Genomic DNA, 53,839 nt, shown 5'->3' with positions numbered 1-53,839 from the left:
GATGCCATCGGCATCCGGGGCCTTCTCGGTACAGCTAGCGCAGCGTCGTCGCGCGGGCCTCGCGGCGATTGTGCCGGAAGGTGTTGGCCTTCCGGGTCGTCGCGAAGAGCGGAATGGTCGCCGCCATCGCGATCTGCAGGGCGCAGCCGGTCTGCAGCAGCAGCTGACCGCCCGGGGCGTCGAACGCCCAGGCCGCCAGCAGCCCCATCGCGCTGATGATCCAGCACAGCATCGCCACCGCGAGAACGCCCCGCGGCTTGGGGTACTCGACCCGGCTCACCATCAGCCAGGCCACCCCGATGATCGCCAGCAGCGTCGGGACGAACGGCAGCTCCAGCAGCACGATCGAGACGACCGTGAGCGCGCCGAAGGGGCTCGGCATGCCTTGGAACATGCCGTCCTTCATCGTCACGCAGCTGAATCTCGCGAGTCTGAGCACCACGGCGAGCAGCACCACGATCGCGGCCAGGGCCGACATCTTCTGGTGCGCGTCGACGGCGACCATGCCGTAGACGAGCACGAAGTAGGCCGGCGCCAGCCCGAAGCTGATCAGGTCGGACAGGTTGTCCAGCTCGGCACCCATCGGCGAGCTGCGCAGCTTGCGGGCCACGATGCCGTCGAAGAGGTCGAAGACCGCGGCGAGCAGCATCAGTATCACTGCCGTCGCGGCGCTGTTACGGGCCATGCCCGATTCGCCACTGCCGGTGAGGTGCGGGATGAGGATTCCGGTGGTGGTGAAGTACACCGCCATGAATCCGCACGTCGCGTTACCGAGAGTGAGGGTGTCCGCTATCGACAGCCGCAGCGAGAGCGGCATGTCGTCCTCTGCGGACTCCTCCTCGGCAGGTTCGGGAACCCAGCCTGCGGCCGGAGTCTCAGGGTCAGTCACGGTCAATTCGTGTCACCCCCGCGGTGGTGGCCTGACCGACCTCGACCGCGACCTCGACGCCCTCGGGGAGGTAGATGTCGACGCGGGAGCCGAAGCGGATCAGACCGATGCGTTCGCCCTGCTCCACCTTGGTTCCGGCCGGCAGGTACGGGACGATGCGACGGGCGACGGCGCCGGCGATCTGCACCATCTCGATGTCACCGAGTTCGGTGTCGAAGTGCCAGACAACGCGCTCGTTGTTCTCGCTCTCCTTGTTGAACGCCGGGACGAATCCGCCGGGGATGTGCTCCACGGACGTCACCGTGCCCGCGAGGGGCGCACGGTTGACGTGGACGTTCAGCGGGCTCATGAAGATCGCGACCCGGGTCCGTCCGTCCTTCCACGGCATGATGCTCTGCACCACACCGTCGGCGGGCGAGATGACACGGCCCTGAGCGATCTCACGCTCGGGGTCGCGGAAGAACCACAGCATGCCCGCGGCGAGCGCGGTGGCGGGCACGGCCGCCGCGGCCCAGCGTCCGGACTTGCGGGCCCGGGTGAGGCTGAGCGCCGCGGTGGCGACGGTCGGCAGAAGCCACGGCGATGCTCCGCGCGCGAGGCGTACGCCAAGGAGGCTGTCGCGAGGTGCAGAGGTTTGGCTGTGGGGCATGGATGACCTTCGTAGCGGGTGATTGCCGCGCCGCAAACAGGGGGACGGGACGGCGGCTTTACTGGAATGCTATCGGTTGCGCGCAACAACTGGGCAAGCCAGAAGCCGAGTCGATGACCGTCAGCCAGTCACTGCCAGTGATCCTTTCGCAACGAACCCATGGATGATTCGCTGCAAAAGGGACTTTCAGCCCTGAAGCCGGTACTCCTCGAGCAGGCGTCGCCCGATGATCATTTTCTGGATCTCGGCGGTACCTTCGCCGATCAGCAGCATCGGGGCCTCCCGGTAGAGACGCTCGATCTCGTACTCCTTCGAGAACCCGTATCCACCGTGGATACGGAAGGCGTCCTCGACGACCTCCTTGCAGTACTCGGAGGCGAGGTACTTCGCCATCCCTGCTTCGAGGTCGTTTCGTTCCCCGGAGTCCTTTTTGCGTGCTGCATTCACCATCATCGCATGAGCGGCTTCGACCTTGGTAGCCATCTCGGCCAGCTTGAACTGAATCGCCTGGTGCTCGGCGATCGCCTTGCCGAAAGTATGACGTTGCTGGGCATAGGAGACACCCAGTTCGAAAGCACGCTGAGCGACGCCGCAGCCACGCGCCGCCACGTTGACGCGGCCGACCTCGACCCCGTCCATCATTTGGTAAAACCCTCGGCCCGTCTGCCCGCCGAGTACCCGATTGGCCGGAATGCGCAGTCCGTCCATGATGAGCTCGGTCGTGTCGACGCCCTTGTAGCCCATCTTGTCGATCTTGCCGGGGATGGTCAGGCCGGGACGGACCTCACCGAAGCCGGGCTCCTTCTCGACGAGGAAGGTCGTCATCGACTTGTGGGGCGCCGTGCCCTCGGGGTGTCCTTCGTCACTCCGGACGAGAACGGCGACCAGGGTGGAGCTGCCGCCGTTCGTCAGCCACATCTTCTGGCCGTTCAGGACGTACTCGTCGCCGTCCTTCACCGCCTTGGACGAGATGGCCGACACATCGGAGCCCAGCGCCGGCTCGGACATCGAGAACGCGCCGCGCACCTCGCCCAGGGCCATGCGGGGAAGGAAGTAGTCCTTCTGCTCCTGCGTGCCGTGCTGCTTGAGCATGTACGCCACGATGAAGTGGGTGTTGATGATGCCCGAGACGGACATCCAGCCACGGGCGATCTCCTCGACGCACAGGGCGTAGGTGAGGAGCGACTCACCCAGGCCGCCGTACTCCTCCGGGATCATCAGGCCGAAGAGGCCGAGTTCCTTGAGGCCGTCGACGATCTGCTGCGGGTACTCGTCGCGGTGTTCGAGCTCGGTCGCGACCGGGATGATCTCCTTGTCGACGAACTCCCGGACGGTCTTGAGGATCTCCCGCTGGACGTCGGTCAGCCCGGCGGTCTGGGCGAGTCGGGCCATGGCTACTTCCCCTGTTCCTTCAGCGTGGGGCGGCCGGGCTGCTCGCCGCCGCGCTCCTTGATGTACGTCTCGGTCGGGACCATCACCTTGCGCCGGAAGACGCAGACGAGGGTGCCGTCCTGCTTGTAGCCCTTGGTCTCGACGTAGACGATGCCGCGGTCGTTCTTCGACTTCGACGGGGTCTTGTCGAGGACCGTGGTCTCGCCGTAGATCGTGTCGCCGTGGAAGGTCGGCGCCACGTGCCGCAGGGACTCGATCTCCAGGTTGGCGATGGCCTTCCCGGAGACGTCCGGCACGGACATGCCGAGCAGCAGCGAGTAGATGTAATTGCCCACGACCACGTTCTTGCCGAAGTCGGTCGTGTTCTCGGCGTAATTGCTGTCCATGTGGAGCGGGTGGTGATTCATGGTCAGCAGACAGAAGAGATGGTCGTCGTACTCGGTGACCGTCTTTCCGGGCCAGTGCTTGTAGACCGCCCCGACCTCGAACTCTTCGTACGTGCGTCCGAACTGCATCGGGATCAGGCCTCCGGGATCTCGAACTTGGTGGTGCGCTCCATGCCGGCGGCCCGGCCCTTGCCGGCGATGACCAGGGCCATCTTGCGGCTGGCCTCGTCGATCATCTCGTCGCCGAGCATCGCGGAGCCCTTCTTGCCGCCGGCCTCCGAGGTGCACCAGTCGTACGCGTCGAGGATCAGCTCGGCGTGGTCGTAGTCCTCCTGCGAGGGGGAGAAGACCTCGTTGGCCGCGTCGACCTGACCCGGGTGCAGCACCCACTTGCCGTCGAAGCCCAGCGCGGCGGCCCGGCCGGCCACCTCGCGGTAGGCGTCCACGTCGCGGATCTGGAGGAAGGGACCGTCGATCGCCTGCAGATTGTGCATGCGGGCCGCCATCAGGATCCGCATCAGGATGTAGTGGTAGGCGTCCGCCGGGTAGCCGGGCGGCTGCATGCCCACGACCAGGGACTTCATGTTGATCGAGGCCATGAAGTCGGCCGGGCCGAAGATGATGGTCTCCAGGCGCGGCGAGGCGGCGGCGATCTCGTCGACGTTCACCAGGCCCTTGGCGTTCTCGATCTGCGCCTCGATGCCGATCTTGCCGACCTCGAAGCCCATGGTCTTCTCGATCTGGGTCAGCAGCAGGTCCAGCGCCACGACCTGCTGGGCGTCCTGGACCTTCGGCAGCATGATGCAGTCGAGGTTCTGGCCGGCGCCCTCGACCACGGTGACGACGTCACGGTAGGTCCAGTGCGTGGTCCAGTCGTTGACGCGCACGACGCGGGTCTTGCCGGTCCAGTCGCCGTTGTTCAGCGCGTCCACGATCGTGTGGCGGGCGCCTTCCTTGGCGAGCGGCGCGCAGGCGTCCTCCAGGTCCAGGAAGACCTGGTCGGCCGGCAGGCCCTGGGCCTTCTCCAGGAACCGCGGGTTCGAGCCGGGTACCGCGAGGCAGGAGCGACGCGGGCGAAGGCGGTTCACCGGGTGGACGGGCGTGGTCATGCGGGGACCTCCGTGCTTGCAACGAATTCGTTGTTCATGTCGAGGGGGGCGAGCTTGTTGGCCTTGCGGATCTCGTCGACGATACGGCCGATGATCTCCGTGATGCCGAAGTCCTTCGGCGTGAAGACCGCGGCGACACCCGCGGCCTTGAGCGTCACGGCATCGGCGTTCGGAATGATGCCTCCGACGATGACGGGGATGTCACCCGCCCCCGCCAGTCGCAGTCGCTCCAGGACGTCCGGGACCAGAGCGCTGTGCGAGCCGGACAGGATGGACAGTCCCACGCAGTGCACGTCCTCGGCCAGCGCCGCGGAGGAGATCTCCTCCGGCGTCAGCCTGATGCCCTGGTAGACCACCTCGAAGCCGGCGTCGCGGGCCCGGACGGCGATCTGCTCGGCGCCGTTGGAGTGCCCGTCCAGGCCGGGCTTGCCGACCAGCAGGCGCAGCCGGCCCGAGCCGAGCTCGTCGGCGGTGCGGGACACCTTCTCGCGGACCTCGTGCATCGGCGTACCGGGCTCGGCGGTGACCGCGACCGGGGCCGAGGAGACCCCGGTCGGGGCGCGGAACTCGCCGAACACCTCGCGCAGCGCGCTCGACCATTCGCCGGTGGTGACACCCGCGCGGGCGCACTCCAGCGTGGCCTCCATCAGGTTCTCGGTGCCCGCCGCGGCCTCCTTGAGGCGCTCCAGCGCCTGCTGGGTGGTGGGGAAGACGAACGGGTCGCCGTTCCCCTGGCGGTCCGAGGACTCCTGGCGCTCGGCGCGCCAGCGGCCGATGCGCTCCACGGTCAGCGCCTCCACGGCGCTGTCGACCGTCATGATGGCGCCGTCCAGGTCGGCCGTGAGCGGGTTCTCCTCGGTCTGCTGGAAGCAGTTGACACCGACGATCTTGTCCTCGCCGGCCTCGATCCGCGCCCGCCGTTCGGCGTGCGAGGAGACCAGCTGGGACTTCAGGTACCCGGACTCGACGGCCGCCATGGCGCCGCCCATCTCCTGGATCCGGTCGATCTCGGCCAGGCAGTCGGCGACCAGGGAGTCGACTTTGGCCTCGATGACGTGGGATCCGGCGAAGATGTCCTCGTACTCCAGCAGGTCGCTCTCGAGTGCGAGGACCTGCTGGATGCGCAGCGACCACTGCTGGTCCCAGGGCCGGGGCAGACCCAGCGCCTCGTTCCAGGCGGGCAGCTGCACGGCGCGGGCGCGGGCGTCCTTGGAGAGGGTGACCGCGAGCATCTCCAGCACGATGCGCTGGACGTTGTTCTCCGGCTGGGCCTCGGTCAGCCCCAGGGAGTTGACCTGGACGCCGTAACGGAAGCGACGCTGCTTCGCGTTCTCGATGCCGTAGCGCTCGTGGGTGACCTTGTCCCAGATGCGGCTGAAGGCGCGCATCTTGCACATCTCCTCGATGAAGCGGACGCCCGCGTTCACGAAGAAGGAGATCCGGGCGACGACCTCGCCGAAGCGCTCCTCGGGCACCTGGCCCGAGTCGCGCACCGAGTCGAGGACCGCGATCGCCGTGGACATCGCGTACGAGATCTCCTGGACCGGGGTGGCCCCGGCCTCCTGGAGGTGGTACGAGCAGATGTTGATCGGGTTCCACTTGGGAATGTGGTTGACCGTGTACGCGATCATGTCCGTCGTCAGCCGCAGGGACGGCCCCGGCGGGAAGACGTGCGTCCCGCGCGAGAGGTACTCCTTGACGATGTCGTTCTGGGTGGTGCCCTGGAGCTGGGCGATGTCCGCGCCCTGCTCCTCGGCGGCCACCTGGTAGAGCGCCAGCAGCCACATGGCCGTGGCGTTGATCGTCATCGAGGTGTTCATCTGTTCCAGCGGTATGTCCTGGAACAGCCGCCGCATGTCGCCCAGATGGGAGACCGGGACCCCGACCCGGCCCACCTCGCCGCGGGCGAGGATGTGGTCGGGGTCGTATCCGGTCTGGGTCGGCAGGTCGAAGGCGACCGACAGACCCGTCTGGCCCTTGGCGAGGTTGCGGCGGTACAGCTCGTTGGACGCCTCGGCCGTGGAGTGGCCGGCGTACGTCCGCATGAGCCACGGACGGTCCTTCTGGCGCTCTGTCATCTCAGGCTGTCCCTTAGGCCTTTGAACGGTCTCAGACGTTACGGAAGCGGTTGATCGCGTCGAGGTGCGTCGCACGCAGCTCGTGGTCGCGCACGCCCAGGCCCTCCTCGGGGGCCAGCGCGAGGACGCCGACCTTGCCCTGGTGGAGGTTGCGGTGGACGTCGTAGGCGGCCTGTCCGGTGTCCTCCAGGGAGTAGACCTTCGACAGGGTCGGGTGGATCTTGCCCTTGGCGACCAGGCGGTTCGCCTCCCACGCCTCGCGGTAGTTCGCGAAGTGCGAGCCGACGATCCTCTTGAGGGACATCCACAGGTAGCGGTTGTCGTACTCGTGGTTGTAGCCGGAGGTCGAGGCGCAGGTGACGATCGTGCCGCCCTTGCGGGTGACGTAGACGCTCGCGCCGAAGGTCTCGCGGCCCGGGTGCTCGAAGACGATGTCCACGTCCTCGCCGCCGGTCAGCTCGCGGATGCGCTTGCCGAAGCGCTTCCACTCCTTCGGGTCCTGGGTGTGCTCGTCCTTCCAGAACTTGTAGCCCTCGGCGTTGCGGTCGATGACCGCCTCGGCGCCCATGGCCCGGCAGATCTCGGCCTTCTCGGGGCTGGAGACCACGCAGATCGGGTTGGCGCCGCCGGCGAGCGCGAACTGGGTCGCGTACGAGCCGAGGCCGCCGCTGGCACCCCAGATCAGGACGTTGTCGCCCTGCTTCATGCCGGCGCCGTTGCGGGAGACCAGCTGGCGGTAGGCGGTGGAGTTGACCAGACCGGGGGAGGCGGCCTCCTCCCAGCTCAGGTGGTCGGGCTTGGGCATCAGCTGGTTGGACTTGACCAGGGCGATCTCGGCCAGGCCGCCGAAGTTGGTCTCGAAGCCCCAGATGCGCTGCTCGGGGTCGAGCATCGTGTCGTTGTGGCCGTCCGAGGACTCCAGCTCGACCGAGAGGCAGTGGGCGACGACCTCGTCGCCGGGCTTCCAGGCGTTGACGCCGGGGCCGGTGCGCAGCACGACGCCCGCGAGGTCGGAGCCGATGATGTGGTACGGCAGGTCGTGGCGCTTGGTCAGCTCCGACAGACGCCCGTAGCGCTCCAGGAAGCTGAAGGTGGACACCGGCTCGAAGATCGAGGTCCACACGGAGTTGTAGTTGACCGAGGAGGCCATGACGGCGACCAGGGCCTCGCCCGGGCCCAGCTCCGGCACCGGGACGTTGTCCAGGTGAAGGGACTTGCGCGGGTCCTTCTCGCGTGTCGTCAGCCCCGCGAACATCTCCGCCTCGTCCTTGTGCACGGTGATCGCGCGGTACGAGTCGGGCAGCGGCAGGGCCGCGAAGTCTGCGGCGGTGGCGGACTGCGACTGAATCGCGTCCAGGATGTCCTTCACGGTAGAGCCTCCGGCTAGCGCTGATGAGGGTGCGCTGAGGGGAACGGGGGTGCGTGGTGCAGGTGTGGTGTGCCGTCGGTCCGGCTGGTGCGGTGCTGCTGGGCTACGCCCGTGGTGAGGCGTGCGGTGCCTGGTGACGCAGGCAATCCGGGGCGCGTTCCACGCCGTGTGGGCGTGGGTCGCGGGGACATCCGGACGACTTCAACGTATGGCACCCCGTGTCACCCGGCAAGGCACCGCGTGCCAAAACTTTCTCTCATTTGCCGATTGACCTGCACCGATGAGCGATGATCGATCAGAGTTACCCGCGAGTAGGGGCAAGCCGGACAAACGAAAGCGGCCGCCCCCGGAACGGGAGCGGCCACTGTGACGAGCGCGACTGGACGGGCGTGACTACTTGGCGCGCAGCGCCTCTTCGATGGTTCGCATGACCTCGTCCAGCGGGGCATCCGTGCGGGCCACCGCCACCAGTACCTCGCCCTGCGTACGGACGGCCGCCGGCGCGGCCGGTGCCGAGCCCGGGGTACGGCCCGCGCCGATGCCCGAACCGAAGGTCTTCCGGACGATCGAGAAGGCGTGGTCCAGCTGCGCCTCCACGTCCCCCTGGCCCCCCGCACGCAGCCAGCGCCGCAGCACGTGGTTGTGGGCCGTGACCACCGCCGAGGCGGCCACCTCGGCCAGCAGCGGGTCGTCGTTGCCGTCGTGGTGGTCGTGCTCGTCGAAGTGGGCGAGCAGATAGCGGGTGAACAGCCGCTCGTACCGGGCCACCGAGGCGATCTCCCGCTCCCGCAGCGCCGGCACCTCGCGGGTCAGCCGGTAGCGCTCCACCGACACCGCCGGCGAGGCGGCGTACATCTTCATGACTTCCTTGATCCCGCGGCACACCGTGTCGAGCGGGTGCTCGTGCGCCGGGGCCACGTCCAGGACGGCCTCGGCGCGGGTCAGGGTGTCGTCGTGGTCCGGGAAGATCGCCTCTTCCTTGGACCGGAAGTGCCGGAAGAAGGTCCGCCGCGCCACCCCGGCGGTCGCGGCGATCTCGTCGACCGTCGTCGCCTCGTACCCCTTGGTCGCGAAGAGCTCCATGGCCGCGGCGGCGAGCTCGCGGCGCATCTTGAGCCGCTGAGCGGCCGCCTTGGTGCCGGCCGGGCTCTCCGGGCTGTCGGAGGCCGTGGCGGTGCGGGGCGAGGTCTTGGCGGGCTGGGACATAGAGCGAAAGTACTTCATTCGTGCAGGGGAGCGCGCCTGCGGGGGGTGGGAGAGGGGTGGATGCGGGGGAGAGCCCGCACTGGGCTCGTGAGGGTTGGCCCGCCGTGAGGGTCCGGCGGGCCCGAGCAGCCCTCCCCACGCATCCGGCTCGTGGCCCGACGGATTACCGGCGGGCGGCGTACTCACGGAATCCGCGGCCGGTCTTCCGGCCCAGGCAGCCCGCCGCCACCAGGTGCTCCAGCAGCGGGGACGGGGCCAGCCCCGGGTCGCGGAACTCCTTGTGCAGGACCTTCTCGATGGCCAGCGAGACATCCAGGCCGACCACGTCGAGGAGCTCGAACGGGCCCATCGGGTAGCCGCCGCCGAGCTTCATCGCCGCGTCGATCTGGTCGATGTCGGCGTAGTGCTGCTCGACCATCTTGATCGCGTTGTTGAGGTACGGGAACAGCAGCGCGTTCACGATGAAGCCGGCCCGGTCGCCGCAGTCCACCGGGTGCTTGCGCACCTTGAGACAGATCTCGCGGACCGTGGCGTGCACGTCGTCGGCCGTCAGGACGGTCCGGACCACCTCGACCAGCTTCATGGCCGGGGCCGGGTTGAAGAAGTGCATGCCGATCACGTCCTGCGGACGCGAGGTCACCCGGGCGACCGCGATCACCGGCAGCGAGGAGGTGGTGGTGGCCAGCACCGCACCCGGCTTGCAGACCTTGTCCAGGGCCGCGAACAGCTCCTGCTTGACCGCCAGGTCCTCGGCGACGGCCTCGACGGCCAGATCCACCTCGGCGAACGCGTCCAGCGACCCCGCCGGAGTGATCCGCTCCAGGGTCTGGGCCGCGCCCTCCTCGGTCAGGCGGCCCTTGGACACCGCACGGCCCAAGGACTTCCCGATCGCGGCCTTGGCGGCCTCGGCCTTCTCCTGGCTGCGGGCGGCGAGCACCACGCTGTAACCGGCCTGGGCGAAGACCTGGGCGATCCCGCTCGCCATGGTCCCCGAGCCGGCCACGCCGACCGAACTGACGGGACGCCCGCCGCCCACCAGAGACCCGTCCAGCGGGGTCTGCAGGTCGCGGACGATCACCGAGCTGCCCGGCGCCTCGTACGTGTAGAAGCCGCGGCCGGACTTCTGCCCGGTCAGGCCGGCCTCGGCGAGCTGGCCCAGGATCGGGGCCGGGGCGTGCAGCCGGTCGCCGGAGGAGGTGTACATGGCCTCCAGGACGGTACGGGCGGTGTCCACGCCGATCAGGTCGAGCAGCGCGAGCGGGCCCATGGGCAGCCCGCAGCCGAGCCGCATGGCCGCGTCGATGTCCTCGCGGGAGGCGTACCGCGCCTCGAACATGGCCGCGGCCTGGTTGAGGTAGCCGAAGAGCAGGCCGTCGGCGACGAAGCCGGGCCGGTCACCGACCGGGACGGGCTCCTTGCCGAGCTCGCGGGCCAGCTCGGTGACCGCCTCGACGGCCGGCGGGGCGGTCAGGACGCAGGAGACGATCTCGACCAGCTTCATCGCCGGGACCGGGTTGAAGAAGTGCAGGCCCAGCACGCGCTCCGGACGCAGCGACTCGGCGGCCATGCGCGTCACCGACAGGGCGTTGGTGCCGGTGGCGAGGATGGTGTCGGGCCGCACGATCGCGTCGAGCTCGCGGAACACCTGCTGCTTGATCTCGTACGACTCGGGCACGACCTCGATGACCAGATCGGCCTCGGCGGCGGCGCCCAGGTCGGTGAAGGTGCGGAAGCGGGCGAGCACGTCGGCCCGCTCCTGCTCGGTGAGCCGCTCCCGGGCGACGGAGCGCGCGGTGGCCGCGGCGAGGGCGGTCGCGGCCCGCTGGGCGGCGGCCTCGCTGATGTCGATGCCGATGACCTCGCGACCGGCCCGGGCGAGGACCTCGGCGATGCCGGTGCCCATCGTGCCGAGGCCGACGACGGCGATGGTCTGGAGGGTGGGCTGACTGGACTGACGGTCCATCGAGGGACTCCAGTGGAAGAGGGTGACGACTGAGGGGCGCGCGGCGCACGGCGCGCGCGGATGCCGTACGGAAGAGCCGTGCGGTGGAAGGACCCGGGGTGAGTGGGCCCGAGGAGGGGAGCCCGCGGGGAGATGAGTCCCTGGGGCGAGAACGGCGGAACCCTGTCCCGGGGTCACACCGTGAAATACGAACCGACCGGCACGAGGCGGCTGCGTCACCAGGCCGCCCTCGTACGTGTTGAAACGACAGTAACTCGCCGGTAACTGGTCCGCCAGAGCGCGGAGATGTGACCTGTACCGCCCAAATGTACCGATCATCGATCATCGATCAACCGGCTGTCTCCGATGTCCCGAAACCCGGCACGGCGACCGCTGTGTCCCCCTAGGGTGGCCGGGTGAACGACGTGCTGGAGCGCCTGCGGGCGGAGGCGGGACCCTCACCCGAGTACGAGGTGCTGCTCACGGCCGCCCCCGACGGCCTCGCGGCCTCCCTGACCTCGGCCGGGCTGCCCCTGTGGGCCCGCGAACTGGCCGCGTACCGGCTGGGCCTCGCGGGAGACCGCCGGGCCTTCGAAGCCCTCGTCCTGCTCCTCAACCACCGGGAGCCGGCCCGCTGCGCGGCCGCCGCCGAGGCGCTGGCCGTCCTCGACGACCCGCGCACCGCCCGAGCGGCGGCGGCCCTCGCCACCAACAACCTGCGCACGGCCTACGCCCTGCAGCCCGTGCGGCTGCTCACCGCCCTGCGCGCGCCCGAGTCCGTACCGGCCCTGCTGGCCACCCTGGGACGGCTGCTGTCCCCGCACGAGCCGTACTGGCGGGTGGCCCTGGCCTGCGTCGAGGGGCTCGGCGCCCTCGCCGACCCCCGCGCCCGTGAACTCCTCGTCCGCGCCCAGTCGCACCCCCGGCTGGCGGTGGCGGCGACGGCCGCGCTGCGCGACCTGGGCCGGTGATCGCGGCCCGCTATCCGGCGATGACCGCGAAGGCCTCGATCTCGACCAGGAGTTCGGGCCGGAACAGCGCCGAGACCTCGACCGCCGAGGAGGCCGGGAGGCGGTCGGTCGGGATCACCGCGTCACGGGCCTCCCGTACCGCCGGGAGGTGGGCGACGTCCGTGACGAAGTAGGTGAGCTTCACGACGTCGTCGAAGGTCGCCCCGGCCGCCGCCAGGCACCGGCGCAGGTTCTCGAACACCTGCCGGGCCTGGGCGGCCGGATCCCCCTCGCCCACGACCTCGCCCCGCTCGTCGAGCGCGCACTGTCCGGACACGGCGACGAAGCGCCCCGTGCCGAGGACGACGTGGCTGTAGTGGGGGCTCGGGGCAACTCCTTCCGGCGCGGCGATACGGGTGAGAGGGCTGCTGTGCGACGGAGTCGTGGTCATGAACACGATCTTGCCCGCTTGCCCGCTTGCCCTCCTGCCCCGACCCGTGGGGCGTCAGCCCCGGAAGCCGAGCAGGCCGTGCAGGGCCGCGCCGCCGGCGGACGCGGGCACGGCGCGGGTCGCCGTGGTCGGCTTCGGCGCCGCCTGGGCGGGGCAGGTGGCGTCCGTGGCCTTGCCCGTCGTCAGATAGGCCGACACCTTCTCGTCCAAGCACTTGTTGCCGCTCAGGGCGATGCCGTGGTTGCCGCCGCCCTCCTCCACCACCAGGGCCGAACCCGACAGCTTCTCCCGCATGCTGAGCGCCCCCTCGAAGGGGGTCGCCGCGTCCTCCGTCGCCTGGAGCAGGAGGGCCGGCGGGAGATCCGCGTTGGTCACGTCCGGGGCGTCCAACGGCTCCGTCGGCCAGAACGCGCACGGGGCGTTGTACCAGGCGTTGTTCCAGGTCATGAACGGAGCCTTGGCGTGGGTGCGCCACATGTCCGCCCGCCACTGGTTCCAGTCCTTCGGCCAGGCCGAGTCACGGCACTGGACCGCCGTGTAGACGCTGTAGCCGTTGCCCGCCGACGGCTCCACCGCGCCGAACCGCTCGTAGGCGGCCACCAGCGGCTTCGGGTCCTTGGCCACCGTGTACGCGGCGAAGGCCTCGGCCAGGTTCGGCCAGTAGCCGTTGTAGTACCCGCCCGGCATGAAGGTGTCCTCCAGCTCCGCGGGACCTACCTTGCCGCCCGCCGGACTCTCCCGCAGCGCGTCCCGCATCGCGTACCAGGCCCGCTCGACCGCCGCCGGGTCGGTGCCCAGGTGGTAGGTGGCGTCGTACCGGGCCACCCAGGCCAGGAAGGCCTTGTGGCGGGCGTCGAAGGCGAGGTCCTGGGAGAGGTTGTCCTCGTACCAGACCCCGCTCGGGTCGACCACGGAGTCCAGGACGAGCCGGTGCACGCGGCCCGGGTGGAGCTTGGCGTACACCGCGCCCAGGTAGGTCCCGTAGGAGTAGCCGAAGTAGCTGATCCGCTCCGCGCCCAGAGCGCCGCGCAGTGCCTCGATGTCCCGGGCGGCCGAGACGGTGTCGATGTACGGGAGCACGTCCGCGTGCTTGGTCCCGCAGGACTCGGCGAAGGAGCGCACCCGGTCCAGGTTGGCCCGCTCGGTGGCCTCGTCCACGGGGACGGAGTCCGGCCGGGCGGGCTTGAAGTGGCCGGCCGCGCAGTCCAGGGTGGGCTCGCTCTTGCCGACGCCCCGGGGGTCGAAGCCGATCACGTCGTACTGGGCGGACACCTCCTTGGGGAGGGCGGAGGCGATGTAACCGGCGAGGCTGAGGCCGCTGCCGCCCGGACCGCCGGGGTTGACCAGCAGCGGGCCCTGGGAGGTGGGGCCGGTGTGCGGGACCCGGGTCAGGGCGAGGGTGATCTGCCGGCCGTCGGGCCGTGCGTGGTCGAGGGGCACCTTGAGGGACGCGCACTGCAGCGTCGGGTAGCGCGGGGTCTTGCAGCCGGTCCAGCGCAGCGCGGCCCGCGACGGCGCCTGGGCGGCCGGATCGGCCGGTGCGGCGGGCGCGGCCGTGACCGGGCTCGCGAGAGCGGCGGCGACGGTGGCGGCGACGGTGGAGATCGACAGCAGGACAGCGGCGCGCTTCTTCAAGGGGTGGAGCATGGGGCCTCCCAGCCGAGGGTTCTGGGCGGAATCGTCCCGGAAACCGCGCCTGGAAGGCGGGATTGGGCCGCTGATTGGCCCGATGTGATGACCGTTCAGGCGGCGTCGACGGTCACAGGAGGCTGAGCTGCGTGGCCCCGGCGGGCGCGGAGTCGTCGGGACGCTCCGGTGCGACGATCCTGCGGGCCTCGCCCCGTCGGGCCGGGCCGATGCCGAATTCGGCCGCCAGTTCGTGGACTTGGCGGGTGATCCGGCGCTGGTACCAGGTGGGCGCGTACGACCCGCCCGCGTACATCCGCTCGTACCGGGGGACCAGGTGGGGGTGGTGGGCACCCAGCCAGGCCATGAACCACTCGCGCGCCCCCGGCCGCAGATGGAGTACCAGGGGTGTCACGGAGGTCGCGCCGGCCTCGGCCACGGCGCGTACGGTCGCCCGCAGCTGCTCCGGGGAGTCCCCGAGGAAGGGGATCACCGGCGCCATCAGCACCCCGCACTCGATCCCGGCGTCGGTGAGGGTCCGTACGGCGCCGAGCCGGGCGGCGGGGGAGGGGGTGCCCGGCTCGACGGTCCGCCAGAGCCCGGTGTCGGTGAAGCCGACCGAGACGGAGATGCCGACCTCGGTGACCTCGGCGGCCTCCCGCAGGAGGGGGAGGTCGCGCAGGATGAGCGTGCCCTTCGTGAGGATCGAGAAGGGGTTGGCGCGGTCGCGCAGGGCCTCGATGATCCCGGGCATCAGCCGGTAGCGGCCCTCGGCGCGCTGGTAGCAGTCGACGTTGGTGCCCATGGCGATGTGCGCGCCGGTCCAGCGGGGCGAGGTGAGCTCGCGCCGCAGCAGTTCGGGGGCGTTGGTCTTGACGACGATCTGCGAGTCGAAGCCGATGCCGGTGTCGAGGTCGAGGTAGCTGTGCGTCTTGCGGGCGAAGCAGTACACGCAGGCGTGGCTGCAACCTCTGTACGGGTTCACGGTCCATTCGAACGGCATGCGCGAGGCGCCGGGCACCCGGTTGACGATCGACCGGGCGCGTACCTCGTGGAAGGTGATCCCCCGGAACTCGGGGGTGTCGATGGTGCGGGTCACGACGGCCCCGGCTCCGAACAGCGCGGCCGGCCCCGCGGACCCCTCGGTCAGGTTCTCCCAGCGCATGAGGCGCCTCCCTCGGTAGCTCTGGCGCCGAGAATAGAACAAACGTTCCCATGATCGTGCGGGTCGAAATTCCTTTGATCGCATCGAGGCGGGTGTGCGATGTTCCGGCCATGGCTGGAATGCGGATCGTGGTGTGCCTCCCCGGCGAGGCCCGGACCAGGCTCGACGAGGCTCTCGCCGAGGCGATGGCCCCCTTCGAGATCGACTTCACGCGGGGCGAGGACTGGGACATCTGGGACGCGTGGGGCATCTGCGGCAACGGCACCCACCGCGACGGACTCCAGCTGTTGCCGGGGTACGAGGACGACCCGCGGATCGTGCGCGACCGCAGCGATGAGGGTGTGCCCGGCTGGTGCGCCGGCGGGCCCCGTGAGGCGATGGCCTTCGCCGAGATCCGGGCCGAGGCACGGGACACCGCCCGGGCCGCATGGGACCTGTGGCGGGAGCTGTCCCGGAGCCACCCGCCGGCCGCGCCGCGCCGTGTGGTGTGGGAGTCGCCCTGGCCGACCCCGGAGGAGTACCGGGCCGGGCATCAGGCCGACCAGGCGGCGGGGGCGGCCTTCGACGCCCAGCCGCTGGTCGTCGCCTACCGGGAGGGCGTGGCCGCCCTGCTGGAGGCCCACCGCGGGTACCACCTCGGCGGCCTCCTGAACGGGGGGGCTGCCGAGACCGTCGGCCGGACCGGCCGGGAAGAGTTCGCCGCCGCCGTGAGTGCCGGGACCCCTTGGCACCGGCACGTGCTCACCCTCGACGGCTGGTGGTACGGGGAGGACGAGCCCGCCGTCCACGGCGACTGCGACGGCCCGGACGCCTGCGTCCACCGCCCGCCCCTGCCCTGGCTCCGGGGGACGACCCGGACCGGGTACCTGGAGGAGCTGCCCGGGGACACGCTCCTGGTCAAGCTCCGCTGCCACGTCTGACCCGGATTTGGGCCACCGCCCCGGAGGTGGTTGGCTTCGGCGTGACGAGCGGACACAACTGCTGGAGGAACAGCTATGGCGCAGGTCGAGGCCACCACGGAGCGGATCATCGCGGCTGACGCGGAGACCGTGTTCGACGCGCTGGCGGACTACACCGGGACCCGCGGGAAGCTGCTGCCCGAGCACTTCAGCGAGTACGAGGTGCGCGAGGGCGGCGACGGCGAGGGCACCCTGGTGCACTGGAAGCTGCAGGCCACCAGCAAGCGCGTGCGCGACTGCCTGCTGGAGGTCACCGAGCCCACCGACGGCGAGCTGGTGGAGAAGGACCGCAACTCCTCCATGGTCACCACCTGGCGGGTCACCCCGGCCGGCGAGGGCAAGTCCAAGGCCGTGGTGACCACCGTCTGGAACGGCGCCGGCGGCATCGGCGGCTTCTTCGAGCGCACCTTCGCGCCCAAGGGTCTCGGCCGGATCTACGACTCCGTGCTGGAGAACCTGGCCACCGAAGTGGAGCGCTGAGCAACGGCGTTGACGGTGAGGTCGGAATCGCGGCCTCACCGGATCGGGTGAACCCGGCGCGCCGACGGTCCGCAGGCCGTGGGCGCGCCGGCGGGGCCACGGGCCGACAGGGCTACGGGCCGGCGGGTCGCCGCCGCTGTACCGCGCACCGGCGGGCCGCGTGCCGAGGGTCACCCACCGCGCGCCGCGCCGGGGTGTGAGCCCCACGGCCACCGGGGGCCTCGGCGGCTAGGGTGGCACCCTGAGCGCAACCGACCGCCCGGGGGCCCGATGAAGATCCTCATCTCCGCCGACATGGAAGGCGCCACCGGCGTCACCTGGCCCGCGGACGTGCTGCCCGGAACCCCGCAGTGGGAACGCTGCCGCGCGATGTTCACTTCCGACGTCAACGCCGCCGTCCTCGGCTTCTACGACGGCGGAGCCGACCAGGTCCTCATCAACGAGGCGCACTGGACCATGCGCAACCTGCTCCTGGAGAAGCTCGACGCCCGCGCCGAAATGATCACCGGCCGGCACAAGACCCTCTCCATGGTCGAGGGAGTCCAGCACGGCGACGTCGACGGCATCGCCTTCGTCGGCTACCACACCGGGGCCGGCTCCGAGGGGGTCCTCGCCCACACCTACCTCGCCAACTCCATCACCGGAGTGTGGGTCGACGGGACGCGCGCGAGCGAGGGGCTGCTCAACGCGCACGTCGTCGCCGAGTACGGAGTCCCCGTCATCCTGGTCACCGGCGACGACCTCACCTGCGTGGACGCCGCCGGGTACGCCCCCGCGGCAGTGACCGTCGCCGTCAAGGACCACGTCTCGCGCTACGCCGCCGTGTGCCGCACCCCGGCCCGTACCGCCGCCGACATCCGGGCCGCCGCCAAGGAGGCCACCGCCCTGGCCGTCCGGCACGAGCCGGTCCGCGGCGGCCCCTTCACCGTGGAGCTGGAGTTCGACGCCGCGCACCTGGCGATGTCCGCCACGGTGGTCCCCGGCGTGGAGCGGTCCGGCGAGCGCAAGGTCGCGTACTCCAGCGAAACCATGTACGAGGGGATCCGGGCCTTCAAAGCGGTCACGACGGTCGTCTCGGCGGCCGTGGAGGAGCAGTATGGCTGACATGTGCGCAATCAACGCCGAGGTCCCGGCCCCCGCCGCCCGCGTTGCCGGCGTCGTCGACACCGCGAACACCGCGGACGTGGTGGACGCGGTGGCTCTCGACGAGGCCGTCGAGTTCACCTCCGGCCTCATCAGGATCGACACCACCAACCGGGGCGGCGGCGACTGCCGCGAGCGCCCCGCCGCCGAGTACGTCGCCGAGCGCCTCGCCGCCGCCGGCCTGGAGCCGCTCCTGCTGGAGCGCACGCCCGGCCGTACCAACGTGGTCGCCCGGATCAAGGGCACCGACCCCTCCGCCGAGGCCCTCCTCGTCCACGGCCACCTCGACGTGGTCCCGGCCGAGGCCGCCGACTGGAGCGTGGACCCCTTCTCCGGCGAGGTACGCGACGGGGTGGTCTGGGGGCGGGGCGCCGTCGACATGAAGAACATGGACGCGATGGTCCTGGCGGTCGTACGGGCCTGGGCGCGCGCGGGAGTGAAACCGCGCCGGGACATCGTGATCGCCTACACCGCCGACGAGGAGGACAGCGCGGTCGACGGCGCCGGCTTCCTCGCCGACCACCACCCGCACCTCTTCGAAGGTTGCACCGAGGGCATCGGCGAGTCCGGGGCCTTCACCGTGCACGGCGGGCCCGGCGCCCGGGCCCTCTACCCGATCGCGGCCGGGGAACGGGGCACCGCCTGGCTGAAGCTGACCGCGCACGGCACCGCCGGTCACGGCTCGAAGCCCAACCGGGCCAACGCCGTCAGCCGGCTCGCCGCCGCCGTCGCGCGGATCGGTGAGTACGAATGGCCGGTCCGCCTCACGGACACCGTGACCGCCTGCATCACCGAACTCGCCGCCCTGCAAGGCCTGTCGGTGGACCCGCACCGGCCGGGCCTCGACGTAGACGCGCTCCTCGACGCACTCGGCCCGGCCGGCGCCCTGGTCCGCGCCACCGTGCGCAACAGCGCCAACCCGACGATGCTCAGCGCCGGTTACAAGCTCAACGTGATCCCCGAGCACGCCACCGGCTACGTCGACGGGCGGACCGTGCCCGGCGGTGAGGCCGAGTTCATCGCCACCCTCGACGCCCTCACCGGCCCCGACGTGCGGTGGGAGTTCCACCACCGGGAGGTCGCCCTGCAGGCCCCCGTGGACGGGCGGACGTACGGGATCCTGCGCGAGTCGGTCGAGCGGTTCGACCCGGACGGCCACGTCATCCCCTTCTGCATGGCGGGCGGCACCGACGCCAAGCAGTTCTCCCGCCTCGGCATCACCGGCTACGGCTTCTCCCCGCTGAGGCTGCCGCCCGGCTTCGACTACTGGGCGCTCTTCCACGGCGTCGACGAGCGGGTGCCCGTCGACGCCCTGCACTTCGGCGTCCGCGTCCTCGACCACGCGCTGCGGACCCTGTGAGCGGGGCCCGGTGATGGCGGCGACGACCCGGCCCTACGGCAGTTGGCCCTCACCCCTCGACGCGGGCCTCGCCGCCTCCCTCGACGGGCGGCCCGAGTACCTCGGCACGGTCGGCCCCGAGGTGTGGTGGACCGAACCCAGGCCCGAGGAGGCCGGCCGCCGCACCCTGGTGCGCCGCCGCCTCGCCGACGGCGGGCCCGAGATCACCGAACTGCCCGCCCCGTGGAACGTACGCAGCCGCGTCACCGAGTACGGCGGCCTGCCCTGGGCCGGCGCCGAACGGCCCGCCGGTGGACCCTTGTTGGTCTTCGTCCACTTCGCCGACCAGCGGCTGTACGCGTACGAGCCCGACGCGCCCGGCGGCCCCGAGCCGCGGCCCCTCACCCCGGTCTCCCGGACCGGCGGCGGCCTGCGCTGGGCCGACCCGGTGCTGCGCGGGGGCGAGGTGTGGTGCGTGCTGGAGGAGTTCACCGGGCCCGGCCCGACCGATGTGCGCCGCGTGCTGGCCGCCGTACCGCTGGACGGCTCGGCGGCCGGGAACCGCGGCGCGGTGCGGGAGCTGACGCACGACCGGTACCGGTTCACCACCGGGCCCCGGCTCTCCCCGGACGGCCGGCGGGCCGCCTGGCTGGTGTGGGACCACCCGCGGATGCCGTGGGACGGTACGGAGCTGCGGGTCGCGGAGGTCACCGGAGGCGGGGAGCTCGCGGACGCCCGGACCGTGCTGGGCGGCCCCGACGAGGCCGTCGCCCAGGTCGAGTGGACGGCCGAGGGCAACCTCCTCGCGGTCAGCGACCGCGGCGGCTGGTGGAACCCGTACAGCGTGGATCCGCGGACCGGCTGGGCGATCAACCTCTGCCCGCGGGAGGAGGAGTTCGGCGGAGCGCTGTGGAAGCCGGGGCTGCGCTGGCTCGCACCGCTCCCCGGGGACACCCCGCACACCGCGGGCTCGGGGGCCGGGCTCGTCGCCGTCCTGCACGGACAGGGCTCCTCCGTGCTCGGCATCCTCGACCCGGAGAGCGGCGACCTCGTGGACGCCGCCGGGCCGTGGACCGCCTGGCAGCCGACCCTCGCCGTGCACGGCACCCGGGTCTACGGGGTCGCCGCCAGCCCGCGCAGCGCGTACGAGGTGGTCGAGCTGGACACCGCCACCGGGCACGCCCGGGCGGTCGGCGCGCAGCGTCCGGACCCGGTGGACCCCGCCTACTATCCGGAGCCGCAGAGCCGCACCTTCCTCGGCCCCGACAACCGCCAGATCCACGCGTACGTCTACCCGCCGCACCACCCGGCCTGCCGGGCCGCCGCCGACGAACTGCCCCCGTACGTGGTGTGGGCGCACGGCGGACCCACCGACCACGTGCCGCCCGTACTCGACCTGCAGATCGCCTACTTCACCTCGCGCGGCATCGGCGTGGTCGAGGTGAACTACGGCGGTTCCACCGGCTACGGCCGCGCCTACCGGGAGCGGCTGCGTGAGCAGTGGGGCGTGGTGGACGTGGAGGACTGCGCGGCGGTGGCTCGCGCGCTGGCCGCCGAGGGCACCGCCGACCCGGCCCGGCTCGCCATCCGCGGTGGCAGCGCGGGCGGTTGGACCGCCGCGGCCTCGCTCGCCGCCACCGACCTGTACGCGTGCGCCGCGATCATCTATCCGGTGCTGGACCTGCTGGGCTTCGCCGAGGAGACGCACGACCTGGAATCCCGTTACGTCGAGAGCCTGGCCGGACCGCCGCAGACCCTGGCCGTACTCAGCCGCGAGCGTTCCCCGGTGGCCCGCGCCGACGGGATCACGGCGCCGTTCGTCCTCCTCCAGGGACTGGAGGACCCGATCTGCCCGCCGGCCCAGGCGGAACGGCTGCTCGACGCCCTGCGGGGGCGCCCGGAACCGGTGCCGCACGCGTACGTGACCTTCGAGGGCGAGGGCCACGGTTTCCGCCGGGCGGACACCATGGTTCGCGCGCTGGAGGCCGAACTCTCCCTGTACGCGCAGGTCTTCGGCATCGAACGCACCGACGTTCCACGGCTGGAGCTGGACGGCTAGTGCTGTGGCCGGAGAGGTTTGCCGGGTCGCGGTGTCCGGTGCGGTGCATCGCAAGGCGGAGGGCCGCGCGCCGTACCGGACGTACTTCCGTGGTCCGACAACGCGGCGAGGTGCCGTACCGGGCGCCGTGACCCGGTGGACCTTTCCGGTCACAGCACTAGCGGGCGCGCGGGCTCCGGGCGACGGAGCCGAGCAGCAGGGCGCCGGGGGCGATGCCCGCGACGGCCGCGATGACGGCGAGGGAGGCCCTGCAGGCGGCCAGGACCAGACCGGCGGCGCCGCAGGCGGCCATCGCGGTCGCCGGCAGCCGGAGCGCCGGCATGCGCCAGACGACCGCGAGACCGAAGAAGTGCAGGCCGACGACCAGAGAGATCCAGGCCACCGTGGCCTGCGGGACGTGCAGCACGAGGTTGACGACGAGGACGCCGGCCGGCGCGGCGACGCTTCAGTCGCACTCGAAGTTGATCACCGAGCCAAAAGCCAGACCCGCAGCGGTCCGATCGCCGTGAACCCGGCCCGGACCGCCGCCTCCAGGTCCTCCCCGTGCTCGTAGCCGACCACGTCCAGCTCCGGCCAGCGGTCGGAGACCGCACCGAGGACACCCGCCCAGGCGGCGCCGAACAGGTTGGACACGCCGACGACGCCACCGCCGGTGCTCGCCACGGCCCCGGCGACGATCCGCCCCTCGGCGCGCCCGGCCAGGAAGACGATCCCGTCGCGCAGCAGAGCCGGCCGGAACAGTCGGTCGCCCCCGTGGTCGTCGAAGGCGGCCTCCCAGGCCGCCAGTTCCTCGGCGTCCGCGACCTCGGACCACGCCGGCCCGGCCGCCTCCGCCTCGGGGAGCGGCGCCCCGGCGGGCCGATGGATCCACTGCGCCTCGAACAGGACCTCGAAGCCGTCCCCGGCGAGGTCCAGGTCGGCGAAGCTGTCCTTCACGGAGCAGCCGGGGGAGGCGATGTCGACACCCTGGACCACGCTCCCCGCCGACACGGCCGGCTCCAGGGTCACGGCATCGGGATACATCGGCGGAGTCCGCCGCGTGCTGAACCACAGCCGCTCGCCGTCGTAGCCGGGCGTCAACCCGTGCGCCCGACAGACCCCGTCGCACCACGCTGCGTTGTTCACCGCGGCCTGGCGGAGCACCGTCGTCTTCGTCGTCTCGTCCATGATCACGCGGCGATGGTGCCACCGTCCGGCGGCGGTGTCGATCGGAATGTGTAGGGTCCGTCACGGAACGCCGACGGCGAGGACTGCTCGACAGGAGTGAGCCGGGAGTCACCGCCGCGATCAGGAAGGGCCCTCGCCGCGCCCGGTGAGGGATGGTCATGAAACGCAACGACAAGATGAGCAGGCTGCTGGCGGAGTTCCCCTTCGGGGAACTCACGGCCGACGACGTTCCGCCCATGTTCCGCGAGGTGGCGGCCGAGGGCTGGTCGTACACGCCCAACGGCGCCCGGGTGTTGAGCGGCCTCGTGCCCGAGTTCACCCGTTCGTACGGCGATGTGCTCCAGGAGGAGACGTCGATCAACGGACGCGGCATGACCGACCACGACCTTCCGGCGGCGGAGTCCGAACGGACCGGCCCCCTCCTCAGGCGATGCCTGGCCTATGCGTTCGCCTGTCTCGTCGAGGCGGAACGGAGGTTCGGGGACCGGGACGTGCGGGCGTACCTCATCCTTTCCCTCGGTGGGGCGAACGACGACCTCCTGACGGCCACCGTCACCTTCTGCACGCACGATCCGAATGCCGCGCCCTACATGCGCGACATCGAGAACGTCCAGGACGCGGCTGTCGCAGAACTCACCTCGAGCGATCGAGGTTCGTGGCGCTGACGCTCGTCGCACGGCCGCGCCGGCATCAGGTCGATGCCCCGTCCGCGCTGATCCGCGACCCGGTGGAGGGCCACGGGAACCGGTGACGCGGCGGGTCGCGTGCGGCTGCGCCGGGGAAATGCCGGGCTCCGAGGGGGCCTGTCGCACAGGATGAGGGCATGCGAACCCTCGTGCTCCTCGACGCCCCCTCCAACCTCGGGCTGCGACCGCCCGCGCCCGGCACCGTACCCGGTGTCTACAAGCTCGCCGGGGCCTTGCGCGAGCAAGGCCTGCTCGCCCGGCTCGGTGCCATCGAGGGCGGGGTGGTGGTGCCGCCGCGCTACGACCGCGGGGACTGGCGGGAGGGCGACGGCGTGTTCCATGCCGAGGCCCTCGCCGCGTACACCGTCACCCTCGCCGACCGGATCGAACAGCACCTGCGCGCCGGGGAGTTCCCCGTCGTGCTCGGCGGTGACTGCTCCATCCAGCTCGGCGCGGCCCTCGCCATGCGCCGCCTCGGGCGCTACGGGCTGGCCGCGATCGACGGCTCCGCCGACTTCCGCCACCCCGGCAACGAGGCCGTGAACGGGCCCGTCGGCGCCGCCGGCGGCGAGGAGCTGGCCCTCTCCACCGGCCGCGGCCAGGCGGACCTCGCCGACCTGGAGGGGCGCGGCCCCTACCTGCGCGACGAGGACGTACGGCTGTTCGGGCTGCGCGACGGCGACCCGGACCTCGCCGAGCTGCACGCGGCCCGGATCCCGGTGGCCACCGTCGGGGACATCCGCCGACGCGGCGCCGGACCGGTGGCCCGGGCGGCGCTGGACGGGCTGCACCCGCCGGAGACCGCCGGGTTCTGGGTGCACCTGGACGCCGACGTGCTGGACCCGAGCGTCATGCCGGCCGTGGACAGCCCCGACCCCGGAGGTCTGCTCCCCGACGAACTCGCCGAACTGCTCGCCGTCCTGGTGGGCTCGCCGCGCTGCGCCGGGCTCAACGTCACGATCTACGACCCGGACCTGGACCCGGACGGACGTGCGGGCGCCCTCCTCGCCGACCTGGTCGCGGGCGCCTTTGCGTAATCCTGACCGGTGGTGATCCGCGGAACCCCTGTGCACCGGCCGCCGTGGCGTGTTCCATTTCCTTCATGGCCACCACCGTCCGACGCGCCGCACTGACCCTCCCCGCCGCCCCGTTGGGCGCGGACAACCCGCTGCCCGCCCTGCGCGCGCCCGACGAGGCGCACGCGCTGGACGAGCGTGCGCGCGAAGGGATGCCGCGCGACATGGCACGGCAGATCGGCTACGAGCCACTGCGTTCACTGCTGCCCGTACGGATCCGCGACGGGTACGGACGGCAGCGCGCGGAGCGGGAGTTCGAGTCGATCGTCATCGAGAACGACCACCTCCGGGTGACGGTGCTCCCGGGCCTGGGCGGGCGCGTCCACTCGCTCGTGCACCTGCCGACCGGGCGGGAACTCCTCTACCGCAACCCGGTGTTCCAGCCCGCCAACTTCGCGCTCAACGGCGCCTGGTTCTCCGGCGGCATCGAGTGGAACACCGGCGCGACCGGGCACACCACCCTGTCCTGCGCCCCGGTGCACGCCGCGCTCGTCCCGGCCCCGGACGGGGGTGTGATGGTCCGGCTGTGGGAGTGGGAGCGGCTGCGTGACCTGCCCTTCCAGGTGGACCTGTGGCTGCCGCGGGACTCGGAGTTCCTCTACGTCGGCGTCCGCGTCCGCAACCCGCACGAACGGCCCGCCCCCGTGTACTGGTGGTCCAACATCGCCGTCCCGGAGGACGCGGGCACCCGCGTGCTCGCCCCCGCCGACGAGGCCTGGCACTTCGGCTACGAGCGCGCCCTGCGCCGCGTCCCCGTACCGGAGTGGGAGGGTACGGACCGCACGTACCCGCTGCGCGGCGAGTATCCGGCCGACTTCTTCTACGAGGTCCCGGACGGCGCCCGGCCCTGGATCGCCTCCCTGGACGCGGCCGGGCACGGTCTCGTGCAGACCTCCACCGCGCGGCTGCGCGGGCGCAAGCTGTTCGTATGGGGCGCGGGCGGTGGCGGCCGGCGCTGGCAGGAGTGGCTGACCGAGCCGGGCACCGGCGGCTACGCGGAGATCCAGGCGGGGCTGGCCCGGACCCAGCTGGAGCACGTACGGCTGGAGGGCGGGGCGGAATTCAGCTGGCTGGAGGCGTACGGGCCGCTGTCGGCGGAGCCGACGCAGGTGCACGGCGCGGACTGGGCGGCGGCCCGCGGCGCGGCCGAGAGCGCGCTGGAGGTCGTACTGCCACGGGAGCGGGTGGAGGCGGCGTACGAGGCGTGGCGCGGCAGCGCCGACACCGAGCCGGGGGAGCGGCTGGCCCGGGGCTCGGGCTGGGGCGCGCTGGAGTTGCTGTGCGGGCGCTTCGAACTGCCCGGCACCCCCTTCGGGGAGGACCTGCTCGAGGAGGAGCAGGAGCCGTGGCTCCAGCTCTGGCGCACGGGCGCCCTGCCGGCCCCGCGCCGGGTGGTCCCGCCGGGGCCGAGCCTGGTCGCCGCGCATTGGCGGGACATGTTGGAGACGGCCCCGGCGGATCCGCTGACGGAGTACCACCTGGGCGTGGCCCAGTGGCATGCCGGGGACGTGGCCCAGGCGGTACGCAGCTGGGAGCGCGGGCTGGCGCTGGCCCCCTCGCGGTGGCCGCTGCTGCGGTGCATGGCGATGGCGGACGCCCTGGCGGGCGACGCGGCGCGGGCGGCCGACGGGTTCGCGGCGGCCTTCGAGGACCTGGCCGTGGAGAGCCGTGGCGGCGAGCCGTGGTCCGCCGCGGAGTCGGCGCTCGGCCAGGAGGCGATGGCCGCCCTCCTCGCGGCGGGCCGGCTGCCCGAGGCCCGGGCCGTCTGGGACCGGCTGCGGCCCGTTCTGCGTGAGCAGGGCCGCTTCCGGCTCCTCGCGGCCCGGCTGCTCGCGGCCGAGGGCCATGTGCGGGCGGCCCGTCGGGTCTTCGAGGACGGGTTCGAACTCCCGGACCTGCGGGAGGGTGAGGAGACCCTCGCCGACGTCTGGTCCTCCCTCACCGACTGCCCGCTGCCCGCGCGCTACGACTTCCGGATGCGGCCGCCTACTTCTTGATCTTGTCGATGCAGAGCACGAACTTCTTGCCCGAAGAGCGCCGGCCGCCGCTGGTCTGCTCCTGGTAGCCGATGTCGGAGACGTTCTCGCACTTGGCGGTGTCCAGCGTGTCCTGGTGCACCTGGACCACCTTGTACTCGGCGGTGGCGCCGCCGCACTCGACCACCTGCAGGTCGGGCGAGATCTGGGTCCCGTTGTTCTTCAGGCAGTCGCCGGCCTTGGCGTGGTCGGCGTCGTCCTGGCTCAGGAAGTAGCCCACACCGACGGCGATGAGGACGGCCACGACGCCGATGATCTTGAGGATCTTCAGGACGCCCATGCCCCCGCGCCGGGTCGGCGGCGCCGGCGGCGCGGCCCACTGCTGGGGCTGCTGTCCCTGCGGCGACTGCTGGCCGTAAGGGCCGGGCCGGCCGGGCTGGCCGTAGGGGTTGGGCTGGCCGGGCTGGCCGGGCTGGCCGTACGGGTTGGTGCCTGGCTGCGGCGGATGGGTCATGGGTGTGTCCCCCGATGTGCGTGACGTGTTCATTGACGTGCGCACGCTATATCAAGCCACCGACACTCCCACATTCCAGTTCCTACCGCGTCAGGCTCGGCACAGGATCTCGGCGTTCAGGACCGAGAACCACGCGTCGGGGTCCGCGCCCCAGGCGTGCCAGGCCTCGGCGACCGCCGCCAGTTCCGCAGCCGTCGCGTGGCCGCCGCCGGTGGCATTGGCCGCGTAGGCGGAGGCCTGCGTACGGTCCGCCCACAGCGCCGACCACCAGGCGATCTCCTCCGGGGTGGCGAAGCACCAGGCGCTCGCCGAGGAGGTCACGTCCGCGAAACCGGCCTGCCGGGCCCAGGCCCGCAGGTGACGGCCCGCGTCAGGTTCGCCGCCGTTGGCGCGTGCCACCCGCCGGTACAGGCCCAGCCAGTCGTCCAGGCCCGGCGCGGCCGGGTACCAGGTCATCGCCGCGTAGTCGGCGTCGCGCGCGGCCACGATCCCGCCCGGCCGGCACACCCGCCGCATCTCGCGCAGCGCCCGTACCGGATCGCCGACGTGCTGCAGCACCTGGTGGGCGTGGACCACGTCGAAGGAGTCGTCCGGGAAGTCCAGCGCGTGGACGTCCGCGGCGGCGAAGGACACGACGTCGCCCAGGCCGCGCTCGGCGGCGTGCGCGCGGGCCTGTTCCAGGACGTCCTCGGCGGCGTCGACGGCGGTGACGTGGCCGTCCGGGGCGACCAGTTCCGCCAGGTCCGCGGTGATCGTGCCCGGGCCGCAGCCGACGTCCAGCACCCGCATCCCCGGGCGCAGCTCGCCGATCAGGTACGCGGCGGAGTTCTCGGCGGTGCGCCAGCGGTGCGAGCGCAGCACCGACTCGTGGTGGCCGTGCGTGTAGACGGCGGTCTCCTTGACGGCGGTCTCTTCGGTGACGGTTTCCTCGGCGGCGGTTCCCCTGGCGTCGGTCATGACCGGCCCCCTCCTCGTTTCCTCGTCGAAGCGTTGGTCCCACCGTAGACGATCAGTTCGCCATCTGAGATAGCTGTTTTGACATGTGGGCAGATGCCTTGTGTGTCAAGGGGATCGGGTGGGGCGGTGGCAGGGCGATGGTGGTGCGAGGAGAGTGGCTGCAGGGGGACACATCCCCATGGCAGAGGGCGGTGAGGGGCATGACGGACGCGCTGCTCGAACGGCACGCCGAGGCGCTGAGGCTGTTCGGCGAGCGGGTGCGTGACGTCCGCGGCGACCAGTGGGGAGAGCCGACCCCGTGCACGGAATGGAACGTGCGGGAGCTCGTCAACCACGTCACCGCGGAGCAGCTCTGGATCCCGCCGTTGGTCGCCGAGGGGCGGACCGTCGAGGAGCTGGAGGGCAGGTTCTCCGGGGACGTGCTGGGCGACGACCCGGTCGCGGCCTGGGACCGGGCCTCGGCCGCCGCGCACGCCGCCTTCGCCGCGTCCGGCGCGATGGACCGGACCGTGCGGCTGTCGTACGGTCCCGCGCTCGGGTCGGCGTACTGCTCGGAGCTGACCGCCGACTGTGTCGTGCACACCTGGGACCTCGCCCGGGGCATCGGCGCCGCGGACCGACTGCCCGACAGCCTCGTCGAGTTCTCGATCAAGGAGATCATGCCGTACGCCGACGGGCTCGCGGCCAGTGGCGCGTACGCCGAGCCGGTGGAGGTCCCGGCGGGCGCGGACGCGCAGACCAGGCTCCTCGCGATGGTCGGGCGCAAGGGCTGACGCGCCGCCGGGCGGGCATCCCGCGTCCCGCGATCCGCGTCCCGCGTCCCGCGATCCGCGTCCCGCGTCCCGCGATCCGCGTCCCGCACAACAGGCGTACCGCCTCAAATAATCGTATAAAGGTCAGGTCTGGCGGGGTGTCGTGCGGCAGCGCGGGGCTTCGCGGGGCCCGGCGGGCCTGGCAGGGCGAGCGCGGAAGGCGGGAAGCGGTGGCGGGGATGCAGCGCACGGCGGCGGAGGGCCGCGGCCCGGTCCGGTACGGCCCACCCGCCCCCCAGCCCGGCCTGCCCGTGCTCCCCGAGCTGGTCTCCGTCCTCGCCGCGGCCGCGGGACGCGCCGCCCCCGAACCGCTGGGCGGCGGCGAGGCCGTACGGGAGGCCGCCTGTCGACACTGGGGGCGACGCGGGCTCCCCACCGCCCCCGAGAACGTCGCCGCGGGACCCGGAGCCCCCGCGCTGCTCCTGGCCCTGCTCGGGGCGTACGGGGGAGACGTGATGCTGCCCCGGCCCTGTCCCGCCTGGTGGACCCCGCAGGTCCGGCTGCTGGGCCGGCGGGCCTACCACGTGCCGACCCCGGCCGAGTGCGGCGGCGTACCCGACCCCTACGCCCTGCTGGAGACGGTACGGCGGGTGCGCGCCGAAGGCGGTGACCCGCGCGTGCTCCTGCTGTCGGTCGCCGACGACCCCACCGCGACCGTGCCGCCGCCCGAGATGGTGCGCGAGGCCTGCGAGGCCGCCGAATCCGCCGGACTGTTCGTCGTCAGCGACGAGAGCTGGCGCGACACCGTCCACCGGCCCCACGACACCCTGGTCCTGAGCCCCGCCGAGATGCTCCCCGATCAGGCGGCCGTCCTCGTCGACCTGTCCGGGGCGATGCTGCCGGCCGGCTGGCCCGCCGCCGTCGCCCGCTTCCCCGACACCCCGCGCGGGACCTGGCTGCGCGCCCGTACCCTCGACGTGCTCACCGCCACCGGAGCGATGGTCGCCGGACCCGTCGCGGGGGCCGCCGCGCACGCCCTCGACGAACCCGACGCCGTCGCCGGGCGCGCGTACGCCGCCGCCGCCCTGCACGGCGTGGTGGCCGCCGAGGCGCACCGGCGGCTGCTCGCGGCCGGGGCCCTGGCCCGGCCCCCGCAGGCCGGTCGGCACCTGTACGCCGACCTCACCCCGCTGCGCGCCGGCCTCGCCCGGCACGGAGTGGGCGACGCGATGGAACTGGAGGACTGGCTCGGCGGCCGGCTCGGCGTGCCCACGCCCGGCGGGCAGCGGTTCGCCGACGAACTGGGCGCGCTGCGCGTGCGGTTGTCCACCGGGCCGCTGCTGGGCGCCACCCCGCAGGAGCGGTTGGCGGCGCTCACCGCACGCGATCCGCTCGCGCTCGCGCACGTACGCGACTCCCTGGAACTCCTCGGATCAGTCCTGGCCGGGCTGGCCTGACCACCCGACCCCGGTGAACGGAGACTTCGCGATGAGGGACCGGACGGACGCCGCCGCACCCGCCCCTGACCCCTCCGCCTCCACGGAGCCGGTCATGGAACCCGTGCACCGCCCCCTGGCCGCCTGGGCCCGGGCCGGCCTGCCCCGCGAGGACCTGGGACCTGCCGATCGGCGCCTCCCGCACACCGGCCCCGGAACCGGCCGGGTCCGGGGCCGGGGCCGGGGACGGGGCAGAGGCGAAGGCGGAGGCGGGGGCGTGACGCGGCTCCGTCGGACGGCTCAGTGGTGCCAGGCCCGGCCGCCCACGTTGTGGACGAACCGCTGGAGCACCTTGAGGGTGATCAGGTACTCCTCGTCGGAGATCCCCGCGTGGCGCTCGTCCCACAGGTCCCCCTGCAGGGTCGCGGCCTTGTCGTAGAACTCCCGCCCCTCAGGGGTCAGCTCCAGGCGCCCTGCGCTGTCCTGGGTGATCCAGCCCCGGACGACGACGGTGTCCAACTCCTCGGACAGCGCCTCCTCGCCCACCGCGAGGTAGCCCCGCAGGGTCTCGGTCAGCTCGTCCCGGGTCCTGATCTCATCGCCCGCCAGGGCGACCCGGGCCAGGATCCACCACTGCGGCTGGGTGGTACCGAGCTCGGCGAGGGCGCCGCGGGTGCGGTTGACGACCGCGTCGTAGGCGGCCCAGCTCCAGTAGCCGATGGGCTGGCGGATCAGTTCGGCGTCGTCGTGCGAGTACTCCATGGCGGATCGACTCCCCGTTGGCGGTGCGTTGCGGTGTGGTGCGGTGCGCTGTGGTGTGGTGCGCTGGGCAAGACCCTATGAACTCAACCGCACTTGAGGTCCAGGCTGCCGTCGGCGGGCACCGGAAACAGCCAGGATCTGCCCGAAATACCCTCATGCGGTGCGCCTTGCCGGCAAAATCGGGCCGTGGGGCTGGATACCGCCGAAAGTCCTGCCCGACGGGGGCCGCGCAGAGACGGGGTAGCCGGCGATATTCGCATCCGGCCGATCGGATCGAGACGAATTGCGGCGGTCCTCGCGCAGGTATTCACTGGACGCAACCGGGTGGTGTCCCTGCCCGCGGACGGCGGTGACCAGAGCACCGTCCCCTTCGACGGCCTGGTGCGGCCGACCGGCATGGCCTGGGACGCCGCGGGCCGCCTCTACGTCTCCGACAACGGCAACAACCGGGTCCTCGTGCTGCCCCCGAACGGCGGGGAGCAGGCCGTCGTGCCCACCGCCGACCTGTCGCGCCCGCTGGGGCTCGCCGTCGACCCGGCCGGGAACCTCTACATCGCCGACAGCTTCAACGACCGGATCGTGAAGGTGCCGGCCGGCGGCGGGACCCGGACGACCGTCCCCACCACCGGGCTGTTGCATCCCTGGGGGCTGGCGTGGGCGCCCGGCGGGGAGCTGTACGTCTCCGACTTCGTCAACGACCGCGTCGTCAAGGTGGCCGTGGACGGGAGCGGCCAGACCACCGTGCCCACCACCGGTCTCTCCCAGCCGACCGGACTGGCCCTGAACGCCGCCGGTGACCTCTACGTCGCCGACAGCGGCAACAACCGCGTGGTGAAGCTGGCCGCGGGCGGCGGTGCGCAGAGCACCGTGCCCGTCACCGGCCTCAACTCCCCGTTGGGTCTCGCGCTCGACGGTTCCGGCGACCTCTACGTGGCCGACGGCTTCAACAACCGGGTGGTACGGGTCCGTGAGACGGGCGGCGGACAGGTCACGCTCGCCTTCACCGGCCTCGACACGCCGACGGGCCTCTCCTTCCCGCCGGCCGCCGCGCGACCGGGACACGGCGGGGGCCGGTAGCGGCCGGTGGGCGTCGGCCGGGGCCGGTTCACGGCTTCGGCCACAGCCGGCGCCACAGCGGGGGCCCCGCGCTGATCGCGAGGGCCAGGCCGACCGCCATGGCCACGCCCTTCCACGGCTCCGCGAAGAGCGTGCCGCCCAGGATGCCGATCAGGCCGTACGTCGCCGCCCAGGCCAGGCAGGCCGGGGCGTCGCCGCGGGCGAAGCGGCGCAGCGGCATCTGCGCCAGGAGACAGGCCAGCATCACGGGGATCCGGCCCGCCGGGACCAGTCGCGACAGGACCAGGACCAGTACCCCGTGCTCGTCGAGCCGCGTCCGCGCCTGCTCCAGCCGCTCCGGTGTGGCCCGGCCGCGCAGCGCCTCCAGCCAGCGCGAGCCGCCCCGTGAGCGCACCCCGCGCTGCCCGAGCCAGTACAGCGTCATGTCCCCGGTGAACGCCGCCACCGCCGACACGGCGAACACCAGCAGCACCCCGTAGGGCGGCGACTGGTGGTGGAAGGCCACCACCGCCGCCGAACTCACCAGTGCGCCCGTCGGGATGACGGGGACCAGCGCACCCAGCGCCACCAGCAGGAACAGCGCCGGGTACCCGACCGCCTGCTGGGTGCTCTCCGGTGGTACCTGCCCGGCGGCCGCCGCGAGCTCGCGCCATGTCACGGCAGCCGCACCCGCTCGCCGTGCGCCGGCACCCGGACGGTCACCTTGGGCGCCAGTCGCCGCGCGAGCCGCTCGAACTCCTCGCCCGGCGCGTGGAATTCATGCGGCCGTACCGCGTCCATCCCGACGGGCCAGTACGTCCCGTAGTGCACCGGAACCGCCGCCGCTGGCGCCAGTCGGGCCAGCGCCTGCGCCGCCCGCCCCGCGTCCAGGTGCCCCGGGCCGAGGTAGGGCCCCCAGCCGCCCACCGGCAGCAGGGCCACGTCCACCGGCCCGACCTCCTCGGCCATCGTGTCGAACAGCCCGGTGTCCCCGGCGAAGTAGGTCCGCGCCGCGCCCTGCACCACGTACCCGAGCGCCGGGCACAGGCGCGGCCCGAACGGCAGCCGCCGCCCGTCGTGCCGTGCGCCGACCGCCCGGACCCGTAGGCCGTCCCGTACGGGGACCTCCTCGCCCGGCACCAGCTCCGTCACGGCCAGCCCGCGCAGCCCGGCGACGCGCGCCAGCCCCGGCACGGCCCGGCGCGCCCCGCGCGGCACCAGCAGCCGGGTGCCGGGCGCGAGCCGGGCCAGCGACGGCAGATGCAGGTGGTCGGCGTGCAGATGGGAGACCAGTACCACGTCGGCGGCCGCCGCCTCGGGCGGAGGGACCGGCCCGCGCCGCCGCCGCAGGTGCGCGAGCCGCCGGGCGAACAGCGGGTCCGTGAGCAGCCGGACCCCGGAGTCCTCGACGGTGCACGTGGCATGACCCCACCAGGTGATCTCCACCGGCACCCGGCCCTCCCTCCCTCGCGCGTCGTTCACGAGCCTAGTGCTGTGACCGGAAAGGTTCACCGGGTCACGGCACCAGGGGGTCTCTTGCCGGTCAGGGCCGACAAGACACATCCTGGAGTCTGCCCCGCGCGGCCGCTCGGAATCGGATCTCGGCCGCCCCCTCCTCTACGCGGGAGTATCGGAGTAGGGTCCGGCGGCATGGAAGAGTTGCGCGTGGCCGCGATCACCAGCCTGGCCCCGCTCGAAGACCTCGACGCCGACCCGTTCGCCGTGGACACCCGCGGTCAGCACGCCATGTGCGCGCGCTGGGCCGCCGACCGGGGCTACGTCGTGACGAAGCAGTTGCTGGTCTACGGGCTGCGCGCCGACCACTGCGGGCTCTGGTCCGACGTCGACACCGGGCAGGTCGACCTCTTCGTCGCCGCCAACGACCGGGTGCTGGCCCGCGCGCTGCGCTCCGTCGAGGAGTTCACCGCCGAGTGCGAGCGGCGCGGCGTACGGCTGGAGACGGCCGGGGGCGAGGAGCCCCGTTACACGTCGGCGATGAAGGCCGAGGTGCACCGCAGGCTGTCCATGCCGACCGCCGGCTACGACGGCACCTGACGCCTGACGCCTGAGCCTGGCACCCTGACGCCGGACATCCGACGCGCCCCGACCCGCCCGCTCCGCACCCCTGTGCGCCTTCCCCTTCGCCCGACCGGGCGCGCCGGGCTGTGCGAGCCTGGAAGGCGGGAGCGGGCTCGCGGGAGGTGGCGGCGTGGGGCGAGGACGGTGGCGGACCGCGGGCAGTGCCCTGGTGCGGGTGCTCCTGGTGTGGGCCGTGTCCACCCTTACGATGCTCGCCCTGGCCGGGATCCTGCCGGACTTCCGGCTGCAGTCCGACGACGGCGACAGCATCACGCAGATCGGGCTGACCGCCGCCTGGGCCGCCGGGGCCTTCGGTCTGCTGAGCGCGCTGGTCTGGCCGGTGCTCGTCCGGGCCCTGCTGCTGGTGCCCGCGCTGGTGCTCGGGCTGCTCGTCTTCTTCCTCAACGGTTCGCTCCTGCTGATAGCGCTCAGCCTGATCCCGGACGGCCGGAGCGAGGTGGCCCCCGAGACCGCGGTGGTCGTCGCCGCCGTGATGTCCGCGGTGGCGTCGGCGACCTCCACCGCACTCGCCGTGCGCGACGACGAGGCCTACCGGCGGCGGCTCTACCGGCTCGCCGACCGGCGCCGCCGCAGGCAGGGCCGGGCGGGCCCGGCCCGGGGCGGGCAGGCCCCGCCGGGCCTGCTCATGCTCCAGCTGGACGGGGTGGGGTACGAGGCGTTGCGCCGCGCGTGCGCCGACGGGTTGATGCCCACCGTGGCCGGCCTGCTGGACGGCAGCCACCGCGCCCGCTCCTGGCGTACGGACTGGTCGAGCCAGACCGGTGCCAGCCAGCTCGGGATCCTGCACGGCTCCAACTTCGATGTGCCGGCCTTCCGCTGGTACGAGAAGGACACCGGCGAGGTGATGGTCTGCAACCGGCCGACCAGCGCCGCCGAGCTCCAGCGGAGGGCCATCGGGCGCACCGGGGACGGCGGACTGCTCACCCTGGACGGGGCGAGCCGGGGCAACCTGTTCAGCGGCGGCGCCGACCAACTGGCGCTGGTGTTGTCGGTCTCGGCCCGGCGGGGCCGGGCCAACCGGTCCCGTGCGGGCTACTTCGCGTACTTCTCCGATCCGGCCAACGCCGTCCGTACGGCCGGGTCCTTCGTGACCGAGGTGGTCCGGGAGGTGGTCCAGTCGCTGCGGGCGCGGATCCGCGGGGACCGGCCGCGGGTGTCGCGCGGCGGGCTGTACCCACTGATCCGGGCCTTCGCGACCGTCGTCGAACGGGACGTGGTCGTCGCGGCAGTGATCGGCGACATGCTCGCCGGGCGCTCCGCGGTCTACGCCGACCTGGTGGCCTACGACGAGGTCGCGCATCACTCGGGACCGCGCGGCCGGGACACCGACCGGGTGCTGCAGCGCCTGGACCGCAGCCTCGCGCTGATCGTCCGGGTCGCCGAGCACGCGCCGCGCCGGTACCGGATCGTGCTGCTCTCCGATCACGGCCAGAGCCCGGGGGAGACCTTCCTCGGACGGTACGGGCTGACCCTCAAGGACCTCGTCCGCGCGGGCTGCGGACTGCCGGTCTCGCGCCGGGCCGGCCGGACCCGCAGTGGGGCCGAGGCCCGGGCGGCCGTACTCGCGGCGCTCCACCGGCCGGTGGAGGAGGGCGAGGAGGCGCATCCGGGGCCGGGCTCCGATCCGGTGGTCCTGGCCTCGGGCAACCTCGCCCTGATCTCCTTCCCGGACATCCCCGGCCGAGCCTCGCGGGCCCGCGTCGAGCGCGCGCACCCCGCCCTGCTCGCCACCCTGGCGAACCATCCGGGCGTGGGATTCCTGCTGGTGGACGGGGTGGTGCTGGGCCGGGACGGAAGGGCGGCCCGGCTGGACGTCCCGGGGGAGGCGGAGGAACTGCTGGCCCCCTTCGGCCCGGGCGCGGCGCAGGCCGTCCGTCGGACCGACACCTTCCCGCACGTGGCGGACGTGATGGTGAACTCGGCGTACGACCCGCTGACGGGCACGGTGCACGCCTTCGAGGAGCAGATCGGCTCGCACGGCGGGCTGGGCGGGGAGCAGGGGCACCCGTTCCTGATGTGGCCCACGGAACTGTCGGCCCCCGGGGAGGAACTGACCGGGGCGGAGGCGGTGCACGCCGTGCTGCGGCGCTGGCTTCGGGAGGCGGACGGGCCGCAGGTACCGGTGGCCGCGCCCGCGGGCGAGGCGGTGGGCGGGCCGGTCACCGCGCCGGCGGTCGAGGCGGTCGCCGCGCCCGCGGTCCAGGCGGTCGAGGAGCCCGTGGGGCCGCCGGTGGAGGAAACCCCGCCCGGGGACGGAAACAACGGAAGCCTTCCTTCCGCAGGGGTGCCCGCGCGGGACGAAATCCGCTGATTTTGTGCCGCATTCGCGGTGGTCAACCATGTGTTGACCTGACCAGCATGTGAGACATCCAGAGGCGCACCACCGATGACCAGCACCGCAACCCTGCCCGCCGAGGCCGCCGCATCCCCCGAGCGCGGCCGCGACCCCCACGCACGCCGCTTCGGCCTCCCCGTCGCGACCTGCCTGGTCATGGGCAACATCATCGGCGGCGGCATCTTCCTCCTACCCGCCTCGGTCGCCCCCTTCGGCACCATCAGCCTCGTCGCCTTCGCCGTTCTCACCGCCGGGGCCATCGCCCTCGCCCTGGTCTTCGGCCGGCTCGCCGAACGCCACCCGCAGACCGGCGGCCCCTACATCTACGCCCGCGCCGCCTTCGGCGACTTCGCCGGCTTCCTCGCCGCATGGAGCTACTGGATCACCGCCTGGGTCTCGAACGCGGCCCTGGCCGTGGCCGCCGTCGGCTACCTCACGGTGCTGTTCCCCGCCGCGGGCGAGCACAAGTGGTCCATGTGCCTGGCCGCCCTCGCCGTCCAGTGGCTCCCGGCCCTCTCCAACCTGGCGGGCACCCGCTACGTCGGCGCGGTCCAAGTCGTCGCCACCGTACTGAAGTTCGCCCCGCTGCTCCTGGTCGCCGTCGGCGGGCTGTTCTTCTTCGACCCCGCCAACCTCGGCCCCTTCCGGGCCACCGACCAGAGCGCGGCCGGCGCCGTCTCCGCCTCCGCGGCGATCCTGCTCTTCAGCTACCTGGGCGTCGAGTCCGCCACCGTCAGCGCCGGCGAGGTCCGCGACCCGGCCCGCAACGTCGGCCGGGCCACCGTCCTCGGCACGGTCGGCGCCGCCACCGTGTACCTGCTCGGTACCGTCGCCGTCTTCGGCCTGGTCGCCCACGACCGGCTGGTCTCCTCCACCGCCCCCTTCACCGACGCCGTCAACGCCATGTTTTCCGCAGACGGAGGGGCCGGCGGCACCTGGGGCGGCACCGTGGTCGCCTGCGCCGCCGTGATCTCGATGCTCGGCGCCCTCAACGGCTGGACCCTGCTCAGCGCGCAGACCCCGTACGCCGCCGCCAAGGACGGGCTCTTCCCCAAGGCCTTCGAGACGAAGAAGCGCGGCGTCCCCGTCGTCGGCGTGATCGTCACCGTGGCCCTCGCCTCCGCCCTCACCGTCTACAACTACACGGCCGGAAGCCAGGGCGTCTTCGAGAGCCTCGTCCTGATCACCACCTTCACGGCGACCGTGCCCTACCTGCTGGCCACCGCCGCGCAGATCTACTTCCTGCTCTCCGGGCAGCGCGAGCGGGTCCACGCCGGCCGGCTGGCCCGCGACGGCGTCCTCGCCGCCCTCTCCTTCGGCTTCTCGATGTGGCTGGTCGCGGGCTCCGGCTACGCGGCCGTCTACCAGGGCGTGCTCTTCCTCTTCGCGGGCGTCCTCGTCCACGCCGCCATGTCCGCCAGGAAGCACCGCGCCGCCGCGTCCCCCGCGGAGTAGCGTGGAGGAAGGGGCCGGCCAGGGGGCGCCAAGGAACCGACATGTCCGCGATGAGGAAGAGCATCGACATCGACCGCAGGCCCGAGGACGTCTACGCGTACCTGACGGACCCCACGCACCTGCCGGAGTGGCAGGACAGCGCCGTATCCGCCGTCCCGATCGGCGATCTCCCCGTGCACGTCGGTTCGAGGATCCTCGTCACCCGGCAGATCGGCCGCCGGCGGGTCCCCACGACCATGGAGTTCGTGGAGCTCGACCCGCCGCGGAGTTGGCACGTGCACGGCGTCGACGGGCCGGTACGACCCGATGTGCGCGGCACCGTCGAACCCCTCGACGGCGGCACCCGCTCCCGCCTCACCCTGGACGTCGACTTCGAGGGCCACGGCGTGGGCCGGGCCCTCGTCCCCCTCGTGGTCAGGCCCATGGTCCGCAAGGAGATGCCCCGGGGCGAGGAGAAGCTCAAGCACCTCCTCGAAACCTGAGCCCTCGCGGCCGGGCGCGAAAACCGGATGCCCCGGGCTGTGCGGTGCGGCGACACTGGCCGCACCACACACCCGCCACACCCCCGAGGACATCCACGCCCGTGCAGGCTGCCGTCACCGTCACCCCCGCCCAGATCCCCGAACTGCTGCTCGGCCTCGCCACCGTCCGGCCCGTGTTCCTCTGGGGGGCTCCCGGTATCGGAAAGTCCTCGCTCGTCAGGAAGTTCGCCGACTCGCTCGGGCTGGAGTGCGTCAGCCTGCTCGGCACCCAGCTCGCCCCCGAGGACCTGATCGGCGTCCCGCAGATCCGCGACGGCCGGTCCGTCTTCTGCCCGCCCGAGGCCATCGCCCGTGACGAGCCGTACTGCCTCTTCCTCGACGAGCTCAACGCCGCGAGCCCGGACGTCCAGAAGGCCTTCTACTCGCTGATCCTCGACCGCCGGATCGGCTCCTACGAGCTCCCGGCCGGCTCCATCGTCATCGGCGCGGGCAACCGGGCCACCGACAACGCGCTGGCCCGGCCGATCGCCTCCGCCCTGGTCAACCGCCTCACCCACGTCCACCTCCAGGCGTCCGCGCAGGACTGGCTGGTCTGGGCGGGCGAGCACGGCATCCACCCCTGGATCACCGACCACCTCACCGACCGCCCCGACCACCTCTGGTCGCAGCCGCCCAAGACCGAGGAGCCCTTCTCCACCCCGCGCTCCTGGCACATGCTCTCCGACGCCCTGCACTCCTTCGGGCCGGACCTGGACGAGCAGACCCTCAAGGTGATCGCGCACGGCACCCTCACCCCCGCGCACGCCGTCTCCTTCTGCGGCTACGCCAAGATCGTGCGGCACAGCTACGGCATCGAGGCGATCATGAAGGGTGACGCCTCCTGGCCCACCCGCCCCGCCGACCGCGACCTGCTCTACTACCTCGCCGAGGCCTTCCGGGGCCGCCTGGTCAAGGAGCTGCCCGCGCGGCGCGAGCACGTCTCGCCCGCCCTGCGCCAGACCGCCTACCGGGCCAAGGCGCTGCTGGTCCAGCTCGCCGAGATCTCCGTGGAGGTGGCGCAGACCGTCATCGCCGACGACGCCGACGGCCTGCCCGTGCTGCCCTCCTGGTTCCTCGTGGAGGCGGCCCGGGACATGCCGCGGCTGGTGGAGGCCCGCCGGTGAGCGCCTCGCGCCCCCGGCCGAAGAAGAACGCCCAGCCCGACCCCGCCGCCCAGGCCTTCGCCGAAGGACTCGCCCTGGTCAAGCGGAACCCGGCCCTCGCCGCCGTCGGCGGGAGCGTGTGCGAGCAGCCCACGTGCCCCGGGACCCCCGCCGCCGGCCTGGTCGCCGTGGACTCCAACGGCATCCTCCACGTCCGATCCGGAGTGCGCGCCGAGCCCCGGACCTGGGCCTGGGCCCTCGCCCACGCCCTGCTCCACCTCGGCTTCGGCCACGTCCCGGCCGCGGCCGACCGGGACCGCGTGCAGCCCGACCGCTTCGACCTCGCCGCCCGCTGCGCCGTCGTCAACCGCTTCCTGCTGACCCAGCCGTCCGTCCGGCCCCCGGACGACCTTCCGGCCGAGTACCCCGGCGGTGAGGAGGAACTGCTCGCGGCCCGCTGGCGCCGGGACGGCATCCCCGCCGTGTACGCCTCCTGCGGCACCGCCGGGGAGCAGCCCGACCAGCTCCTGGTCACCTGGCACGCGTGGAACTCCACCCCGGTCCCCGACTGGGAGACCGCCTTCGCGTACGCCCTGACCCGCAGCGTCTCCGCCGCCATGGAGGTGGCCGGCGGGCGCCGGGACCGGGTCACGGGGGAACGCGTGGCGCAGCGCCCGTGGGACCGTGCCCTGAACTGGTTCGTCTCCTCGTACCCGCTCCTCGGCGGCCTCGCCAGCGGCTTGAAGATCGTCGCCGACGCCGAGACGGCCCGCGCCCAGGGCATCGACATCGCCGCGGTCAGCGCCACCGCCGGGGAGATCTACGTCAACCCGCTGCGCACCTTCGAGGACGAGGAATGGCGGTTCATCCTGGCCCACGAGATGCTGCACGCCGCCCTGCGCCACGGCGAACGCCGCGGCGCCCGGGACCCGTACCTGCACAACGTGGCCGCCGACTACGTGGTCAACGGCTGGCTCGTCGAGATGGGCGTCGGCGCGATGCCGTCCGGGCTGCTGTACGACCCGGAGCTGAAGGACCTCTCCGTCGAGGAGGTCTACGACCGGATCACCACCGACCTGCGCCGGATGCGCCGCCTCGCCACCCTGCGCGGGAAGGGCCGCGGGGACATCCTGGGCGAGCCGCTGCCCCACCCGGGCAGCGCACCGTACACCGACCTGGACGAGTTCTACCGGCGCGGCCTGGTCCAGGGCTTCGACCTGCACACGTACGGGGAGCGCGGCCTGCTGCCCGCCGGGCTGATCCAGGAGATCCGGGCCCTGGCCCACCCGCCCGTGCCCTGGGACGCCCGGCTCGCCCGCTGGTTCGACGAGTACGTGCCGCGCCCCGAGGCGGTACGGAGCTTCGCGCGCCCGGCGCGCCGCCAGGCGTCCACCCCGGACATCCCGCGGGCGGGCCGGTACTTCCCGCCCGAGGAGATCGCCCGCTGCACCTTCGGCGTGGTGCTCGACACCTCGGGATCGATGAACGCCGCCCTGCTCGGCAAGGCACTGGGCGCGATCGCCTCGTACGCGCAGGCCCGCGACGTGCCGGCGGCGCGCGTCGTCTTCTGCGACGCGGCTCCCTACGACGCGGGCTATCTGCCCCCGAGCGAGATCGCAGGCCGGGTACGGGTCCGCGGGCGCGGCGGCACCGAGCTGCAGCCGGGCATCGACCTGCTGCAGCGGGCGGAGGACTTCCCGCCCGGGGCGCCGGTCCTGGTGATCACGGACGGCTGGTGCGACACCCTGCGGATCCGGCGCGAGCACGCCTACCTGATCCCGCAGGGCGCCTCCCTGCCGTTCACCCCGAAGGGTCCCGTCTTCCGCCTGACCTGACCGGCGGCCGTCTGTGCGCCGTCGGTCTCGTGCCCACCGTCGCTGCGCGACGCAGAACGCCCCCGACCCGCGGATTCGCAGGTCAGGGGCGTGCTGGAGGAGATCGACTCAGTCGAGGTAGTCGCGCAGCACCTGCGAACGCGACGGGTGGCGCAGCTTCGACATGGTCTTGGACTCGATCTGGCGGATGCGCTCACGGGTGACCCCGTACACGCGGCCGATCTCGTCCAGGGTCTTCGGCTGGCCGTCGTTGAGGCCGTAGCGCATGGACACCACGCCCGCCTCGCGCTCCGAGAGCGTGCCCAGGATGGACTGGAGCTGCTCCTGGAGGAAGGTGAAGGAGACCGCGTCCGCCGGGACGACCGCCTCGGAGTCCTCGATGAGGTCACCGAACTCGCTGTCGCCCTCCTCACCCAGGGGGGTGTGCAGGGAGATCGGCTCGCGGCCGTACTTCTGGACCTCGATGACCTTCTCGGGGGTCATGTCGAGTTCCTTGCCCAGCTCCTCCGGGGTGGGCTCACGGCCCAGGTCCTGGAGCATCTGGCGCTGCACACGGGCGAGCTTGTTGATGATCTCGACCATGTGCACGGGGATGCGGATGGTGCGCGACTGGTCGGCCATGGCACGCGTGATCGCCTGCCGGATCCACCAGGTCGCATACGTGGAGAACTTGAAGCCCTTGGTGTAGTCGAACTTCTCCACGGCGCGGATCAGGCCGACGTTGCCCTCCTGGATCAGGTCCAGGAAGAGCATGCCGCGGCCGGTGTAGCGCTTGGCGAGGGAGACCACGAGGCGGAGGTTGGCCTCCAGCAGGTGGTTCTTCGCGCGGCGGCCGTCCTCGACCAGGATCTCCAGCTCGCGCTTGAAGGCGGGCTTGTGGTCCTCCTCCTCTTCGAGCTTGTACTCGGAGAAGAGACCCGCCTCGATGCGCTTGGCGAGCTCCACCTCCTGCTCGGCGTTGAGGAGCGGTACCTTGCCGATGAGCTTGAGGTAGTCCTTGACGGGGTCGGCGGTGGCGCCGGCCACCATGACCGTCTGCGCCGGGGCGTCGTCCTCGTCGTCGTCGGACAGCACGAAGCCCTGGGTGCCGCCCGGCTTGGGCGCCTCGTCCTCGGCCTCGTCGGCGAGGTCCTCGGCAGCCCAGTCCTCGCCCTCGGCGACCGGGGTCTCACCCTCGTCGGCGTCCTTGGCGCTGGTCTTCTTCGCCGCGGTCTTCTTCACGGCGGTCTTCTTCACGGCGGTCTTCTTGACCGTGCGCTTCTTCGGCTCGGCGGCGGCCTCGGCCGACGTCTCGTCCTCGATGGCGGCGGCCGACGAAGCGGATATCGCCGTGGCGGTGGTGGCGGCCGTGGCCGCGGCGGTGGCCGCGGTCTTACGGGCGCCGATGGGGCGCGGCGCGGCGGTGGCCTTCTTGGCCACGGTGCGGGCCGGGGCGGCGGCAGCCTTGCGGGGCTTCTTGGCGGCAGCCTTGGTGGCGGGGGCCGCGCTGACGTGAAGGGCGACACCCTCCTCGTCCAGGACCTGGTTCAGGCTGCGCAGGACCCGCTTCCACTGGTCCACCGGGATGCGGCCGGCCTCGAAGGCCTGGCGCACGTCGTCACCGTTGATGTGACCCTGCTCGCGGCCGCGCTCGACGAGCGCGACAAGGGCCTCGGATTCGGCGATCTCCGGAGGGAACGTACGGGACGGGCTGAGCGACACAAGGAGCCTCTCGTTGCGAACAGATAAATGGTGGGCGGGACATCATCGCGCGAACTCGGGAAACAGACCCGAGGGGGGTCTGTATTCCGGGCCGCGCGAGGACACCTGTCGGTTCATCGCATGCCCGAGTCGATTCGTTACGCGCTGAATTGAGTGACCTGCGCCACGCTGTGGCCGCGCAACCCGATCCGGCGTAGATCCGTCCGCCCTTCAGATCAGCCCGTTTTGCGGGCTTCGATGAGGAAGCGGGCGGTGTGAGCGACGAACGGACCTTCACGTTCGATCTGTTCGTGAAGCTCACGCAACCGGTCCCGGTACTGCCCGACCGTGAAGCCGGGCACCATCCAGATCACCTTCCGTAGAAAGTAGATCACGGCTCCGATGTCGTGGAACTCCGTGCGCAGGCGTTCGGAGCGCAGATCGAGGACTTCGAGGCCGGCCGCGGTGGCGTCGGCGACCGCGTCGTCGGGGTGCCGGCCGCGCCGGATCTCCTCCGGCTGCGGGCCGAGGAAGTACTCGACGAGCTCGAAGACGCTCGACGGACCGACCTGCTGCGAGAGGTAGCCGCCGCCCGGCGCCAGCACCCGCGCGATCTCCTCCCACCAGATCGACACCGGGTGCCGGCTGGTCACCAGCTCGAAGGCCGCGTCGCCGAAGGGCAGCGGCGGCTCGTCGGCGTCGGCGACCACCACCGCGCCCAGCGGGTGCAGCAGCCGCGTCGCCTTCTCGATGTTGGGCGGCCAGGACTCGGTGGCGACCATCAGCGGTGGTAGCGGAGCGCAACCGGCCAGGACCTCACCGCCGCCGGTCTGGACGTCCAGCGCGGACCTGACCTGGGCCAGGCGCTCGCTCATCAGTTTCTGGTAGCCCCAGGAGGGACGCTGCTCGGTGGCCCGGCCGTCGAGCCAGGAGAAGTCCCAGCCGTCCACGGAGACGGACTCCGCCTCGGCGACAAGATGGTCGAAAGTACGCGTCATGTGTTGATCGTCCCAGGTCGGACGCCCGACAACCACCGGATATGTCGACTACAGTGGTCGGCGGGCCGTGACTGGCGTTCGGGTGGATCACCACCGGGGAGCGGCCCGGCGTACCTGTGGACCTCCGGTACGTCGACTGCCGCGCGCCTGGGCGAACCGCGATCCGCAGCGACGTTCAGGAGACCCCGTGACGACTGCCCAGACTGCCCCCGCCACTGCCGCCGGCTCCGCCCGGCTGATGGACGGCACGGCCCTCGCCCTCCGAATCTCGGAGCAGACCGCCGCCTACGCGGCGAAGATCACCGAGCGCACCGGCACCGCGCCCTGCCTGGCGACCGTGCTGGTCGGCGAGGACCCGGCCTCCGTGACCTACGTCCGCATGAAGCAGAACCGCTGTGCCAAGGCGGGGATCACCTCCCGCCACGTCGAGCTGCCGGCCGAGACCACCACCGAGGAGCTGGTGGCCACCCTCACCGCGCTCTCCGAGGACCCGCAGATCAGCGGCATCCTGCTGCAGCACCCCGTCCCGCACCACATCGACGAGCGCGCCGCCTTCGAGGCCATCGCCCCGGGCAAGGACGTCGACGGGGTCACCATGCACTCCTTCGCCGCCATGGGCTTCGGGCTGCCGGGCTTCGTCTCCTGCACCCCCGGCGGCATCATGCGCCTCCTCGCCGCCTACGACGTGGACCTGACCGGCAAGCACGCCGTCGTCGTCGGCCGCAGCGCGATCCTGGGCAAGCCGGCCGGGATGCTGCTGCTGGAGCAGAACGCCACCGTCACCTACTGCCACTCGCGCACCCAGGACCTGCCCTCGATCGTGCGCCAGGCGGACGTCCTGGTCGCCGCCGTCGGCAAGGCCGAGTTCATCCGGGGCGAGGACATCAAGCCGGGCGCGGTGGTCCTGGACGCCGGGTACAACGAGGGCAACGTCGGCGACGTGCACTTCGAGTCGGCCGCCGCCCGCGCCTCGCTGATCACCCCGGTGCCCGGCGGCGTCGGCCCGATGACCATCGCCGTACTGCTGGAGCAGACCGTGCAGGCGGCCGCCGAGCAGGCCGGACTGGACCTCGCGGAGCTCTGATCCCACCGCGCGCGGAATCCACGTAGGACGCCCGCGCTCACGCGTTCACGCACGCCCCGGCCCCTAGGCCGTCTCTTCCGGATCTTGCCGGGGCCGGCCCGCCCGGCACGGCACCTCGCCGCGTTGTCGGGACACCCGAGTACGTCCGGTACACGGGCGCCCCTCCGCCTTGCGAGGCACCGCACCGGACGACCCGGGCTCACCCGACAAGATCCGGGAGAGACGGCCCAGGCCCGGGGCGTCGTGCGTTCCCGGGGCCGGGAGGCCCGTGCCTCTCAGGCGCCGACCGGGTCGGGGGTCGGGTCCGGCGGCCCGGCGGTGGCCGCGTCACGGGCCGCGGTGACGATGTCGGAGGTACGGAACGCGTGGGCCAGGGCGGTCAGGGGCAGGCGGCCCAGGCGGTACGGCTGCGGGATCGCGGCCGGCCCCGGCACGGATCCGCTCGCGGCGGCTGCCTTGAGGCGGCACGCGGCCGCCAGGACGGCCGCGTCCGCGACCGTGGCGGCCCGCGCCTCGCTCAGGCCGCGGCCCCTGGCCGCCTCGTACGCGGCGCCCCGCACCCGAGGGTCGCACCAGGCGGCCAACGCCAGGATGCCGTCGTCGATGACCGACTCGCGGTGGATGAGCCGGATCCCCACCGGGGACCACCAGGTCAGCGGAACGATCCGGCCCTGGGTCGCGGCGAATCCGCGCAGCGCCTTCCACAGCGGGCGCAGCCGCCGGTACTGGCTGAGGGCCACCCATGTCGCCGACCCGCCGACCAGCGGCACGACGAATCCGGCACCGAGCAGCAGCCCGGCGGCCCCGGCCAGTGGCGGCGCCACGTCCGTGGACAGGAACACCAGGTCGTGGCCGGTCCAGCGGGCCACGACCGAGGCCCACTTGGCGGCCAGGTAGGCCAGGTCCATCAGCCCGGCGACCACGATCAGGGCCAGTCCCGTGCGCAGCGGGCGCAGTGCGCGGTCCGCGCGCGTCAGCCACTTGCCGCACAGCCAGGTCAGCGCCGAGGTTCCCATGGTGTGCGCCACGAGGAAGCAGACGATCATCTCGCGGATCCAGGGCGTCGTCGCGTAGTACGTGTCCAGGTCCTGGAGCCGCTCCACCGGTGCGTCGCCGATCACGAACAGGACGACGATGGCCGCAGTCGCGGTGCCGAACAGGGCCGTGGTCAGCCGGGTGGCCCGGCGCACGGCCGCGGGCGCTCCGCCGCGCCACTGCAGGACCAGGACGACGCACAGCCCGGAGAACACCGTGCACAGGCCGAACACCAGGGGCGCGGAGAAGTTGACCACGCCGGTCCGGCGGTTGACCGAGGCGATGGTCGACGGCGATGCGAGGAAGTTGATGGGTGCCCCGACGGCGAGCAGCGCGCACGCCGTCCGGTTCAGCGGCCGGTCCCGGTCCCGGCGCAGCTTCGGCAGCTTGATCAGCAGCGCCAGGACCATCAGGGAAGCGGGCAGGAGCGGCAGGATCCTGCCGCTCATCGGGCCTGTCCGACGGCGTCGGCGGGGCCGACCGGGTCCTCCGTCGGGCCGGTACCGTCGGCGCCCGTCGCGGCCCCCGCCCCTGTTCCGGCCTCTGTCGCGGCTGCGGTGCCGGTTCCGGTGCCGGTTGCGGGCGTCGTGCCCGGCGCCCGGTCGAGCCCGGCGACGGCCCGCTCCGCGGCGGTGAGCGGCGGCGCCTTCAGCGCGCCCCGGTCCGAGGCGCGCGCGACGTGCCAGACCACCGACGGGTGGAGCCAGTGGGTGGGCGCGATACTCATGGTGAGGACCTTGAACAGGGCGGCGGTGAGCGCCTCGTCGGTGGTCGCCCCCGTCATCAGCCGGTTGACGTACCCGTTGAGCAGCCCGGTGCCGGCGCGCGGCTTCATCCCGGTGGCCCCCGGATACAGGATGTCCTGCGACGTGGCGAGCTCCCAGGCGGTGCTGACCTGGGGCGCGATGACGCGCTGCGCCGCCCGGCCGATCCCGGGATGATCCAGGCCCTTGGCCCGCAGCAGGGTGCGTACGGCCAGCAGCCCCTGGGCCGCTACGGTCATGCCCTGGCCGTACAGCGGGTTGAAGGTGGCGACGGAGTCCCCGACGGCGAAGAAGCCGTCGGGCAGCTCGGCCTTCTCGAAGTAGATCCGACGGTTGGCGGTGCCCTGGGTGACGGCGACGTCCGTCAGGGGTCTGCGGCCCTCCAGGAGCTCACCGACGATCGGGTCCCGGACGGCCTTGGCGAACGGGATGAACGCGTCGGGGTCGCCGGTCGGTTGGCCGCCGCGGGTCCCGGAGAGGGTGGCCTGCCACTGGCCGTTCTCGATCGGGACGATCGTGGCGGTCTGCCCGGGCACGGGGACCCGGGGGTCGGACTGGACGTTGACGATGGGGAAGCCCATCTCGTGGGCCCCGGGCGGGGCTTCGAAGATCCTCGTCGCGTAGACGAGGCCCGAGTCGACCTCGGCCTGCCGGATACCGGTGACGCCGAGCGCCTGGAGCCAGGTCCGGGCGCGCGAGCCGCGACCGCTCGCGTCGATCACGAGGTCGGCGCTCAGCAGTCGACCCGCTTCCTCCGGGGTGTCGACCAGGACGCCGGTGACCCGGGACGCCGTGCCCTCCAGGGCGCGCACCCGGCTGCGCTGGAGCGTGGAGACCCCTTTCAGGCCGGTCACCCGGGCACGGATCACCGAGTCGAGGAGGTCGCGGCTGCAGGAGATGTTGAACTGCTTCTCCCCGCAGCGCGGGATCCAGCCCTGGGCGGTCTTGGTGACCAGGTCGGTGGGCAGGCTCCGGCGGATGGCACCCGCCTTCGTCCAGTCGTCGGTGATGCCGGGCAGGATCCGCTCGATGGCCCGGGCACCGCCCGACCACAGGAGGTGGGTGTGCCGGGCCTGCGGGAGTCCACGGCGCGGGGCCGGACCCTCGGGCAGCGGGTCGGCGTCTATGACGGTGACCGTGGCGTGCTCGGCGAGGACAGCGGCCGTGAGGAGGCCGGCCAGACTGCCGCCTATGACGACTGCGTGGCGGGGCGGGGTGGACTGGTTCATCGTGGCGTGCTCTCTGTCAGGGCCGTGCTGAGGGCATCGGCGTGAGGGATGCGGCGACCGGCTGGTGCGGGTCACGGCGTGGCACGGGGCTTCCCCAACCGAGTGAGGACTTGATGCGCTCGATGGCTTCGGGGAGCTGCTGCTCCCGGGGCGACGGCAGGTAGGAGCGAAGGGTGTTGCCGAGGTGCAGGCCGAAGGTCTCGGCCCGGATCTCCGCCGGATCCCCCTGGTCGGCGCGGGCGGCGGCCTGCCGGACCACCGCCTCCAACCCGGCGTCGGAGGAAAGCAGTTCGGCGAGGCGGCCGGGGTGGCCCGCCAGCCGGGCGGCCGCCAACATGCCCGGACCGACGCTGTCGCTGGTTCCCTCGTCCAGGTGCCACAGCTCGTGGCACGCGATGACCAGCTGGTGTTCGGGCCGGGTGTGCTGCTCGACGACGATCAGGTCGACGTCGTCCAGCTCCAGCCACAGCCCGCTCGCGGTGTCGGGCGGGAAGGAGGTGAAATGGACATCGACCTGCCGCTCTCCGCCGCGCCGCACGGCGTAGGCGGCGCACAGCGCCCCGATGATCTCCCCGGCATCGGCCGGGGGCGTCAGGCGTGCGCCCTCCAGCAGCTCGGAGGCCAGCTCGCGCATGGCCCGGGTGGTCCTCATGGTGCTTCTCCCTCGGCGGCGGCGCCCTCGATGGGCGCCCCGCTCTTCGTGCCCGGAACTCCGAGCTGCCCCTCGCGCGCGAGGAGGTCGTCCAAGTGATCGGCCAGCGACTTCCAGCCCTGGGGCGACAGCCGCCCGGCCCGGGTGACGATGCTGCGTACGTCGTGCGCGCGCAGCACCGCCAGCATCGGGTTCTCCCGGTCCCGCACCGCCGACTCCAACTCGCCCTCGACCAGGGCGAGGGCGCTGGAGAGCGCCTCGGAGTCGTCGGCCAGCAGGAAGCCGCCCTCGACACCGTAGAAACGTTGGATCCCGGCGGCCGCGGCGAGGTTCGGCAGGCCCTCGCCCTGGGCGAGGCGGGTCAGCGACTGTCCCGACGCGTCGAAGGACTTGGCGATGGCCACCAACGAGTGGGGTTGGCCGTCCTCCCGTACGCGGGTGCGGCGCAGGTGCTCGAACCGCAGGTGGACCTGCTCCTTGAGCGGGAGCCGGGGCGGCCGCCCGTCCAGGGTGAGCCGGATGGCCTGCGGGGTCATGCCGGTGAGGTACGACAGGTGCTCCAGGTCGTCCCGGCCGTCCGAGACGGTGGTGGCGGACAGGGCGAGGGCCCGTTCCACCGCGCTCTTGCTGTCGGCCAGCAGGAAACCGGCATGAACGCCGAAGAACCGCTGCACACCGGCCGCGTGGCCCATCCGGGGCAGCCCGGTACCGGCGTTGAGCGGTCCGAGGGAGGCGCCGGGGGCGTCGAAGTCGTCGGCGATGGCGGCCAGCGGCCACTCCCGGCCGTGCTTGTCGCGCCGGGTCGCGCGCAGCAGTAGGAACCGTTGGTGCACCCGCCGCTCCAGCGGCGCCTCCACGGCGGTGCCCGCCACCACCTGGGGTATGCGCCCGGGTTCGACCCCGGACAGATGACTCAGCCGCTCCACCGCGAGCACCTCGGCCGGATCCTGACCGTGCTCCTGCGCCAGCGCCCAGGTACGACGCCAGATCGCGGCGAGATCGGGTCGGGCGGCGGCTCGCACCGGCGGATTCTCCATATGTCGACAAGGCGTTCGAGTGATTCGGGCACCGTGAAGCCTAGCCTCCTGCCCCTGGCCGAACCAGAGGAACCCCAACGTTTCCTGCCGTACAGCTCAAAAAGGGTTGGCATCCTTCCGTGCCGAAGCGGAACGCCAAGCTCCGGGCGCACGCCGGCTGTTGGAAGTGGAGGTGGGCGGGGGAGCCGGTACGATCGGCGTATGACCTCACCTCAGGCGGATGCCGCGTAGACCCCCGCGCGCGCTGCGGGCCACCGCGCCCGACAGGCGGGACGACAGCGGGACGAGCACCCTGTTCATCGGTGCGTGCCCCGGGCCGCCGGTGTGTGCCGCCGTCCACACCTACCTCTTCGTCGACGGCCTTGACGTGGTGGCGCGCAGCGACAGCCGGATGGTCGGCCTCGCCCCGTGGCGCCTGCTGCGCCCGGGCGGTCCGCTCCATCCGACGGACATGCCGCGCCTGGCCGCGGTGGCGGCCGAGGTCGGGCCCGCCCCGGGCCCCGACCGGCTGACCGTCCGGGTCCGCCTGCGCGGCGAGACGGTCATCTGGTCCGACCTCATGTACCCGGGCCCCGACGGCACCACCGTCGAGGAGGTCCGCTTCCACCTGGAGCAGTACCTGGGCGAGATCGAGCGAGCCTACGCGGCGTCGCAGGACCGCCCCTGGTGTCCCGCGCCCGAAGTCGGGCGAGAGACGACCTGAGAGGTGTCACCCGCATGCGGATGACACCCCCTCGTCGTACGTCCTACATGGAGGAGTCGTCGAACGGGTTGTTCATCACGGCAGAGGACTCGCAGCGCGCGATGACGCCGCTGTTGGCGCCGATCTTGCAGACCTCGAAGTAGGCGTTGTCGATCCAGCCGGCCTGCAGGTACGTGCTCCACGAGGCGCTCGTCTGGCCGCTGGGCACGGTCCGCATCGACCAGACCTTGTGGCCGGCCTCGCCGTTGGTGATGAGGCGGATGCCGATGACGTAGCCGTCGGTCGCGCGGTCCTGGGCGGTGATCTGGATCGGGTCGAGACGGTAGGGGTTGAGCCCCCAGCCGATGACCATCCGCCCGTAGTACGAGTTGGTCGAGACCGTCGCCTCGGTGCCGGACGCCGCGGCCGCGGGGCTGGCGAGGAGCGGAACGACGATCGTGGCGAGAGCCGCGGCGGTCGCGACGAGGCTGCTCTTGAGACGCAAGGATCCCCCAGGGAGATGTGTTGGCTGGAAATGCCTACTCCAGCTCGAAACTGATCACGCCCGAGCAGGCCTGACCACACCTCAAATCGCCTCATCCGCAGTGTTGTTCGGCCATCCACGGGCTTCTCGCCGGCGCCCCGGCGCCCTCGCCCGTCCCCGCCGAAGGATCTCCGGCGCGGGACGCCGGCGGACGCTCGTTACCTCGGAGGTAATCGACCCTCCCCGCGGCTCCCGGCACAGTGGACGCATCGGGTTCCGGGACCGCGCACTCGGTCCCGGGATCCGTGTCCCACCAGGCCGTTCGACCTCGATGGAGGCTGATTCCCATGTCCGCGACCCCGCTCGCCGGCTTCGCCCGCAACCGTGTCCCGCACACCGCGCTGCGCCGCTTCCTCGCCCTCGACTCCGTCGTCACCACCGCCAACGGGCTCGCGTACATCGCCTTCTCCGCCCCGCTCGGCCGGCTGCTCGGGGTCGGGCAGGGACTGTTGCCGGCGCTCGGGATCCTGCTCACCGCCTACGGGGCCGGCGTCGGATGGCTCGCCTCTCGGCGGCAGCCGCCCGTCCTCCCCGTGAAGCTCGTCATCGAGACGAACTACGCCTGGGCCGCGCTCAGCCTGGTCTCCCTCGCGCTCTGGTTCGAGCCCACCACGGCCGGCCTGCTGTGGATCCCCATGCAGGCCTTCACCGTGGCCGGCTTCGCCCTGCTCCAGCAGCTCGCCCTGCGTGCGGGCTCAGCCTCCCAGTGAGCGCAGGTACTTCACCGTCGCCGGGTCGGCCGGGAGCATCGTCTCGATGGCCAGCTCGGCGACGGTCACGTCCATGGGCGTGTTGAAGGTCGCGATGGACGACACGAAGGACAGCAGGTGTCCGTCGTGCTCGATGACCAGCGGCAGCGCGATGTACGCGGTGGGCTCCGGCGGGGCGCTGTCGCCCGGCCGCTCGGCGACCGGATAGGCCGACACCTCCTCGTACAGGGCACGCAGCGGCTCCGAGCGGGCCAGCGCGATCTGCCGTTCCATCTGTGCCAGCAGGTGCCCGCGCCACTCCCTGAGGTTGTGGATCCTCGGCGCCAGGCCCTCCGGGTGCAGGGTGATCCGCATGGCGTTCAGCGGCGGGGTCAGCAGGTGCTCCGGCAGCCCGTCCAGCAGCATCGCGATGCCCTGGTTGGCGGCGACGACGTCGTACACCGCGTCCACGACCAGCGCGGGATAGGGCTCGTACCCCGTCAGCAGGCGGGCGATGCCCTCGCGCAGCGTCTCCATCGCCGGGTCGTCCAGCGCGGTGTGCGCGTAGCGCGGCGCGTAACCAGCCGCGAGCAGCAGGGAGTTGCGTTCGCGCATCGGCACGTCGAGATGGTCGGCGAGCCGCAGCACCATCTCCTCGCTCGGCCGGGACCGGCCCGTTTCGATGAAACTGATGTGCCGGGACGAGGAGTCGGCGCGGCCGGCCAGCTCCAGCTGGCTGATGCCGCGCCGCTCCCGCCAGGCGCGCAGCAGGGTGCCCACACTCGTCGTCGGACTCGTCGTCATGCGCACGACGTTAGCCGAGCGGGGGCGGGCGCTCAGCCCAGGTCGAAGAGGTTCCGCAGGCCCAGCCGGTAGCGCCATCGGTCGTGCCGTTTGGCCGCCTCCAGCTCCGGCGCCCGGTACATCGGGTGGACCGCGCACCGTGCGGCATCCGAACCGTCGCGGTCCAGCAGGGCGTTGACAGCCGCGCGCGCCGAGGCGTTGGCCCCCTCCATCGTCGCCAGGTCGATGTCGACGGCCACGTAGTCCCCGCTGAGGAAGAAGTTCGGGATACGGGTGTCCGCGCTCGGCCGGTTGTACAGGGTGCCGACCGGGTGGATCAGCAGCTCGTCCTGGTTGGTGGGGTGCGGGGTGCCGATCCCGTCCACGCCCGGGTCCAGGAACCACGAGTGCAGCGTGGTGTCGGTCAGCACTGCCTTCCCGGTGTCGTTGAGGGAGGCCTTCAGCTGCGCCCAGACCTCCCGCGCCACCTCCTCGCGCGTGCACTGCTTGGCCGTCTTCCCGTACAGGATCCCCGGTTTGTCCCACTCGGAGATGTCCACCGACAGGCAGTCGACCGCCGTCCCGTCGCCGTAGTCGGCCGGGAAGTCGCGGGACGGCCAGTGCTCGGCCTGCTGGATCGCCGTCAACGACCAAGGTGAGTCGATGCAGTTGAGGTGGCCGTGCACCAGCTCGGCCCGTTCGGTCAGATAGAACTGGATGCCGGTCATCCAGTCCGTCTCCAGCTTGTCGCAGCGCCCCAGCATCGGATCGGCGGCCCGCAGCGCCGCACTCCAGGTACGGCGGGCGTGCTCGACGGGCAGCGCGCTCACGTAGTGGTCGGCGGTGACGGTCCGCGCGGCGCCGTCCGGCCCCTCGACGGCGACCCCGCTCACCCGACCGCCCGCGTACCGCACCTCCCGCACGGTCCAGCCGATTCTGAACTCCACGCCGAGGGAACGCAGATGGGCCTCCCAGGGGTCGATCCAGGCCTCGTTGGTCGGCAGGTCGAGGATCCGGTCGGGCGGGCCGTCCGCCCCGCGCCCCAGCACGTTGAAGACGAAGGCCTCGCCGAGGGTGCCGACCGTGCGGGTGGAGGCCTCCTCGGCCTTGGTCGCCACGATGTTGCGGGTGATGCCGACGGCGAGGATGCGCCGGTACTCGTTCGACATCCGTTCCGCGCGCACGAAGTCCCACCACGGCGTCCGCTCCCACACCTCCGCGCGCCGCTCGTCGCAGCTCGTGAGGAAGACCAGCACGCGGTCGACGAAGTACGCCGTCTCGTGCGGCGGGAGCCGGACCAGTGTCTGCAGGATGCCGGCGAGGGCGCGCCGGATCTCCTCGGGCGTCAGCTCGGCGGGGGAGTGCCCGGGCCAGGGGATGGGTCCGCGCAGGTCCTCGCGCCCGGCCGCCCGGGCGAACATCATCTCGCGCGGGGCGACGAGGTTGTCCCATACCCCGGCCGCGTTCCCGGGGAAGGGGATGCGCCGCATGGTGTCGGGCAGGTTGTGGTAGATGCCGGGGATGAACCGGAAGCCGTGCTCGGCGGGCAGCGGCCGGCGCCCGCCGCGGGCGCTGTCGGGCACGTCCATGCTGCGCGCCTTGCCGCCGAGGGCCCGGCGCTCGTACACGGTCACGGCGTAGCCGCGCTCGGCGAGTTCGTGCGCCGCCGTCAGGCCCGCCACCCCGCCGCCGAGCACCGCGACGCGCCGTCCGACGGGGGTCGGTCCGGCCTCGGCGGC

Annotated in this window: 49 protein-coding genes and 1 riboswitch; of the genes, 21 read left to right on the top strand and 28 right to left on the bottom strand. The window is 72.4% G+C overall.

What is annotated here, in order from left to right:
• Nucleotides 1-34: 34 nt before the first annotated feature.
• From pssA to AB8A24_RS30625, 9 genes are all read right to left on the bottom strand, one after another.
• Nucleotides 35-895: a CDP-diacylglycerol--serine O-phosphatidyltransferase gene (gene pssA / locus AB8A24_RS30665; protein ID WP_189740836.1), complete on the bottom strand. Its 861-nt coding sequence runs from the start codon at nt 893-895 to the stop codon at nt 35-37.
• Complete coding sequence (locus AB8A24_RS30660) at nt 882-1,538, bottom strand: phosphatidylserine decarboxylase (protein WP_030010161.1); 657 nt, start codon at nt 1,536-1,538, stop codon at nt 882-884. Before AB8A24_RS30660 ends, pssA begins: the two co-directional genes overlap by 14 nt.
• 186 nt (nt 1,539-1,724) lie before the next feature.
• On the bottom strand, nt 1,725-2,930 hold the full coding sequence (locus AB8A24_RS30655; protein ID WP_327412601.1) for an acyl-CoA dehydrogenase family protein: 1,206 nt from the start codon (nt 2,928-2,930) through the stop codon (nt 1,725-1,727).
• 2 nt (nt 2,931-2,932) lie between these two features.
• The gene (locus tag AB8A24_RS30650; RefSeq protein WP_030010163.1) at nt 2,933-3,445 is read right to left on the bottom strand and encodes a MaoC family dehydratase; all 513 of its coding nucleotides are present in this window, start codon (nt 3,443-3,445) and stop codon (nt 2,933-2,935) included.
• A gap of 5 nt (nt 3,446-3,450) precedes the next feature.
• Entirely contained in the window at nt 3,451-4,425 is a 975-nt protein-coding gene (locus AB8A24_RS30645; protein WP_030010164.1) for a CoA ester lyase, read from the bottom strand.
• Entirely contained in the window at nt 4,422-6,503 is a 2,082-nt protein-coding gene (locus tag AB8A24_RS30640) for a protein meaA (RefSeq protein WP_266377491.1), read from the bottom strand. Before AB8A24_RS30640 ends, AB8A24_RS30645 begins: the two co-directional genes overlap by 4 nt.
• Before the next feature lie 31 nt (nt 6,504-6,534).
• Entirely contained in the window at nt 6,535-7,872 is a 1,338-nt protein-coding gene (ccrA, locus tag AB8A24_RS30635) for a crotonyl-CoA carboxylase/reductase (protein WP_030385288.1), read from the bottom strand.
• A 393-nt stretch (nt 7,873-8,265) separates the two neighbouring features.
• Nucleotides 8,266-9,078 carry a TetR family transcriptional regulator gene (locus AB8A24_RS30630; RefSeq protein ID WP_328960933.1) on the bottom strand — a complete coding sequence of 271 codons (813 nt, stop codon included), beginning with the start codon at nt 9,076-9,078 and terminating at the stop codon, nt 8,266-8,268.
• Between the two features lie 163 nt (nt 9,079-9,241).
• Complete coding sequence (locus AB8A24_RS30625; RefSeq protein WP_328960932.1) at nt 9,242-11,041, bottom strand: 3-hydroxyacyl-CoA dehydrogenase family protein; 1,800 nt, start codon at nt 11,039-11,041, stop codon at nt 9,242-9,244.
• A 395-nt stretch (nt 11,042-11,436) separates the two neighbouring features.
• Here AB8A24_RS30625 and AB8A24_RS30620 point away from each other — a divergent pair, with 395 nt between their 5' ends.
• Nucleotides 11,437-11,991: an adenylosuccinate lyase gene (locus tag AB8A24_RS30620; protein WP_369478126.1), complete on the top strand. Its 555-nt coding sequence runs from the start codon at nt 11,437-11,439 to the stop codon at nt 11,989-11,991.
• A gap of 10 nt (nt 11,992-12,001) precedes the next feature.
• Here the strand turns inward: AB8A24_RS30620 and AB8A24_RS30615 are convergent, their stop codons facing one another.
• The 3 genes from AB8A24_RS30615 to AB8A24_RS30605 form a co-directional block, all read right to left on the bottom strand.
• Nucleotides 12,002-12,421: a RidA family protein gene (locus AB8A24_RS30615; RefSeq protein WP_369478125.1), complete on the bottom strand. Its 420-nt coding sequence runs from the start codon at nt 12,419-12,421 to the stop codon at nt 12,002-12,004.
• Between the two features lie 54 nt (nt 12,422-12,475).
• Nucleotides 12,476-14,068: an alpha/beta hydrolase gene (locus AB8A24_RS30610; protein WP_369478124.1), complete on the bottom strand. Its 1,593-nt coding sequence runs from the start codon at nt 14,066-14,068 to the stop codon at nt 12,476-12,478.
• 112 nt (nt 14,069-14,180) lie between these two features.
• Nucleotides 14,181-15,212, bottom strand: a complete 1,032-nt coding sequence (locus tag AB8A24_RS30605) for an Rv2578c family radical SAM protein (protein ID WP_369478123.1) — start codon at nt 15,210-15,212, stop codon at nt 14,181-14,183.
• A gap of 110 nt (nt 15,213-15,322) precedes the next feature.
• On the opposite strand from AB8A24_RS30605, the gene AB8A24_RS30600 reads away from it, so the two are divergent.
• The 5 genes from AB8A24_RS30600 (at nt 15,323) to AB8A24_RS30580 (ending at nt 21,192) form a co-directional block, all read left to right on the top strand.
• Nucleotides 15,323-16,132, top strand: a complete 810-nt coding sequence (locus tag AB8A24_RS30600) for a hypothetical protein (protein ID WP_369478122.1) — start codon at nt 15,323-15,325, stop codon at nt 16,130-16,132.
• Nucleotides 16,133-16,207: 75 nt separating this feature from the next.
• Nucleotides 16,208-16,651 (top strand): SRPBCC family protein, encoded by a 444-nt coding sequence (locus AB8A24_RS30595; protein WP_266377465.1) that lies wholly within the window; start codon nt 16,208-16,210, stop codon nt 16,649-16,651.
• Nucleotides 16,652-16,921: 270 nt separating this feature from the next.
• Nucleotides 16,922-17,755, top strand: coding sequence for a M55 family metallopeptidase (locus tag AB8A24_RS30590; protein ID WP_266377462.1), 834 nt, complete (start codon nt 16,922-16,924; stop codon nt 17,753-17,755).
• Between the two features lies 1 nt (nt 17,756).
• Nucleotides 17,757-19,154 (top strand): M20/M25/M40 family metallo-hydrolase, encoded by a 1,398-nt coding sequence (locus AB8A24_RS30585; RefSeq protein WP_369478121.1) that lies wholly within the window; start codon nt 17,757-17,759, stop codon nt 19,152-19,154.
• A gap of 13 nt (nt 19,155-19,167) precedes the next feature.
• Entirely contained in the window at nt 19,168-21,192 is a 2,025-nt protein-coding gene (locus AB8A24_RS30580) for a prolyl oligopeptidase family serine peptidase (protein ID WP_369478120.1), read from the top strand.
• Between the two features lie 157 nt (nt 21,193-21,349).
• Here the strand turns inward: AB8A24_RS30580 and AB8A24_RS30575 are convergent, their stop codons facing one another.
• Nucleotides 21,350-21,598, bottom strand: coding sequence for a hypothetical protein (locus tag AB8A24_RS30575; protein ID WP_369478119.1), 249 nt, complete (start codon nt 21,596-21,598; stop codon nt 21,350-21,352).
• Nucleotides 21,599-21,657: 59 nt separating this feature from the next.
• Nucleotides 21,658-22,359, bottom strand: a complete 702-nt coding sequence (locus tag AB8A24_RS30570; protein ID WP_369478129.1) for a hypothetical protein — start codon at nt 22,357-22,359, stop codon at nt 21,658-21,660.
• A 158-nt stretch (nt 22,360-22,517) separates the two neighbouring features.
• Here AB8A24_RS30570 and AB8A24_RS30565 point away from each other — a divergent pair, with 158 nt between their 5' ends.
• From AB8A24_RS30565 to AB8A24_RS30555, 3 genes are all read left to right on the top strand, one after another.
• Nucleotides 22,518-23,024: a hypothetical protein gene (locus AB8A24_RS30565; RefSeq protein WP_369478118.1), complete on the top strand. Its 507-nt coding sequence runs from the start codon at nt 22,518-22,520 to the stop codon at nt 23,022-23,024.
• A 158-nt stretch (nt 23,025-23,182) separates the two neighbouring features.
• A complete protein-coding gene (locus AB8A24_RS30560; RefSeq protein WP_369478117.1) occupies nt 23,183-24,082 on the top strand; it encodes an arginase family protein in 900 nt (299 codons plus the stop codon).
• 65 nt (nt 24,083-24,147) lie between these two features.
• Nucleotides 24,148-26,118, top strand: a complete 1,971-nt coding sequence (locus tag AB8A24_RS30555) for a DUF5107 domain-containing protein (protein ID WP_369478116.1) — start codon at nt 24,148-24,150, stop codon at nt 26,116-26,118.
• Here the strand turns inward: AB8A24_RS30555 and AB8A24_RS30550 are convergent.
• Nucleotides 26,108-26,611 carry a hypothetical protein gene (locus AB8A24_RS30550; RefSeq protein ID WP_328960920.1) on the bottom strand — a complete coding sequence of 168 codons (504 nt, stop codon included), beginning with the start codon at nt 26,609-26,611 and terminating at the stop codon, nt 26,108-26,110. The two genes, AB8A24_RS30555 and AB8A24_RS30550, sit on opposite strands and share 11 nt — an antisense overlap.
• Before the next feature lie 90 nt (nt 26,612-26,701).
• Nucleotides 26,702-27,568 carry a methyltransferase domain-containing protein gene (locus tag AB8A24_RS30545; protein ID WP_369478115.1) on the bottom strand — a complete coding sequence of 289 codons (867 nt, stop codon included), beginning with the start codon at nt 27,566-27,568 and terminating at the stop codon, nt 26,702-26,704.
• Between the two features lie 200 nt (nt 27,569-27,768).
• On the opposite strand from AB8A24_RS30545, the gene AB8A24_RS30540 reads away from it, so the two are divergent.
• On the top strand, nt 27,769-28,341 hold the full coding sequence (locus tag AB8A24_RS30540) for a TIGR03086 family metal-binding protein (RefSeq protein WP_328960918.1): 573 nt from the start codon (nt 27,769-27,771) through the stop codon (nt 28,339-28,341).
• A 218-nt stretch (nt 28,342-28,559) separates the two neighbouring features.
• Nucleotides 28,560-29,777 carry an aminotransferase class I/II-fold pyridoxal phosphate-dependent enzyme gene (locus AB8A24_RS30535; RefSeq protein ID WP_328960917.1) on the top strand — a complete coding sequence of 406 codons (1,218 nt, stop codon included), beginning with the start codon at nt 28,560-28,562 and terminating at the stop codon, nt 29,775-29,777.
• Between the two features lie 279 nt (nt 29,778-30,056).
• On the opposite strand, the gene AB8A24_RS30530 is transcribed toward AB8A24_RS30535, so the two are convergent.
• A complete protein-coding gene (locus AB8A24_RS30530; RefSeq protein WP_328960915.1) occupies nt 30,057-30,518 on the bottom strand; it encodes a MarR family winged helix-turn-helix transcriptional regulator in 462 nt (153 codons plus the stop codon).
• Between the two features lie 327 nt (nt 30,519-30,845).
• Here AB8A24_RS30530 and AB8A24_RS30525 point away from each other — a divergent pair, with 327 nt between their 5' ends.
• Nucleotides 30,846-31,595: an SMP-30/gluconolactonase/LRE family protein gene (locus AB8A24_RS30525; protein WP_369478114.1), complete on the top strand. Its 750-nt coding sequence runs from the start codon at nt 30,846-30,848 to the stop codon at nt 31,593-31,595.
• Nucleotides 31,596-31,623: 28 nt separating this feature from the next.
• On the opposite strand, the gene AB8A24_RS30520 is transcribed toward AB8A24_RS30525, so the two are convergent.
• Together AB8A24_RS30520 and AB8A24_RS30515 are read right to left on the bottom strand one after the other, a co-directional pair.
• A complete protein-coding gene (locus tag AB8A24_RS30520; protein ID WP_328960912.1) occupies nt 31,624-32,253 on the bottom strand; it encodes a VTT domain-containing protein in 630 nt (209 codons plus the stop codon).
• Nucleotides 32,250-33,026 (bottom strand): MBL fold metallo-hydrolase, encoded by a 777-nt coding sequence (locus AB8A24_RS30515; RefSeq protein ID WP_369478128.1) that lies wholly within the window; start codon nt 33,024-33,026, stop codon nt 32,250-32,252. Before AB8A24_RS30515 ends, AB8A24_RS30520 begins: the two co-directional genes overlap by 4 nt.
• 198 nt (nt 33,027-33,224) lie before the next feature.
• Here AB8A24_RS30515 and AB8A24_RS30510 point away from each other — a divergent pair, with 198 nt between their 5' ends.
• The 6 genes from AB8A24_RS30510 to AB8A24_RS30485 all read left to right on the top strand — a co-directional run bounded on the left by AB8A24_RS30510 (nt 33,225) and on the right by AB8A24_RS30485 (nt 40,923).
• A complete protein-coding gene (locus AB8A24_RS30510) occupies nt 33,225-33,629 on the top strand; it encodes a hypothetical protein (protein WP_266481552.1) in 405 nt (134 codons plus the stop codon).
• A 154-nt stretch (nt 33,630-33,783) separates the two neighbouring features.
• Complete coding sequence (locus tag AB8A24_RS30505) at nt 33,784-35,985, top strand: phage holin family protein (RefSeq protein WP_369478113.1); 2,202 nt, start codon at nt 33,784-33,786, stop codon at nt 35,983-35,985.
• Nucleotides 35,986-36,060: 75 nt separating this feature from the next.
• Nucleotides 36,061-37,464, top strand: coding sequence for an amino acid permease (locus AB8A24_RS30500; protein ID WP_328960910.1), 1,404 nt, complete (start codon nt 36,061-36,063; stop codon nt 37,462-37,464).
• A 41-nt stretch (nt 37,465-37,505) separates the two neighbouring features.
• Nucleotides 37,506-37,946 carry an SRPBCC family protein gene (locus tag AB8A24_RS30495; protein WP_266481547.1) on the top strand — a complete coding sequence of 147 codons (441 nt, stop codon included), beginning with the start codon at nt 37,506-37,508 and terminating at the stop codon, nt 37,944-37,946.
• Between the two features lie 101 nt (nt 37,947-38,047).
• Complete coding sequence (locus AB8A24_RS30490; protein WP_266377400.1) at nt 38,048-39,109, top strand: ATP-binding protein; 1,062 nt, start codon at nt 38,048-38,050, stop codon at nt 39,107-39,109.
• Nucleotides 39,106-40,923: a hypothetical protein gene (locus AB8A24_RS30485; protein WP_369478112.1), complete on the top strand. Its 1,818-nt coding sequence runs from the start codon at nt 39,106-39,108 to the stop codon at nt 40,921-40,923. The genes AB8A24_RS30490 and AB8A24_RS30485 overlap by 4 nt, the downstream gene beginning before the upstream one ends.
• Before the next feature lie 108 nt (nt 40,924-41,031).
• On the opposite strand, the gene AB8A24_RS30480 is transcribed toward AB8A24_RS30485, so the two are convergent.
• Nucleotides 41,032-42,624, bottom strand: coding sequence for an RNA polymerase sigma factor (locus AB8A24_RS30480; RefSeq protein ID WP_328960908.1), 1,593 nt, complete (start codon nt 42,622-42,624; stop codon nt 41,032-41,034).
• A 215-nt stretch (nt 42,625-42,839) separates the two neighbouring features.
• Nucleotides 42,840-43,601 (bottom strand): class I SAM-dependent methyltransferase, encoded by a 762-nt coding sequence (locus tag AB8A24_RS30475; RefSeq protein ID WP_328960907.1) that lies wholly within the window; start codon nt 43,599-43,601, stop codon nt 42,840-42,842.
• A 57-nt stretch (nt 43,602-43,658) separates the two neighbouring features.
• A riboswitch (ZMP/ZTP riboswitch) is annotated at nt 43,659-43,761 on the top strand.
• 78 nt (nt 43,762-43,839) lie between these two features.
• Here AB8A24_RS30475 and AB8A24_RS30470 point away from each other — a divergent pair.
• Nucleotides 43,840-44,685: a bifunctional 5,10-methylenetetrahydrofolate dehydrogenase/5,10-methenyltetrahydrofolate cyclohydrolase gene (locus tag AB8A24_RS30470; RefSeq protein ID WP_369478127.1), complete on the top strand. Its 846-nt coding sequence runs from the start codon at nt 43,840-43,842 to the stop codon at nt 44,683-44,685.
• 275 nt (nt 44,686-44,960) lie between these two features.
• On the opposite strand, the gene AB8A24_RS30465 is transcribed toward AB8A24_RS30470, so the two are convergent.
• From AB8A24_RS30465 to AB8A24_RS30450, 4 genes are read right to left on the bottom strand one after another with little or no spacing between them, the layout of a single operon-like run.
• Nucleotides 44,961-46,169 carry a DUF6545 domain-containing protein gene (locus AB8A24_RS30465; RefSeq protein WP_328960906.1) on the bottom strand — a complete coding sequence of 403 codons (1,209 nt, stop codon included), beginning with the start codon at nt 46,167-46,169 and terminating at the stop codon, nt 44,961-44,963.
• Nucleotides 46,166-47,713, bottom strand: coding sequence for an NAD(P)/FAD-dependent oxidoreductase (locus AB8A24_RS30460; RefSeq protein WP_369478110.1), 1,548 nt, complete (start codon nt 47,711-47,713; stop codon nt 46,166-46,168). Before AB8A24_RS30460 ends, AB8A24_RS30465 begins: the two co-directional genes overlap by 4 nt.
• A gap of 16 nt (nt 47,714-47,729) precedes the next feature.
• Complete coding sequence (locus AB8A24_RS30455; protein ID WP_328960904.1) at nt 47,730-48,365, bottom strand: toxin-antitoxin system, toxin component; 636 nt, start codon at nt 48,363-48,365, stop codon at nt 47,730-47,732.
• Complete coding sequence (locus tag AB8A24_RS30450; protein WP_369478109.1) at nt 48,362-49,387, bottom strand: hypothetical protein; 1,026 nt, start codon at nt 49,385-49,387, stop codon at nt 48,362-48,364. Before AB8A24_RS30450 ends, AB8A24_RS30455 begins: the two co-directional genes overlap by 4 nt.
• 235 nt (nt 49,388-49,622) lie before the next feature.
• On the opposite strand from AB8A24_RS30450, the gene AB8A24_RS30445 reads away from it, so the two are divergent.
• Nucleotides 49,623-50,105 carry a hypothetical protein gene (locus AB8A24_RS30445; RefSeq protein ID WP_369478108.1) on the top strand — a complete coding sequence of 161 codons (483 nt, stop codon included), beginning with the start codon at nt 49,623-49,625 and terminating at the stop codon, nt 50,103-50,105.
• 43 nt (nt 50,106-50,148) lie between these two features.
• Here AB8A24_RS30445 and AB8A24_RS30440 read toward each other — a convergent pair whose 3' ends face one another.
• On the bottom strand, nt 50,149-50,589 hold the full coding sequence (locus AB8A24_RS30440; protein ID WP_369478107.1) for a hypothetical protein: 441 nt from the start codon (nt 50,587-50,589) through the stop codon (nt 50,149-50,151).
• Nucleotides 50,590-50,915: 326 nt separating this feature from the next.
• On the opposite strand from AB8A24_RS30440, the gene AB8A24_RS30435 reads away from it, so the two are divergent.
• Complete coding sequence (locus AB8A24_RS30435; RefSeq protein ID WP_369478106.1) at nt 50,916-51,338, top strand: hypothetical protein; 423 nt, start codon at nt 50,916-50,918, stop codon at nt 51,336-51,338.
• Here AB8A24_RS30435 and AB8A24_RS30430 read toward each other — a convergent pair.
• The gene (locus tag AB8A24_RS30430) at nt 51,324-52,121 is read right to left on the bottom strand and encodes a helix-turn-helix domain-containing protein (protein ID WP_266377377.1); all 798 of its coding nucleotides are present in this window, start codon (nt 52,119-52,121) and stop codon (nt 51,324-51,326) included. The genes AB8A24_RS30435 and AB8A24_RS30430 overlap by 15 nt on opposite strands.
• Before the next feature lie 32 nt (nt 52,122-52,153).
• A partial coding sequence (locus tag AB8A24_RS30425; RefSeq protein ID WP_369478105.1) for an FAD-dependent oxidoreductase occupies nt 52,154-53,839 on the bottom strand: 1,686 nt, incomplete at its 5' end.

Source organism: Streptomyces sp. BF23-19, assembly GCF_041106355.1.
GTDB classification, from domain to species: domain Bacteria; phylum Actinomycetota; class Actinomycetes; order Streptomycetales; family Streptomycetaceae; genus Streptomyces; species Streptomyces virginiae_A.
Note: the sequence above shows the minus strand (reverse complement) of the source record. Positions and strands in the feature narration are given on the sequence as shown.

Coding starts and splice junctions, on each gene's coding strand:
- AB8A24_RS30555 (WP_369478116.1), top strand. CDS start 24,148: ATGGCCACCACCGTCCGACGCGCCGCACTGACCCTCCCCGCCGCCCCG.
- AB8A24_RS30650 (WP_030010163.1), bottom strand. CDS start 3,445: ATGCAGTTCGGACGCACGTACGAAGAGTTCGAGGTCGGGGCGGTCTAC.
- AB8A24_RS30625 (WP_328960932.1), bottom strand. CDS start 11,041: ATGGACCGTCAGTCCAGTCAGCCCACCCTCCAGACCATCGCCGTCGTC.
- AB8A24_RS30455 (WP_328960904.1), bottom strand. CDS start 48,365: ATGAGGACCACCCGGGCCATGCGCGAGCTGGCCTCCGAGCTGCTGGAG.
- AB8A24_RS30605 (WP_369478123.1), bottom strand. CDS start 15,212: ATGCGCTGGGAGAACCTGACCGAGGGGTCCGCGGGGCCGGCCGCGCTG.
- AB8A24_RS30465 (WP_328960906.1), bottom strand. CDS start 46,169: ATGAGCGGCAGGATCCTGCCGCTCCTGCCCGCTTCCCTGATGGTCCTG.
- AB8A24_RS30495 (WP_266481547.1), top strand. CDS start 37,506: ATGTCCGCGATGAGGAAGAGCATCGACATCGACCGCAGGCCCGAGGAC.
- AB8A24_RS30595 (WP_266377465.1), top strand. CDS start 16,208: ATGGCGCAGGTCGAGGCCACCACGGAGCGGATCATCGCGGCTGACGCG.
- AB8A24_RS30645 (WP_030010164.1), bottom strand. CDS start 4,425: ATGACCACGCCCGTCCACCCGGTGAACCGCCTTCGCCCGCGTCGCTCC.
- AB8A24_RS30460 (WP_369478110.1), bottom strand. CDS start 47,713: ATGAACCAGTCCACCCCGCCCCGCCACGCAGTCGTCATAGGCGGCAGT.
- AB8A24_RS30600 (WP_369478122.1), top strand. CDS start 15,323: ATGGCTGGAATGCGGATCGTGGTGTGCCTCCCCGGCGAGGCCCGGACC.
- AB8A24_RS30535 (WP_328960917.1), top strand. CDS start 28,560: ATGCAGCGCACGGCGGCGGAGGGCCGCGGCCCGGTCCGGTACGGCCCA.
- AB8A24_RS30560 (WP_369478117.1), top strand. CDS start 23,183: ATGCGAACCCTCGTGCTCCTCGACGCCCCCTCCAACCTCGGGCTGCGA.
- AB8A24_RS30540 (WP_328960918.1), top strand. CDS start 27,769: ATGACGGACGCGCTGCTCGAACGGCACGCCGAGGCGCTGAGGCTGTTC.
- AB8A24_RS30615 (WP_369478125.1), bottom strand. CDS start 12,421: ATGACCACGACTCCGTCGCACAGCAGCCCTCTCACCCGTATCGCCGCG.
- AB8A24_RS30660 (WP_030010161.1), bottom strand. CDS start 1,538: ATGCCCCACAGCCAAACCTCTGCACCTCGCGACAGCCTCCTTGGCGTA.
- AB8A24_RS30590 (WP_266377462.1), top strand. CDS start 16,922: ATGAAGATCCTCATCTCCGCCGACATGGAAGGCGCCACCGGCGTCACC.
- AB8A24_RS30445 (WP_369478108.1), top strand. CDS start 49,623: ATGCCGCGTAGACCCCCGCGCGCGCTGCGGGCCACCGCGCCCGACAGG.
- AB8A24_RS30545 (WP_369478115.1), bottom strand. CDS start 27,568: ATGACCGACGCCAGGGGAACCGCCGCCGAGGAAACCGTCACCGAAGAG.
- AB8A24_RS30550 (WP_328960920.1), bottom strand. CDS start 26,611: ATGACCCATCCGCCGCAGCCAGGCACCAACCCGTACGGCCAGCCCGGC.
- AB8A24_RS30570 (WP_369478129.1), bottom strand. CDS start 22,359: ATGGACGAGACGACGAAGACGACGGTGCTCCGCCAGGCCGCGGTGAAC.
- AB8A24_RS30500 (WP_328960910.1), top strand. CDS start 36,061: ATGACCAGCACCGCAACCCTGCCCGCCGAGGCCGCCGCATCCCCCGAG.
- AB8A24_RS30565 (WP_369478118.1), top strand. CDS start 22,518: ATGAAACGCAACGACAAGATGAGCAGGCTGCTGGCGGAGTTCCCCTTC.
- AB8A24_RS30510 (WP_266481552.1), top strand. CDS start 33,225: ATGGAAGAGTTGCGCGTGGCCGCGATCACCAGCCTGGCCCCGCTCGAA.
- AB8A24_RS30630 (WP_328960933.1), bottom strand. CDS start 9,078: ATGTCCCAGCCCGCCAAGACCTCGCCCCGCACCGCCACGGCCTCCGAC.
- AB8A24_RS30530 (WP_328960915.1), bottom strand. CDS start 30,518: ATGGAGTACTCGCACGACGACGCCGAACTGATCCGCCAGCCCATCGGC.
- AB8A24_RS30435 (WP_369478106.1), top strand. CDS start 50,916: ATGTCCGCGACCCCGCTCGCCGGCTTCGCCCGCAACCGTGTCCCGCAC.
- AB8A24_RS30430 (WP_266377377.1), bottom strand. CDS start 52,121: ATGACGACGAGTCCGACGACGAGTGTGGGCACCCTGCTGCGCGCCTGG.
- AB8A24_RS30610 (WP_369478124.1), bottom strand. CDS start 14,068: ATGCTCCACCCCTTGAAGAAGCGCGCCGCTGTCCTGCTGTCGATCTCC.
- AB8A24_RS30655 (WP_327412601.1), bottom strand. CDS start 2,930: ATGGCCCGACTCGCCCAGACCGCCGGGCTGACCGACGTCCAGCGGGAG.
- AB8A24_RS30475 (WP_328960907.1), bottom strand. CDS start 43,601: ATGACGCGTACTTTCGACCATCTTGTCGCCGAGGCGGAGTCCGTCTCC.
- AB8A24_RS30640 (WP_266377491.1), bottom strand. CDS start 6,503: ATGACAGAGCGCCAGAAGGACCGTCCGTGGCTCATGCGGACGTACGCC.
- AB8A24_RS30580 (WP_369478120.1), top strand. CDS start 19,168: ATGGCGGCGACGACCCGGCCCTACGGCAGTTGGCCCTCACCCCTCGAC.
- AB8A24_RS30470 (WP_369478127.1), top strand. CDS start 43,840: ATGGACGGCACGGCCCTCGCCCTCCGAATCTCGGAGCAGACCGCCGCC.
- AB8A24_RS30585 (WP_369478121.1), top strand. CDS start 17,757: ATGTGCGCAATCAACGCCGAGGTCCCGGCCCCCGCCGCCCGCGTTGCC.